General features: G+C 58.4%; 30 protein-coding genes (2 of these 30 running past the window's edge). 19 read left to right on the top strand and 11 right to left on the bottom strand.

The window, feature by feature from the left end; all coding sequences use genetic code 11:
- The 6 genes in view from J3U88_RS09320 to J3U88_RS09295 are tightly spaced (at most 15 nt apart) and all read left to right on the top strand, a layout consistent with a single transcriptional unit that may run on beyond the window.
- Positions 1 to 1,729, top strand: partial view of a non-ribosomal peptide synthetase/type I polyketide synthase gene (locus J3U88_RS09320; protein ID WP_207856585.1) — the final stretch only. The gene continues 11,978 nt to the left of window position 1, outside the view; only the last 1,729 of its 13,707 coding nucleotides appear in the window; its start codon lies off the left edge, out of view; its stop codon occupies positions 1,727 to 1,729.
- Positions 1,726 to 5,142 (top strand): non-ribosomal peptide synthetase, encoded by a 3,417-nt coding sequence (locus tag J3U88_RS09315; protein WP_207856584.1) that lies wholly within the window; start codon positions 1,726 to 1,728, stop codon positions 5,140 to 5,142. The genes J3U88_RS09320 and J3U88_RS09315 overlap by 4 nt, the downstream gene beginning before the upstream one ends.
- Positions 5,135 to 8,356 carry a condensation domain-containing protein gene (locus J3U88_RS09310; RefSeq protein WP_207856583.1) on the top strand — a complete coding sequence of 1,074 codons (3,222 nt, stop codon included), beginning with the start codon at positions 5,135 to 5,137 and terminating at the stop codon, positions 8,354 to 8,356. Before J3U88_RS09315 ends, J3U88_RS09310 begins: the two co-directional genes overlap by 8 nt.
- Before the next feature lie 13 nt (positions 8,357 to 8,369).
- Positions 8,370 to 17,420 (top strand): non-ribosomal peptide synthetase, encoded by a 9,051-nt coding sequence (locus J3U88_RS09305; protein ID WP_207856582.1) that lies wholly within the window; start codon positions 8,370 to 8,372, stop codon positions 17,418 to 17,420.
- Between the two features lie 15 nt (positions 17,421 to 17,435).
- On the top strand, positions 17,436 to 19,661 hold the full coding sequence (locus J3U88_RS09300; RefSeq protein WP_207856581.1) for a radical SAM protein: 2,226 nt from the start codon (positions 17,436 to 17,438) through the stop codon (positions 19,659 to 19,661).
- Positions 19,662 to 19,671: 10 nt separating this feature from the next.
- A complete protein-coding gene (locus J3U88_RS09295) occupies positions 19,672 to 23,052 on the top strand; it encodes an amino acid adenylation domain-containing protein (RefSeq protein WP_207856580.1) in 3,381 nt (1,126 codons plus the stop codon).
- A 93-nt stretch (positions 23,053 to 23,145) separates the two neighbouring features.
- Here the strand turns inward: J3U88_RS09295 and J3U88_RS09290 are convergent, their stop codons facing one another.
- Positions 23,146 to 24,735, bottom strand: a complete 1,590-nt coding sequence (locus J3U88_RS09290; RefSeq protein ID WP_207856579.1) for an MBL fold metallo-hydrolase — start codon at positions 24,733 to 24,735, stop codon at positions 23,146 to 23,148.
- A gap of 357 nt (positions 24,736 to 25,092) precedes the next feature.
- Between J3U88_RS09290 and J3U88_RS09285 the strand changes: the two genes are divergently transcribed.
- Together J3U88_RS09285 and J3U88_RS09280 are read left to right on the top strand one after the other, a co-directional pair.
- On the top strand, positions 25,093 to 27,414 hold the full coding sequence (locus tag J3U88_RS09285) for a PhpK family radical SAM P-methyltransferase (protein ID WP_207856578.1): 2,322 nt from the start codon (positions 25,093 to 25,095) through the stop codon (positions 27,412 to 27,414).
- A 193-nt stretch (positions 27,415 to 27,607) separates the two neighbouring features.
- Positions 27,608 to 28,630, top strand: a complete 1,023-nt coding sequence (locus J3U88_RS09280) for an RpnC/YadD family protein (protein ID WP_207856577.1) — start codon at positions 27,608 to 27,610, stop codon at positions 28,628 to 28,630.
- A gap of 275 nt (positions 28,631 to 28,905) precedes the next feature.
- Here J3U88_RS09280 and J3U88_RS09275 read toward each other — a convergent pair whose 3' ends face one another.
- The 5 genes from J3U88_RS09275 to J3U88_RS09255 all read right to left on the bottom strand — a co-directional run bounded on the left by J3U88_RS09275 (position 28,906) and on the right by J3U88_RS09255 (position 38,833).
- Complete coding sequence (locus J3U88_RS09275) at positions 28,906 to 30,957, bottom strand: tetratricopeptide repeat protein (protein WP_207856576.1); 2,052 nt, start codon at positions 30,955 to 30,957, stop codon at positions 28,906 to 28,908.
- A 140-nt stretch (positions 30,958 to 31,097) separates the two neighbouring features.
- A complete protein-coding gene (locus J3U88_RS09270) occupies positions 31,098 to 32,648 on the bottom strand; it encodes a hypothetical protein (protein WP_207856575.1) in 1,551 nt (516 codons plus the stop codon).
- A gap of 986 nt (positions 32,649 to 33,634) precedes the next feature.
- Positions 33,635 to 35,584, bottom strand: a complete 1,950-nt coding sequence (locus tag J3U88_RS09265; protein WP_207856574.1) for a hypothetical protein — start codon at positions 35,582 to 35,584, stop codon at positions 33,635 to 33,637.
- A gap of 149 nt (positions 35,585 to 35,733) precedes the next feature.
- Entirely contained in the window at positions 35,734 to 36,288 is a 555-nt protein-coding gene (locus J3U88_RS09260; RefSeq protein WP_207856573.1) for a CesT family type III secretion system chaperone, read from the bottom strand.
- Between the two features lie 406 nt (positions 36,289 to 36,694).
- The gene (locus J3U88_RS09255) at positions 36,695 to 38,833 is read right to left on the bottom strand and encodes an ABC transporter ATP-binding protein/permease (RefSeq protein ID WP_207856572.1); all 2,139 of its coding nucleotides are present in this window, start codon (positions 38,831 to 38,833) and stop codon (positions 36,695 to 36,697) included.
- Here J3U88_RS09255 and J3U88_RS09250 point away from each other — a divergent pair.
- Positions 38,808 to 39,080: a hypothetical protein gene (locus tag J3U88_RS09250; protein WP_207856571.1), complete on the top strand. Its 273-nt coding sequence runs from the start codon at positions 38,808 to 38,810 to the stop codon at positions 39,078 to 39,080. The two genes, J3U88_RS09255 and J3U88_RS09250, sit on opposite strands and share 26 nt — an antisense overlap.
- Positions 39,081 to 39,234: 154 nt before the next feature.
- Here the strand turns inward: J3U88_RS09250 and J3U88_RS09245 are convergent, their stop codons facing one another.
- Together J3U88_RS09245 and J3U88_RS09240 are read right to left on the bottom strand one after the other, a co-directional pair.
- A complete protein-coding gene (locus J3U88_RS09245) occupies positions 39,235 to 39,711 on the bottom strand; it encodes a transcriptional regulator, SarA/Rot family (protein WP_207856570.1) in 477 nt (158 codons plus the stop codon).
- Positions 39,708 to 40,196 (bottom strand): glutathione peroxidase, encoded by a 489-nt coding sequence (locus J3U88_RS09240; protein ID WP_207856569.1) that lies wholly within the window; start codon positions 40,194 to 40,196, stop codon positions 39,708 to 39,710. The genes J3U88_RS09245 and J3U88_RS09240 overlap by 4 nt, the downstream gene beginning before the upstream one ends.
- Before the next feature lie 1,740 nt (positions 40,197 to 41,936).
- Between J3U88_RS09240 and J3U88_RS09235 the strand changes: the two genes are divergently transcribed.
- Together J3U88_RS09235 and J3U88_RS09230 are read left to right on the top strand one after the other, a co-directional pair.
- Complete coding sequence (locus J3U88_RS09235; RefSeq protein WP_207856568.1) at positions 41,937 to 43,700, top strand: Hint domain-containing protein; 1,764 nt, start codon at positions 41,937 to 41,939, stop codon at positions 43,698 to 43,700.
- 305 nt (positions 43,701 to 44,005) lie between these two features.
- Entirely contained in the window at positions 44,006 to 44,902 is an 897-nt protein-coding gene (locus J3U88_RS09230) for an adenylate/guanylate cyclase domain-containing protein (protein ID WP_207856567.1), read from the top strand.
- Here the strand turns inward: J3U88_RS09230 and J3U88_RS09225 are convergent.
- The gene (locus J3U88_RS09225) at positions 44,847 to 48,587 is read right to left on the bottom strand and encodes a two-component regulator propeller domain-containing protein (protein WP_207856566.1); all 3,741 of its coding nucleotides are present in this window, start codon (positions 48,585 to 48,587) and stop codon (positions 44,847 to 44,849) included. The genes J3U88_RS09230 and J3U88_RS09225 overlap by 56 nt on opposite strands.
- Positions 48,588 to 48,614: 27 nt before the next feature.
- Entirely contained in the window at positions 48,615 to 50,897 is a 2,283-nt protein-coding gene (locus J3U88_RS09220) for an outer membrane protein assembly factor BamB family protein (RefSeq protein WP_243435772.1), read from the bottom strand.
- Between the two features lie 296 nt (positions 50,898 to 51,193).
- On the opposite strand from J3U88_RS09220, the gene tauA reads away from it, so the two are divergent.
- The 6 genes from tauA (at position 51,194) to J3U88_RS09190 (ending at position 55,648) form a co-directional block, all read left to right on the top strand.
- Positions 51,194 to 52,258 (top strand): taurine ABC transporter substrate-binding protein, encoded by a 1,065-nt coding sequence (tauA, locus tag J3U88_RS09215; protein WP_207856564.1) that lies wholly within the window; start codon positions 51,194 to 51,196, stop codon positions 52,256 to 52,258.
- On the top strand, positions 52,255 to 53,052 hold the full coding sequence (locus J3U88_RS09210) for a taurine ABC transporter ATP-binding protein (protein WP_207856563.1): 798 nt from the start codon (positions 52,255 to 52,257) through the stop codon (positions 53,050 to 53,052). Before tauA ends, J3U88_RS09210 begins: the two co-directional genes overlap by 4 nt.
- Positions 53,039 to 53,845 carry an ABC transporter permease subunit gene (locus J3U88_RS09205; protein ID WP_207856562.1) on the top strand — a complete coding sequence of 269 codons (807 nt, stop codon included), beginning with the start codon at positions 53,039 to 53,041 and terminating at the stop codon, positions 53,843 to 53,845. Before J3U88_RS09210 ends, J3U88_RS09205 begins: the two co-directional genes overlap by 14 nt.
- 59 nt (positions 53,846 to 53,904) lie before the next feature.
- Positions 53,905 to 54,519 (top strand): glutathione S-transferase family protein, encoded by a 615-nt coding sequence (locus J3U88_RS09200; protein ID WP_207856561.1) that lies wholly within the window; start codon positions 53,905 to 53,907, stop codon positions 54,517 to 54,519.
- 82 nt (positions 54,520 to 54,601) lie between these two features.
- On the top strand, positions 54,602 to 55,177 hold the full coding sequence (locus tag J3U88_RS09195) for an NADAR family protein (RefSeq protein ID WP_207856560.1): 576 nt from the start codon (positions 54,602 to 54,604) through the stop codon (positions 55,175 to 55,177).
- Between the two features lie 6 nt (positions 55,178 to 55,183).
- On the top strand, positions 55,184 to 55,648 hold the full coding sequence (locus tag J3U88_RS09190; RefSeq protein WP_207856559.1) for a nucleoside 2-deoxyribosyltransferase domain-containing protein: 465 nt from the start codon (positions 55,184 to 55,186) through the stop codon (positions 55,646 to 55,648).
- A gap of 60 nt (positions 55,649 to 55,708) precedes the next feature.
- On the opposite strand, the gene J3U88_RS09185 is transcribed toward J3U88_RS09190, so the two are convergent.
- The gene (locus J3U88_RS09185; RefSeq protein WP_207856558.1) at positions 55,709 to 56,341 is read right to left on the bottom strand and encodes a hypothetical protein; all 633 of its coding nucleotides are present in this window, start codon (positions 56,339 to 56,341) and stop codon (positions 55,709 to 55,711) included.
- A gap of 334 nt (positions 56,342 to 56,675) precedes the next feature.
- Here J3U88_RS09185 and J3U88_RS09180 point away from each other — a divergent pair, with 334 nt between their 5' ends.
- Positions 56,676 to 57,245, top strand: a complete 570-nt coding sequence (locus tag J3U88_RS09180; protein ID WP_207856557.1) for an ECF-type sigma factor — start codon at positions 56,676 to 56,678, stop codon at positions 57,243 to 57,245.
- Between the two features lie 6 nt (positions 57,246 to 57,251).
- Positions 57,252 to 57,671, top strand: partial view of a serine/threonine-protein kinase gene (locus tag J3U88_RS09175; protein ID WP_207856556.1) — the start only. 2,178 nt of this gene lie beyond the right edge of the window; the window shows 420 of its 2,598 coding nt (coding positions 1–420); its start codon is at positions 57,252 to 57,254; its stop codon lies off the right edge, out of view.

Below are 57,671 nucleotides of genomic sequence, written 5' to 3'. Positions count from 1 at the left end.
CGATACCCAGTTGGTGCGCGGCAACGCCGAACAGACCGACCAATCCGAGGCCACCCGCCGCCGCATGGCGCTGCTCACCCGCCTGATCGACCGCATCCTCGCCGCGGCCGACCAACGGCCGGTACGCATTTTGGAAGTCGGCGGCGGCAACGGCCTGATGACCCGCATGCTGGCCGCGCACCTGCGCGATCACAACGTGCGCTACACCTTCACCGATATCGGGCGCGCCTTTGTCCTGGGCGCCCAACGGGAAGCGGCCGAACGCGGCGATGATTTTATGGATTTCGGCGTCTTCGACATCTCACGGGATCCGGCCGCGCAAGGCTTTGAACCCCATCAATACGATTTCATCCTCGGCCTCAACGTGGTCCACGCCACCCCAATCCTCGACCAAACCTTGACTCACCTGCAGTGCCTGCTGGCACCGGGCGGCATGCTGGCGATGGTGGAAACGGTCAAGCTCCACGTCCAAATCGACATGATTTGGGGCCTGATCGAAGGCTGGTGGTGTTACGAGGATACCGAGCTGCGCCAAGACTCGCCGCTGATGGATTTGGCGAACTGGGAAGCGGTCTGCCGCCGCAATGGGTTCGCCCACACCACCGCCTTCCCACGGGACGAAGCCACACGCAAAACCGAGGAGTGCGGCCTGATTGTGGCCCAGCAAGCCCTGGCCCCCACGAGTGACACCTACCAAACCAGGTTGGCCGAACAGGCGGCCGAACTGATTGAACCGATGCGCACCACCCTCGATACCGTCACCCGCATGGAAGGGATGGGCGCCCAAGTGCTCCCCCTCCGCGCCGACGTGGGCGACATCGGCGATTTGGCCGCGGCGGTTGACCAGGCGCGCGCGCATTTCGGCGCGATTCACGGCGTGGTCAACGCGGCGGGTGAAACGGGGCACCGCTCGATTTTCATGCCGGCGCGCGACCTAACCCGCGCCGACAGCCTGGCCCAGTTCCGCGCCCGCGTTCGCGGCACACGCGCGCTAGACCACGTGCTCGCGGAGGAATCTCCCGACTTCGCGGTGTTGATTTCCTCCAACGCCTCGGTGCTCGGCGGACTGGGTTTTGCGTCCTACGCGGCGGCCTGTAGCTTCATGGACGCCTGGGGCAACGGCGAACGCAACCTGCCTTGGGTTAGCAGCAACTGGGATCGCTGGCCCACGGCTCGGGTCGTGGCACGCGGCGACGAAACCCAAACCAGCATCAACCGCTTCGCCATGGATCGCGACCAATGCGAGGCGGCCTTTGCGCGCCTGATCGCCCGCGGCGAACCCGGCCAACTCGTGGTTTCAGCCGGTCGCCTCGACGCACGCCTGGCCCGTTGGGTTGACTTGGTGCAGCCGGATCGCGCGGCGATCTCCGAAAAAACCGAACGCGGCAACGGCTTCCACGCCCGCCCCAACCTGCCCAACCCCTACCAAGCGCCGGCAACCCCGGAAGAACACACCCTGATCGAGCTGCTGCAATCGCTGCTTGCGATTGAGCCGGTCGGCATCAACGACGACTTTTTCCAACTCGGCGGCGATTCTTTGCTGGGTACCCAATTCATGACCCGCGCGGGCAAACACTTTAACCTGACCTTACCCCTACAATTCCTGTTTGAAGACCAAACCGCGGCCAAGCTGGCCCAACGCATCGCCGACCTCAGAGCGGTGGTGGAAGAACTGCTGGTCGCGCCGGAAGGCGGCGCGGCGGACGACGAAGAAGAGGGAGAATTATGAGCGGGCATCATCAGCTGTTAAACGAACTCAAGCACAAGGGCGTCAAGCTGTGGGTGGAGGCCGGCAAGCTCAAGTTCCGCGCGCCGGAAGGGGTGATGACGGCGGCGCTCAAGGCCGAACTGCGCCGCTTGAAACCCGAGATTCTGGCGTTGCTCCAGGGTACGACCCACGCGGCGATCCCCCGCCTGCCCGACGCCCCCGACTACCCGTTGTCCCACGCGCAACGCCGCCTGTGGGTGTTGTCGCAAATCGAAAAAGACACCAGTGCCTACAACATTCCGCTTCACATGGTTTTGGACGGCGACCTCCACCGCGACGCACTCAAGCAGGCCTTTCACCTGCTGATCACCCGCCACGAGGCGCTGCGTACCACCTTCCCTACCCGCGCCGGTGAACCCCGTCAGAAAGTAAACCCGTCCGATTTCTTCCGCTTTGATTTCGAAGATTGGTGCGACGCACCCGCGGATCGCATCGAGAAACGCGCCGCCGCCGAAACGGCAAAACCCTTCGATTTGGCCGCGGATCCCCTGCTGCGCGCCACGCTAATCCGTTTGCAACCGCGCCGCCACGCCCTGCTGCTCACGGTCCACCACATTATTTGCGACGGCTGGAGCTTGAGCGTGATGTTGCGCGAACTGACCCAAGCCTACGCGGCGGCCCTGCAGCAGAAAGAACCCGATTGGGCGCCGTTGCGGATTCACTACCGCGATTTTGCGGCTTGGCAGGAACAACAAACGGCGGCGGGCGCATCCCAACACGCCGATTATTGGCTGAAGCAACTGGCGGCACCGCTGCCGGTGCTGGACCTGCCCACCGACCGACCGCGCCCCGCACGCCAAACCTTCGCGGGCGAGAAACTGTTTTTCACCGTGCCCCACGCCGAAGCCTTGGGCAAGCTCGCCGTCCGGCACGGCGCCACCCGCTTCATGGTGCTGCTGGCCCTGGTCAAATTGGTGCTCTACCGCACCGCCGGCCAACAGGATTTGATCGTGGGCACACCGGTCACCGGGCGCGGCCACGCTGATCTCGAAGGTCAGGTTGGTTTTTACCTGAACATGTTGCCGCTGCGGTCTCAGATCGATCCCAAACAAGGTTTCAGCGCCTGGCTCGGCCAGGTCCGCCAGACCGTGCTGGACGGCTTCGCCCACGAAGGTTACCCCTTCGACAAACTCATCGACGAGCTGGACATCAAAGCGGACATGAGCCGTTCGCCCCTGTTCGACGTGATGGTCCAGAGCCAAAACGCGGGCGACCTTGAGCCGGCACTCGGCGACATCACGATTACGCCGCTGCCCAACTCGGCCGCCTCCAGCAAGTACGACCTAACCTTTGACTTTAACCTCACGCCGCGCGAGAACGGGTTCGAGGCCTGCCTGACCTACAACAGCGACCTCTACGCGCCTAGCACGATGGCGCGGTTGCGCGACCACTTGTTGCGGTTAACCGAAGCGGTCACGGCCGATCCGAACCAAGCGCTCGCGCGCTGTCCCATGTTGACCGATGAAGAATCGGCCGCGCTGATGCAGGGTGCCAACCCCGGCGAAACAAGGATTCCCGCCGAATTTGATTTGATCACCCGTTTCCTGGAAACCGCGCGAGACACCCCGAACACCGCGGCCTTGCGTTACGAACGGGGCGACGGTTCCCTCGCAACCACGAACTACCGCGAACTGGCGTCGGCGGTAAACCACCTGGCGGCCGAGCTACACTACCGTGGCATCGGCCCCGGCAGCAAGGTGGCGGTGTTGTTGGAACGCACCCCGGAGATGGTGATCGCGCTCTTGGCCCTGTTGCACCGAGGTGCGACCTATATTCCCTTGGACCCGATGTTTCCGAAGGACCGGTTGACCGCCATGTTGGCCGACGCGACACCCGATTGGCTGATCACGCAAACCACCTTGGTCGCAAGCTTGCCCAAGCTTCCCGCCGAAACGCTGTTGCTCGACGAAACCCCGCTCGCGGGCGCGCCGGGAAAACACCAAACCTTTCCCGCGCCGGTGCTTTGCCCGGAATTTCCGGCGTACACCATTTATACCTCGGGTTCGACCGGCCGCCCCAAGGGTGTGGTGGTGCCGCGTCGGGCGCTCAACAATTTCTTGTTCAGCATGCAACAACAACCGGGCATGGACCGCCACGATGTGTTGGTGGCGGTGACCACCATCTCGTTTGACATCGCCGCCTTGGAACTGTACCTGCCGCTGATGACCGGGGCGACCCTGGTGCTCGCCCCCGCCGCCGTTGCCGCGGACGGCCCGCGCTTGGTCTCGCTGCTGGACCGCGTCGCGGCAACCCACATGCAGGCCACCCCGGCAGGTTGGCGGCTGTTGCTGGAAAGCGGTTGGCACGGTCGCGACGCCATGACCCTCCTCAGCGGCGGCGAGGCGCTGCCAGGCGAATTGGCAGCCAAGCTGTTGGCGAAAGGCAAGGTTTTGTGGAACCTTTATGGACCCACCGAAACCACCATTTGGTCGGCACGCACCCCGATCACCCCGGACCTGACCCACACCCAAGCCATGCCACTGGGTCGCCCACTTGCCAACACCCAGTTGTACGTGCTCGACGGTGAGGGGTGCCCCGTCCCCGTCGGCGTGGTGGGGGAACTGGTGATCGGCGGCGCCGGCTTGGCGCACGGTTACCACAAGCGGCCCGACCTGACCGCCGCGGCCTTTGTGCCCGATCCCTTTAGCGATACGCCGGGCGCGCGGATGTACCGGACCGGTGATTTGGTCGCCCGCCGCGGCGACGGCCTGATCGATTTCCTCGGCCGTCGCGACCAACAAGTCAAAGTGCGCGGCTTTCGCATCGAGCTGGGCGACATCGAACAACACCTGCAACAGCATCCACGGGTCTTGCAGGCGGTGGTATGCGCCCCCCGCGACAAGGACCAAAACCACGTGTTGGTCGCCTACCTGCGCGTCAGCGGAACCGCGTTGGACAGTGCCGCGCCGCGGTCCTTCCTCCAGCCCAGCTTGCCGGGTTACATGATTCCGAGTCACTTCGTTTGCCTGGATGAGTTCCCTTTGACCGCCAACGGCAAGGTCGACCGCAAAACGCTGAACAACCGACCACTCGACGTCGCCGAACAAAGCCGCGAACGGATCCCGCCTCGTGACGATTTGGAACGGGAGCTGCGCGATATCTGGTGCAACGTGCTGGGCGTGGCCTCGCTCAGCATCGACGACGACTTTTTCGGTTTGGGCGGGCACAGCCTGAAAGGGACGCGTTTGGTGTTTCAGGTCCAGCACGCTTTTGACGTGACGCTCTCGCTGTTTGAACTGTTTAACCATCCGGTTTTTGCCGACTTCGCCGACTTGATCCGGCGGCAGCAGGAACCGGACCCCGCGCTGATCGCGGATTTTATGGACACTATCGCGCCCTTAACGGCCGAGGAATTGGAGTTGCTGAATGACTGACGACACCCTTGAATCCCTGAAAGCACGCGCCCGCGCCGGCGAACCACAAGCCCTGCAGATCCTGCGGGATCGCGGCTACTTTGCCAAACAACGCGCCGCCAAGGGGTTCCCCCTGTGCCACGCTCAAAAACGCTTGTGGGTGTTGGAGCAAATGGTGCAGGACACCACCGCCTACAACTGCCCGATGGCGGTGGCGCTCCAGGGTGATTTGGACACCGCCGTACTGGCGCGCGCGCTCGACGCCCTGGTCGCCCGCCACGAATCGCTGCGCACCGCGGTTCGTGCCGTGGACGGCACGGCGCGCCAGTTCATCGCCGATCCCATGCCGTTGCCGCTGACCCATGTCGATTTGCGCGGCGCCGAGGATGGCGAGGCCGCCGCGCGGGCACACATTCAGGCCGACGCGGGCCGTCCCTTCGACCTGACCACCGCGCCGCTGATCCGCGCCCACGTGCTGAAGGTCGCCGACGACCGCCACGTGCTGTACCTCAACATCCATCACCTGGTGTTTGACGGTTGGTCCGAAGGGGTGTTGGTGCGCGATTTGACCACGCTGTACCAAGATTTCGCGGCAAATCGTCCCGATTCCCTACCGCCCCTGAAGAGCCAGTACAAGGACTTTGCCACATGGCAGGAAACCATGCTTAGCGGCGAGGCGGGCGCCAAGCAAGCGGCCTACTGGCGCGAACAACTGGCCGGCCGCCTGCCGGTTTTGGACTTGCCCACGGACCGACCGCGCCCCGCGGTGATGTCGTTTGAAGGCGCGCTCTACCGGCGCGTGTTGCCACCGGCCGTGCACCGCGCCTTGACCAACCTAGCCGAAGAAAACGGCGCCAGTTTGTTCGGTGTGCTCACCGCTTTGGTGAACGTCCTGCTGGCGCGTTATGCCGATCAGCCTGATGTGATCGTCGGTTGTCCCGTTGCCGGCCGCGGCCATGCCGGCCAGGAGTTTCAAATCGGCAACTTTGTGAACACCCTGGCCCTGCGCAACAAAGTGGTTGCGGAAAGCGGCTTCCGCGATTTCCTGGCCCAGGTACGCGACAACCTGCAAGGCGCCATGAAACACCAGTTCTATCCCTACGACACATTGATCGCGGGTTTGGCTTTGCGCCGCGACCCGAGCCGCGCACCCTTAACCGACATTTTGATCAACCTGGGCGTCGGCGGCGAAACCCGCTCGCACATGGGTTCGCTGTCGGCCGAACCCTTCGACATCGGCTTTATCAGCGCCAAAACCGACCTGGTTTTTGACTTTTATGAAATAGCGGACGGGCTGAGCCTGCGCATGATGTACGCCAAAACCTTGTTCCAACCTTCGACGATTGAAACCATGGTCGACCATTTTGTCGCCTTGGTGACGGACGTGGTGGCCACGCCCGACAAACCCATCGTCGACTTGGCGCGTGTCGAAACGGCCGAAGGGGGCGAGGTTCGCGGCGAACGCACCGCCAAGCAACCTTTTGCCGTGGAAGGTTCCCTCGCCGACGTGGTCGCCGCGCGGGCGTCAACCGCGCCCGATGCCTTGGTATACCGCGATGCCTCCACAACGCTGACCTACGGCGCGCTCCACCATCGCGCCGGTCAGGTCGCCGCGCTGTTGGCCAATTTGGATGTGGCGCCGGGCACCGTCACCGCGCAGTACCTGGAAGATCCCGCCGAGGCCTTGATTGGTTTGATCGCCACGCATCAATTGGGCGGTTTGTGGTTGCCCCTCGACGCCGAATCAGACGCCGCGTCGGTCCGCACCCTATTGGAAGAAGCGGAACCGCCGGTGCTGATTTCGCGCGACGATCTCGCGGAGCAGTTACCCAACTACTGGGGCGACCGCCTCGATTTGGACCTCGAAGCCGAGGCAATCGCGGCCCAAGCCCCGGCCGAGCCCGCATCCCCGGCAAGCGATCACGGGGCCTGCGTGCTCTACGACACACCAGGGTGCGGCGTGAAACTCAGCCATGCCGCCCTGCTCAACACCGCCGCCGATTTGGTCGCGCGATGCGATGTTCCCGATCAAGGGCGTGTCCAACAACGCGCCAATCCCAACCGTTCCGCCTTCCTGCTGGAAGTCGCCGTGACCCTGGTATGCGGCGGTTCGCTGGTACGCGACGGTGGAACGCGGGCCGATTGGGCCGTGGTTGAGGCGGTGCGTGCCGAGGCGGTGCCGCTTCAGGCCGCCACCGCGTTGGTGCTTTGCCAAGGTGAACCCGACCTCAAACTGCCGCAAGGCACGCGTCGCTTCAACGCCTTTTCGCTGACCGGCGCCGCGTTGGTCGCCGCCGCGGGACCCCACGACCCGGAATGGTTTAACCTGGGCGAACCGCTCGCGGGCAACAGCTTGACCTTGCTCAAGGACAACCAGCCGGTCCCACGCGGTGCCTACGGCGAGATTTGCCTGAGCGGCAAGGGTTTGGCCACGGAAATCCTTGGCCCGGCCGAGGACAACGGCGCACAACTGGAACCCCATCCGCGGCACCCGGAACAACGCCGGTTGCGCACCGGTTTTCTCGGCCGTTTGACCCGCGCGGGTCAACTCCAGGTCGCCGGCCGCATCGCCGACCTGCTCAACCGCGACGGCGAGCGCCTCAACGCGGTACCCATCGAGGCAGCGGTCGCCCGCCACCCCGAGGTGACCAAAGCCGTGGTGGTGGTGCGTGTCGCGGAGGCCGGTTCTTGCCTGACCGCTTTTTACGCGGCCGATAAAACCATCAGCGCCGAATCCTTTGAGACGTTTTTGGCCGAGCACCTACCCGCCGCGCACCTGCCCGAACGTTTTGTCAAACTGCCGATGCACCTGCTTTGCCCGGAAGACCGCATCGATCGGCCGCGCTTGGCGAACATGGTGCTCCAGGTGGAGACCGCCCAAAGCAAACGCACCGAACCCAAGGACGATCTGGAAACCGTGCTGCTCAGCTTGTTCCACACCGTGTTGAAGCGCGAGGAACCCGGCACCGAGGATTCCTTCTTCAACTTCGGCGGCCATTCCTTGTTGGCCACTCAGGTGGTGGCACGGCTGCACCGCCTCTTCAAAATGGAAGTGTTTTTGACCGACTTCTTCCGCGCGCCGACGGTGGTGCGTTTGGCCGCTTACCTGCGCGCCAACGAACCGCGTCCCGGCCACGTGGACAAGGTGGCGGCCACGCTGCGCCGCATTGAAAGCATGACACCCGAACAGAAACAAGCCGCCCTGCAAGCCCGCAAGGCACAACAAGGTTCCTAGCGAGGATCCCCCGATGATCGATTTCACCCAAAACGACGACGACCTTGCCCTCCTCGACCTCTTGCTCGCGGACGAATTGCCCGATCCGGTGATGGAAACCGCGACCTTGGCGCCACGCGATCCCGCGGCACCCACCCCGCTGTCCTTCGCGCAGAACCGGTTGTGGGTGTTGCACCGCCTCGACCCGGACAGCACGGTATACAACGTGTGTACCGCCTTGCGTTTGCGCGGTGACCTCAACCGCGATGCATTGGGCGCGGCGCTGGACGAAATCGTGCGCCGCCACGAGGTGTTGCGCACCTGTTTTCGCGAGGTCGACGGTCAGGTCGTCGCCGAGGTGAAGCCGGCGGCACCGGTGGCCTTGCCGCTGGTCGATTTACGCGACGCAACAAGCGACACCGAGGCGGCCCGCCACGCCGAAGCAATGCGTTCGTTGCGGTTCGACTTGGAACGCGGTCCCTTGCTGCAGTTCCGCTTGCTGCACACGGGCACGGACGAATGGGTGATGCTGTTTACCCTGCACCACCTGGTCTGCGACGGCTGGTCGTTGGGCCTGTTCGCGCGGGAACTCGCCTCCCTTTACAACGCCTTTGTCGCGGGCGAACCCTCCCCGCTACCGGAACTCGGCTTGCAATACGGCGACTTCAGCGTGTGGCAGCGGGCCACCTTGGTCGGCGAACGCTACGCGGAACACACCGCCTTCTGGCGCAAAACCTTGGGCGACAGCCGCGATTTGGACCTGCCCACGGATCGGCCGCGCCCGCCGCACCCGTCCCATCGCGGTGCGGTCCTGCGCGCGACCGTCCCCGAAACGGTCACGCGCGGTCTCGAGTCCCTGGCCCAAGAAAACGAAGCCACCTTGTTTATGGTGCTGGCCGCCGCCTACGGTCTGGTGCTCGGCCGCGTGGCACGCCAGGACGACTTGGTGATCGGTACCCCGGTCGCGGGGCGCAATCGACCCGAGTTGGAAACCCTTATCGGCTTTTTCATCAACACCGTCCCCTTGCGTTTCCAAATGAAGGGCAGCCGTCGTTTCAGCAACCTGCTGGCCCGCTTCCGCGACCAAACCCTGGACGCCTTCGGCCACCAAGACCTGCCCTTCGAACAGATTGTCACCGAACTCGCACCCCAACGGGACCCGGCCCGCCATCCATTTTTCCAAGTCGCCTTCGCGCTGCACAATGCCCCGGAAGCCGAGGAACACCTGAACGGCCTCAGCCTGGAACCACTGCGCACGGCGGTTACCACCGCCAAGTTCGACCTGACCCTGGCGCTGGAGCGAGCCGACGACGGCCTGGTCGGCAGTTTTGAATACAGCACCGATTTGTTCGATGCGACCACGGTCACCATGCTTTCCGACGCGGTCAACACGGTGCTGGCGCAATTGGCCGCGGGCGTCGACGCCCTCGACCGCTTGACCCTAATCAACCCGAACCACGGCGCCATGCAAAACGAAATCTGGAACGCCACCAGCCGGCCCTATCCCCGCGACAGCAACATCGCGACCTTGTTCGACGCCGCGGCCGCGGCCCATCCGAACCAAACGGCGCTGGTTTGCGGCGACACGCGCATGAGTTACGCCGAACTCGCGGATCGCGCCAACCGCTTGGCCGCCCATTTGATCGAACGCGGGGTGCGACCCGATCAGCCCGTCGGTCTGTTTTGCGGCCGGGCACCCGCGATGGTGGTCGGCATGTTGGCGGTACTCAAAGCGGGCGGCGCCTACGTCCCGCTCGATCCCGGTTACCCGCTGGAACGCCTTAAGCTGCTCCTCGAGGAAACCGGCGCCGAGCCGGTGCTGTACGATCAAACAGCCCCACCGGCGCAAGCCGTCGCCGCCGAGCGTTTGGTGGCGATCAACGCGCCTCACGAGACGGCGGCGGATCCCGTGACGGTGCCGGTCTCGCCCAACAGCTTGGCTTACATTGTGTTTACTTCCGGTTCCACCGGTCGGCCCAAGGGCGTGGCCGTCGACCAACGCGCGGTGGTACGCCTGGTACGCAACACCGACTACACCGACCTCACCCCGCAAACAGTGTTCCTGCACCTGTCCGCTTCCGCCTTTGACGCCACGACGCTGGAAATCTGGGGTCCCCTGCTCAACGGCGGCACGGTCGTGTTGATGAAACCCGCGCCCTTCTCCCTGGAGGAAGTCGCCGCAACGGCACGCGCCCACGCCGTCACCCACCTGTTCCTCACCACCGGTTTGTTCAAGCAGTTGGTTGATCAACCCGTCGGCGACCTGCCCGCCCTGCGCGCGCTGATGACCGGCGGCGAGGCGGTTTCGGCCGGGCACATGACGCGCTTCATGCAGCGTTATCCTTTCTGCCACCTGACCCACGTGTATGGCCCCACCGAAAATACGACCTTTTCAACCTTCGAAGCCATGGCCGCCGAACGTCGCGCCTCGGTCATCCCCATTGGGCGGCCCATCGCCAACAGCACCTGTCTGGTTCTCGATGACCACGGCAACCTGTTGCCGCCGGGCGCGGTCGGCGAACTCTGCGTCGGCGGCGACGGTTTGGCGCGCGGTTACTGGCGCCGACCCGACCTGACCGCCGCTCGTTTTGTGCCCCACCCCTTCAGCACCACCCTGGGCGAACGGTTGTACCGCACCGGCGACTTGGTGCGTCAGCAAGCGGACGGGCGCGTGGTGTTCGTGGGTCGCGTCGACGATCAGGTAAAAATTCGCGGTTTCCGCGTTGAACCGGGCGAGGTACAAGCCGCTTTGCGCGACCACGCGCCGCTGCAAGACGTCTTGGTCGCCGCCCGCCGCAACCCCGCCGGACACTTGCGCCTGTGTGCCTGGTTGGTCTGGCAGCCGGGGGAAGCTCAGGACCTGGACGCCGTGCGCACCTTCCTCAACGCGCACCTGCCCGAATACATGCACCCCGGTTACCTGGTCGTGCTGCCGCAATTCCCGCTGAACGCCAACGGTAAAGTCGACCGCAACGCATTGCCCGATCCCTTTGCGCAAACCGAAACCGGGACCGCGTACGCGGCGCCGCGCAACCAACGGGAGCAATGGCTGGCCGACGCCTTGGCCGAATTGCTGGGCGTGGCGCGGGTCGGCCGCCACGACGCCTACTTTGAAATGGGCGGCGATTCCATCATCGCTATCCAGTTGGTGGGCCGCATGCGCCGCCACGGCTTGCGTTTGAACGTGGCCGATCTGTTCGCCAACCCGAGCGTGGCAGCCCTGGCCCCGCTGCTCACGGCGCAAGCGGATCAAACCGAAACCGGTCCGGTCCAGGGTACGGTGCCGCTCACGCCGATTCAGCAGTGGTTCTTTCAGCACCAGGACCGCGACCACCACCATTTCAACCAATCGGTGTTGCTACGAGGCAAACCCCGCTTCGACACCGCACTGCTCCAGCAGGCACTCGATGCACTGTGGTGCAGGCACGACGCCTTGCGACTGACCTTCACCGTGCGTGACAGCGCGGTGCAACAGGCCTATGCCGACCTGGCACCGCCGCACCTCAAACTGGTGGATCCAGCCGAACACGCCGATCCCGCCGCGGCCATGGCCGAACACGGCGAAAAAGCGAGCGCGGCCTTTGACCTCGGCGCGGGGCCGCTGTGGAACCCGGTGCTCTACCGCCTCCCCGACGGGGACCGGCTTTGGCTCGCCGCCCATCACCTCATCGTCGACGGCGTCTCTTGGCGCATTCTGTTGGAAGACCTGACCACCGCGTACGGCCAAGCCGAACGGGGCCAAGCGACCGATCTCGGTCCCAAAACCGCCTCCTTCCAAACCTGGTCCGAGGCGCTGGTGCGCCGCGCCGCCGATTCCGACCTCCACGCCGAACGCACCTATTGGGAAACAACGGCCGCCGCAACAGCGGCGCCACCACCTACGACCAAAGTAGCGGGCGACAACCGCGTCGGCGATTCAGCCTTAGCCGGCGTTTCGCTTTCACCTGAGCGCACCGCCGACTTGCTCGGTCCCAGTCACAAGGCCTTCCACACCGAAATCAACGACCTCTTGCTCACCGCCCTGGCCCGCGCGCTTCACGGCCGCCTCGGCGAACACCGCACCCGCATCACGCTAGAAAGCCACGGCCGCGAAACCCTGCCCAACGGCCCGCCGGTCGACCGCACCATCGGCTGGTTCACCACGATGTTCCCGTTCCTGCTCGAGCTTGCCGAGGGCGACCTCGCCACGCAAATCAAAACGGTGAAGGAACATCTGCGCGCGGTACCCCACAAGGGCGGTGGTTACGGTGTTTTGCGTTACCTGGCCACGGAAGAAACGGCCGCCACGATGACCCCGGCGGAAAAACCCTGGTTGGCGTTTAACTACCTCGGCGTGTTCGACACACCCGGCGAGGACGGGCCGCTCGCCGACGCCGACGAACAGGTCGGCCGCGACATGGGTGTCGGCCTGCGCCGCGGCAACGACTTGGAAGTCGGCGGCCTGGTCGTCAACGGCAAACTCAAGCTCACCCTCACCTATGACCGCGGCCGCTACGAGGCCGAGGCCATGACCGCGCTGCTCACCGCGCTGCGCGATGAACTGGCCCTGCTGGTGCGGTTCTGCTGCGCCAGGGAACAGGCGGAGAAAACGCCCAGTGATTTTCTGGCGTGCGACTTGGATCTGCCCGCCTACCAAAACCTGCTCACCCAAAACGCGCTGAACGCCGCCGACATCGAGGACATCGTACCGCTCGCCCCGATGCAACAAGGTTTGCTGTTCGAGTCCCTCGTCGACAACCGAAGCGACGCCTACTTCCTGCAAATGAGCTATCGCATCGAAGGCCCCTTCCCACTCGACGCCTTCCGCCATGCATGGCACCAACTCTGTGATCACCACGCCGTCTTGCGCACCGCCTTCCTCCATCGCCAGGTGACCACCCCGCGTCAGGTTGTTTTCAAGAAACGGGATCCCGAGTTTCACGTGCGTGATTGGCGCGGCCTTGAGAACCAAGCAAGCGAGCTCAACGCCTTCTACGAAAAAGACCGCCGTCGCGGCTTTGACCTGGAACGCGATCCCCTGCTGCGTTTCACCATCATTCGTCTGGATGAACAAACCCACCAGGTCGTTTGGCGTTTCCACCACATCGTGCTCGACGGCTGGTGCATGGGCCGCCTCTTCGACCAGTGCGGCTTGTTGATGGACGCGGCCGCGTCAGGCACGGAGGCGACGCTGCCCGAGGTGCCTCCCTACCGCGATTACCTGGCCTGGCTGACCCGCTGGGACAAAGCCGCGGCCTGTGCCTGGTGGACGCGCCACCTCGCCGGCCACGACCAACGCACGGGCATGAACGCCCTGGGCCGGCCGGAACCGGACGCCGGTTACGACCTTGGCGAATTCACCTTGGACCTGGCTCCGCTGCACGCGGTGCGCGCCATGGCCGCGGCCCAGAGCGCCACCACCGCGGTGATGTGCCAAGCGTTGTGGGCCTTCCTGCTGGCCCGCTTCAACGACCGCGACGATGTCTGCTTTGGCGCGGTTGTTTCCGGGCGCCCGCCCCACCTCGACGGCGCCGATCAAATGATCGGCTTGTTCATCAACGCGGTGCCAGTGCGCGTCCAGGTCCACCGCGACGAGACCTTCGCCGATCTGGTCGGCCGCGTTCAACGCGACGCTCTGGCCGCGGAACCCTACCACTACCTGCCCTTGGCCGAGTTACAGGTGCTTTCGCCGCTAGGCCGCGATACCTTCGACCACCTGCTCATTTTCGAAAACTACCCACCCGCCCAGCAGGTAAAGGACAACAGCGATCCGCTCACCGTCAGCGATCTGCAGGTACACGACCACACCCATTACGATTTCAACCTGATCTTCATCCCCGGCGAAAAGCTCCAGTTGCGCATCACGTTTAACCGCAAACGGTTTGACGAGGACCGGCTACGCGCCGTCGCCGAGCACTACCGGGTCGCGCTCAACGCGGTCTTGGCCGAGCCGCAACACCCGTTGATAACGCTCGATGGCGCACCCGCCCAGACGGAACCCATCGAGACAACCGTCGCTGAACGCAACACCAACGTACTCGATCTTTGGGACGCGCGCGTCGCCAAAAATCCCCAATCGCCGGTGCTTTCTCACAACGGCACCACCATCGGCGCGGCCGAATTGGACCGCGCCGCCGAGCGGATGGCCCGCTTCCTCGTCGCCGAACACGGCATTCAACCTGAAGATCGCGTCGGCGTGCTGCTGAATCGCGCGCCCCATCTGATGACGGCGATTTTGGCCGTGCTTAAAGCCGGTGCCGCCTTTGTGCCGATGGAACCGACCAATCCCGACCAACGCCTGCACCTGATCACCGCCGAGGCCGGTTGCCGTTTGGTGCTCAGCGAGCCGGGTTTGCGCGAACGCCTGCCCGAAACCCCTTGTATGGACGTCACCCACGGCCTGCCGGAGCGCGACGCGGCTTTACCTCGCGTCGACGGTCATGCTTTGGCCTATGTGTTGTTTACCTCCGGCTCCACCGGCAAACCCAAGGGTTGTGCCATGAGCCACGCCAACCTGCACCATTACCTGACGCACGCCGCGGCGCTGTACTTTGCCGAAGGCGGCGGTTGTTTCGGGTTGTATTCCTCGATTGCCTTCGACCTCACCCTGAGCAGTTTATTCCTGCCGCTGCTGCGCGGCGAGCGGCTGCACCTGTTCGATGCGAAGCAACCGCTCAACGACATTTTGACCGAAACCCTGTCCGGCGCGCACGGCATCGACAGCGTCAAGCTGACCCCGTCCCACATCGCCTTGCTGGATCACTTGCCGATCCAGAGCAGCCCGGTGAAACGCGCCATTGTCGGCGGCGAGGCCCTGCTCAACCGCCACGTGGCCACCCTGCGCAGGCTGAATCCGAGGATGGCGATTTTCAACGAGTACGGCCCAACCGAGGCCACGGTGGGTTGTGTGATCAAAAGCATTGGCGCCGAGGACGAGGAAATCACCATCGGCAACGCCATGCCCGACATGAGCACGCACGTGTTGGACCGTTGGCAGCGTCCGACCCTCTTTGATATGCCAGGTGAGCTGTATTTGGGCGGCAAGGGTTTGGCGCGCGGCTATTGGGGACGGGCGGATTTAACCGCCGAACGGTTTATCCCCCACGCGGGCGGCACCCGCTTGTACAAAACCGGCGATTGGGTGCGCCGCCGCGACGACGGCGAACTGCTGTACCTGGGCCGCCGCGACGATCAGGTCAAGGTGCGGGGTTACCGCATTGAGTTGGGCGAAATTCAAGCGCGCCTGACCGCGTTGGCCAACGTGCGCCAAGCCCACGTGGCCTGTTTGCAGGATCCGCAATTGGGGCCCTCCTTGGTCGCCTGGGTCGTGCCGGCGCACGCCGGTGATTCGCTCCAGGGTTTGCGCGACCAACTCGGCAAAACCCTGCCCGATTACATGGTGCCCGCGCACCTGATCCCCTTGGCCGCCTTGCCGCTCACCGTCAACGGCAAAGTCGACAGCGCGGCCTTGCCCGGCATCACGGCGACGGAACGCCCCTTTGAAGCGCCGGTGGATGCGCTGGAACAGGACATCACCACCCTCTGGTCGGAGGTCCTGGGCGTGGAACGCGTCGGCCGCAACGATGATTTCTTCGCATTGGGCGGCCACAGCCTGGTTGCCATGCAGGTATTGGCACAAATCCATCGCCGCCGCCAGGTTCAGGTTCCCCTGCGGGCGTTTTTTGAGAAGCCGACCCCGGCCAGGTTGGCGGAACTGGTTCATACCACCGAAAAAAGCGAATACATCGGCATTGAACCGGTGGCGCCGCAAGAAGATTACGTGTTGTCTCACGCGCAAAAACGGTTGTGGTCGCTGCAAATGATGGGCGGCGCCGGCGCGACCACGGCCTACAACATGCCCAAGGCGTTTGTCTTCGAACGCGGGCTCAATGCCGACGCCCTCAAAAAAGCACTGACCGACATGGTCCACCGCCACGAGGCCTTGCGCACCGGGTTCATCGTGGTGGACGGCGAACCGCGCCAAAAAATCGCCCCGCCCTCGGTTTTTAACATCCGCGAGGTCGATTTGCGTGAGGCGGAGGACGGCGAGGCGGCGGCGCGCGCATATTGCGAAAAAGACGCCCACCAACCCTTCGACCTAGCCTCCCCACCGCTGCTGCGCGTGGCGCTGCTGTACTTGGCAGAGGGACGCGCGGTGCTTTTGCTCAACATCAACCACGTCATCGGTGACGGTTGGTCGATGAACGTGATTTATCGGGAAATCCTGTCGCGCTACCAAGCCCACGATCACGGGGTGCCCGCGCCGATCAATCCGCCGCGCATTCAGTACAAGGACTTTGCGGTATGGCAGTCGCGGCAAACCTTTAAAAAGGAAAAGGCCTACTGGCTGGAACAGTTGGCCGATCCACCGCCGCCGCTTCAGCTGCCCACCGATTTCGCGCCCACCCTGGACGCCGCCTTCCGTGGCGATACAGTGTACCACCGCGTCGAGGCCGAGGTCTTGGCCGGCCTGCACCGGTTGGCCAATCGCAAACACACCACGGTTTCGAACGTGGTGCTGGCGGTCCTGAACCTGTTCCTCTACAAACTCACCGGTCGCGACGACCTTTCGGTCGGCATGGCACTCGCCAACCGCGGCCACGCCGATTTGCAAAACCTGATCGGCTTTTTTGTGAACCTGTTGCCGATCCGCACCCGCTTCACCGCGGGCATGGAATTTGAGCAGTTGTTGGAGTCGGTGATCGAAACCGTAAACGGTGCCTTCGATCATCAGAATTACCCTCTCGATCTCCTGGTCGCGGACCTCAATCCCGAGCGCGACGGCAACCGACAGACCTTGTTTAACGTGATTTACGGCTTCCAAAGTTTTGCCGACCTGCGCTTGGACGTGGCCATGGTCGGCAAGGTGACCGACGCGGACGGCGCCGGTACCACCGTTCTGCGCGAGGCACGTGAAATCCCGCTGCGCTTCCACACAACCAAATTTGACCTCACCCTCTATGTCCTCGAAGAAGGGGGGCAACTCCATTTCACCATGGAGTACGATACCGCCCTGTTTAAACCCTCGACGATTAAGCGTTATTTAACCGCGTTGGCTCGGATTGCGGAAGCGGTTGTGCGCGAACCCCATACCGAGAAGCACTAGCTCGGAGGAGAGACCATGAACGCTTCGACCCCACTCGATTGTATTCTTGTCGGTTACAACGACATTGATTTTAACGACTTCTCGGCGCGCCAAAAGGCGACTGAACACCGCGCCGGCGGCTACCACGAGGTAAAAACCAACTCGATCCTACAGGACGGCCGGCGCGTCACTTTTATGGAAGTACTCAACGACATGATTGTGGAGGCCACCGGCAACGATCCCAAACTCAACGTGTTCGAGGCACCCGCGTTGGGTGCACACTACCTGTGCAGCTACCTCAACACACGCGGGCTCAACGTGGACCTGGTGAACTTTTTCAACCGCGACCAAGCCAAGTTCGCGGCGCTCTTGGCGGGCAAACCACGCACCGTCGCCATCACCACCACCTTTTACATCGACAACAGCCCGATCCGGGAAATCGTGGCCTTTATCCGCGAACACGCGCCCGACACCCAAATCATCATCGGCGGCCCCCACATCTACAACGTTCACGCCGACCTGCAAAACGATTGGGAAACCTTGTCTTTTGTACTCAAGGAAACCGGCGGCGATGTGTACATCATTGATTCCCAGGGCGAAGAAACACTGTACCAAACGCTGGTCGCCCTGCGCGACGGCAACGACCTGGCGGGTGTCAACAACCTTGCCTACCGAGCCGACGACGAATCCTTCAGCCCCACCGAACGCAAAATCGAAAACAACGATCTCAACAGCAACATCGTCGACTGGACCACCTTTGATCCCAACGCCTTGCGCCCGCTGACCTATCTGCGCACCGCGCGCAGTTGTCCCTATTCCTGCTCCTTTTGCCAGTACCCGGTTTTGGCCGGCCCCCACGTGGTCAACGACATTGAGGCGATCCAAACCCAGCTCACCTATTTGCACGAGATCGGCACCACCGATTTGGTGTTCATCGACGACACCTTCAACGTACCCCTTCCCCGCTTTAAGAAACTGCTGCGCATGATGATCGAGAACCAGTTCAACTTTCGCTGGGTTTCTTTCCTGCGCGTCGCCAACGTCGACGAGGAAGCCATCGACCTGATGGCCGACAGCGGTTGCGTCGGCGTGTTGCTCGGCATTGAATCGGGCGACCCCACCATTCTCAAAATTATGAACAAACGCGCCGATGTTGACCGTTATAAATGGGGCATTAGCCAACTGAAACGGCGTGGCATTATGTCCTACGCCTCGCTGATTTGCGGGTTCCCCGGCGAAAGCAAGGAAACCATCCTCAACACCATTCATTTTATTGAAGAAGCCGCGCCCACCTTTTTCAACGTGCAGCTTTACTTCCACGATACCTCGGCACCGATTCACCGACGTCACGCCGAATTTGACCTCAAAGGCGCCGGTTATTCCTGGAGCCACGCCGGCATGAATTGGGAAGAAGCCATGGATTGGGCCAAGTACATGTACCAAAGCATTGGTAATTCGACCTTTATCAGCCTGTACGGCTTCAGCCTGTGGGGCATTTCCTACCTGGTCTCCAAGGGTTTGACCCCGGATCAGTTGATCTCCTTCGGCAAAATCACCAAACCCCTGTTGTTCGACAGTCTCACCGACCGCCCCTCGGATTTAGAAACCGTGCGTCCGGCGCTGATGGAGGTCTTCAAAACCAACTGCTGGGAAGATCCCGCCGACGCCGAAGGCAAAGCCTTTTGGGAAAAGGTGTTGCAGGATACGCCTGCACCGCTGCGCCTGCCGCAAAACGCGGTAGCCGGCACCCAGGGACGTGGCAAGGTCGATGTGCATTTCCCCGACAGCATCTTCGCGGGTTTGCGCAACTGGGCCACCGAAAAAGACACCACCGTGTGGATCGTCTGCCACACCCTGTTTAAGGTGTTCCTGTTCCAATTGACCAAACAGCAGTCCTTTACCACCGGCTTGGCGATGGCCGACAAGGTGATGCCGGTTCGTGTCGACCTCAGCGGTGCGTTGGACGTGGAGGATTTGCTGAATCAGGTGATCACCGCGACCCGCTCCGGCTGGCGCTATCAGGACAGTTTGCCCGCGCACACCGCAACCCCGAACGTGTTGTTCACCAACCGCACCGATTTCAAGGACGACTTCTTCGGCGACATCGATCTGGCCCTGATCGCCTACCGCACCAAAAAAGACGCATTCCACCTGGCCCTGAATTACGACGCGACCCGTTTCCAGCAGCAAACGATTGAGGGTTATCTGGCCGCGCTCCAACGCTTTAGCCACATGATTGCCGGCCGCCATATCGCCGCTTAGAGGAGAAACCATGAAGTTATCCGACTTTAATCTATTCGATGTCGAGACCGAAAGTTTGCAGGATCAAATCGCGGGTTTTAACCAAACCAAACGGGATTTCCCTCGCGCAGAAACCATTCCCAACCTGTTGGCCAAACAGGCCGCCGCAACCCCCGACGCGGTGGCCGTGCGCTTCGGCAACGAACAGTTGACCTACGCGGAATTGGAACAAACCGCCAACCGCGCCGCGCGCTTCATGGACTCGCGTGGGATCGGCGCGGGCGATTTTGTCGGTGTGATGTTGGACCGTTCGATTGAACTGGCCGTCAGCCTCCTGGCCGTCACCAAAGTGGGCGCGGCCTACCTGCCCATCAACACCGATTTCCCCTACCAGCGCATCCGCACCATCCTGGACGATGCGGGCGCACCCATGTTGATCGGCGCCCGCCGCGACATCGCCACCCTCAACAAACTCCAGTGGGAATGCAGCGCGCTGCACACCTTGTTCTGCCCCGACAGCACCGATTTCCACGGGGAAAAAGAACCCGATATCGGGTTCATGGACCAAGGCGTTTGGCGCCACGTGGCCGACGAAACCCACGACGACATTTCCGGCGGCGGCTGGCGCAGCAGTTACACCGGTGAACTGCTCAGCCGCGAGGTCATGGACGGTTACGGCGAAAACATCCGCCAAAAGCTAACCCCGCTGCTCACCAAACAATCGCGCGTCTTGGAAATCGGCTGCGCCTCCGGGATCAGCATGTTCCGGCTGGCCCCGCTGGTCGCCGCCTACCACGGCACCGATCTTTCGCCCGACATCCTCAAGTGGACCGAAAGCGAACGCGCCCGCTTGGGTCAGGACAACATCACCTTACAGGCCTTGCCGGCCCACGAAATCGATCAGGTCGAAGGCACCTTCGATGTGGTCATCATCAACAGCGTCATCGAGTGCTTCAACGGCCACAACTACCTGCGCGACGTGCTGCGCAAAGCCGTCAACCTGCTCGCTGATCGCGGCCTGTTGTTCCTCGGCAACCTCTGGGACCAGGATTTGAAAGCGACCTTCATTCAATCCCTGGCGGAATTTAAGATCGCCAACCCCGGCAAGGGCTACCGGACCAAAACCGACCGCGAGGAAGAACTTTATGTGTCGCGCGCTTTCTTGGAAGACCTACGCCACGACATTCCCGCCATTGCCGCGATTGAAACTTCGCTGATGTTGGGCGAGGCCGACTCCGAACTGTCGCGCTTTGGTTTCGACGCGGTGGTCCACATCAACAAAACCAAGACCGGCCCGTCCCCTTCCACACGGGCCAAATACCAATTTGACCGTCGCGAGCTGAAAAACCACGCGCCCGAGGCTTACGCCGCCAAGGCGTTACCTGAAGCTTTGGCATACCTGATTTACACCTCGGGAACCGCGGGCAAACCCAAAGGCGTGATGGTCGACCACCGCGCCGTGCTGCGTTTGGTGTGCAACACCAACTACGTCAACCTACAACCCGGCGATACCGTGCTGCAAACCGGTTCGCTCGCCTTCGACGCCTCGACCTTTGAGATATGGGGCCCGCTGCTCAACGGCGGCACCATTTGTTTCCCGCGCGAAAACGCGCTCAAAGATCCCATGACCCTGGCCAACACGGTTAAAAACCGTCGGATCACCCACCTCTTCATGACCACCGCGCTGTTCAACAGCTTGGTCGACACCGTACCCGACATGTTCGCCGACTTGAAGTGCGTGCTGAGCGGCGGTGAAAAAGTTTCCGCGCGCCATTTCAACAAGTTGCGCCGGCGCTTCCCCGACCTGCAGTTGTTCCACGTTTACGGACCCACCGAATCCACCACCTTCACCACCTTCTTCCCCGTCGACAACCTGTTCAAGGACGACATCCCCATCGGTCGCCCGCTGGCCAACACCACCTGCTACCTTTTCGACGCGCAACACGCGCTTTGCCCGGTTGGCGTGCCCGGCGAACTGCTGATCGGCGGCGACGGCTTGGCCCACGGTTACCACGGCGACGCCGCGTTGACCGCAAGCCGTTTCGTACCGAACCCTTACGGTAACGGCGAACGGCTTTACCGCAGCGGTGACTTGGCGCGCTGGGACGCCGAGGGCAACCTCACTTTCCTCGGTCGCCGCGACAGCCAAGTCAAGATCCGCGGTTTCCGCATCGAGCCGGAGGAGTTGGAGAATTTGATGCTGACCCATCCCTCCGTGGAACGGGTCGCGGTGATGGTGCGCGAGGTCGACGGCGAAAAGGAACTGCACGCCTACGTCGGCGGTAGTGAAGATTTGGACATGTTAACCATGCGCGATTACCTAGCGCGGCGCGTGCCCCCCTACATGATGCCCACCCACGTGACGGTGATGGCGGACATGCCGCTCAACGCCAACGGCAAGGTCAACCGCAACATGTTGCCCGCGCCGGTGGTCGACAGCAACGAACGCCGGCGCGAAGGCGAACCCCCCGTCACCGACATGGAAAAAGCCTTGGCCGCCATTTGGTCGCGCATCTTCAACAAAGCCGATGTGATGGCAACCGACAACTTCTTCGACCTGGGCGGTCACAGCCTCAAGGTGACCCGTTTGGTCGCCGACATTCAAGACGCCACGGCATTGTCCGTGCCGTACCTGGTGGTTTACAAGGCCGACTCCTTGCGAGAGTTGGCGCGTTACCTCGACGACTTGAAGGAACTCAAGGGTCGTGGTTTGGATCCGGGTTGCCTGGAAGAAACCGCGGTCTTGATGAACCCCGAGGCAAGTGGCGACCCCGTCTTCGCTTTTCCGCCCGGTTCCGGTTACCCTCTCGCGTACATGGACTTAGCCAAAGGGCTCGGCAATTACCGGCTCTACGGTTTCACCTTCCTCGAAGGCGACGACCGAATGGAAAACACCTGCCGTTTTATTGAGGAAACCCAACCGCAAGGCGCGGTGACGCTGATGGGTTTTTCCGGCGGCGGCAAACTCGCGTTTCAAGTCGCCGTCGCCCTGGAAGCACGCGGGCGCAAGGTCGCCAAGGTGGTGATGATCGACGCCGCCCGTTACCTGCAACCCTTACCCTTCAAGGAAGACGACTTGCGCGATGTGGCCCGCGAGTTCCTCGACGGCGTCGGCAGCGACGTCTTGAAGGAGAAGGCCTACCAGAAAATGCGCGCCTACCGCACCTATCTCGGCAACCTGTGTGAACGCGAGGTGATTGGTGCCGACCTGGACGTCCTGGTTCAGGAACATTCACCCAATGAATGCCACAACGAAGCCGGCGAACACGTGGCCACCATCCGCGGTTGGGGCGACTGTACCAACGGCCGCTTCCAGGTCCACGACGGGGTCGGCAACCACCGCGCCATGCTCAACCCACCCCATTTGGCCGGCAACCTGTCGCGGCTGCTCGCCATTTTGGAACGGCGCTAAAGGTTTTGCCGTGTTTGCCCGCTACGCTGGGCAAACACGAAAAAGGCCGGGTTGCTACCCGGCCTTTTTTTGATTGCTAAGAAAGCCGGTTTCTTAGAACGCGATCTGCTTGCAACCGAACAACCGTTCCGAAATAAGCCCTTTCTCGCGGCAGCGCGCCACCAATTGATTGGACTCAACAATGGGTTTTGATGTTTCGGTGTAGGCGATACTGGAAATAAAGGTCAGCCAAGGTTCCTGACCCATGGCGTAGACGTAGACACTTTTGGGGTCGAGGGATTCGATGAGCCGCATTGCTTTTTCGCAATCGGAACCGTCGAGCCGGCGCGCTTGATCTTGGGAGCGCGGCAGAGGTTTGTTCATCAACGGGCCGTACAGCCAGGACATGGGTGCGCCGGCACACTCCATGCCGACGTAGAGTTGATCGATGGGACCGAGGGTTTTGCGCGCCATGTCGTACATCTTGGGTTCCAGGTTGTTGGCGTCGGCCACGCAAACCACCGCGCGTTCGTTGAGGCGAATGTGGTAACCCAGCTTGGCGCGAATGTGGAGATCGCCGTGTTCGCCCAGGAACGGCAAACCGGTAATGGCGCCACCCGGTACCGGCAGGCGTTCCATTTCATCCAACTCGATCACATTTTTGAAACCGGTGTATTCCAAAACCAGTTTGAGTGAAGGATCTTGAAGGGTGCCGCCGTTCGAGCGCGGCACCACGATGGTGCCGATCTTGTGGCGCAACTGCAACAGGGTCTCGAACATAATGTGGTCCTGGTGACCGTGGGTAATCACCACGTAATCAATGGTTTCAGGTAAATCGGCGTAGGTGTACCTGGGCACCGCGGCCGGGTCGGGCACTTCATAACTGACAATCGGATCGGTCAAGATGCTGACCTCGGGCGATTCCACCAACAAGGTCGCATGGCCAAAGTATTTGACGCGCATCCCGCCTTCGATCTGATCGCGGTCACGACCCGTGAGCGTGGGTGCTTCTTCCGTGAACAGGGATTTGAAGAAGCGTTGCTCGGCGGGATCGGGGGGCAGCCAGGCGTCGAGTTCCGCCAGGGAGCGGGGTTGCTCGCGCATGCTGAACAACGTATCGATGGCGGGATCGTCAAAGGCCATGGGTACATGGAGCTGGGTGGGCGAAGGGAAACGCGGGGTGCTCAGTACAAAAGCGCGGTCGTCGCCGGCAACCTGTTGCAATGCAAGACTTTGGCGATCACGCTGGTAGAGCGGGCTTTGGTAGAGAAAGCGCTCGAGGAAACGCTGCGAGGGTTGGTTGTTGAGATCGTAACCCAGTTCGACAAAACCCTTGAGTGCCTCGGGCACGCGCGCGTAGATCGGCGCCAAGGTCTGGCCTTTGGCTTCCTCAAGGAGGATTTTATCCGTTTCGGCAATCGCCTCGGCGAGGGCGATCACGTCGCTGTTTTGGGCCAAGGTTCTTTCGAGTAAAGCCTGGACGACCGCGGTTTGGTCGCCCTCAAGGTCCATAAAGGGACCGCCGATCATTTTGGGATTTTTAACCGCCTTGGTATGCATCATCGGCGATCTTATATAGGATTCCATGATTTTCTTATGATAGTTGGCAAGCACCATGCCGAGGCCATGGGGTGTTATCAATAGGTTCCATGCATACCACTGATTTACCAAGGGTTCAATCAATACATTCTGTTTAAGGTACATTTCACGCGATCCTGTTCGCCCACTCGGGCCCGAATTTTGAGATAACGAAATGAGATCGACAAATGCAACTCGCTCTTATTGTTAAGGGTTTGTGGCGTTCGTATGCGTTGTCGATCAAGGAAAGAAAACCGATACCGGACCGTTAGGAGGTTATCACTCGGTTCGGTTTCACCGTGGAAAAGATGCTGAATGGGTACCCATTCATGGTACCATATAGCACTATAAAAACACCCTCTGATACGGTTAAAGATCATAAAATCATCGATCCAATCTTCACCCCACTGAAGCGGGTTGGATCGTACGTCAAGCCGAATCGCCAACCCGCGTATTGAGCAACGGCTTGAGGGGAGCAAAACCATGAAAACCGACGTTCTGCTGATTGGTTACAACACCGGCGACCTCAAAGACTACTTGGGTATGGTCCGTTTGATGGGCGCCACCTCGGGCGCCTACCGCGATCTGGCCATGGCCGTAATCGATGTGGAGGGCCAACCCTACGACGCCCTCCAAGCCATGACCCATTTCCACTACAAGGGTCGCGAAGATCAGTGTCAGCCCTTCCACAACACCGATTTCCTGTGGCCGACCATTTTGTACCTCGGCTCTTTTCTCCACAAGCACGGCCACAGTTTTGATTACATCAATTTGTTCCGTAGCGAGCGCGAACAGTTTAAACAAAAGTTGCTCAACGACGAAATCCTCAGCGTGGCCATTACCACGACCTTGTATGTGATCGCCGAACCCGTTTTGGAAATCGTTTCCTTTATTCGCCAATACAACCAAAATGTGAAAATCATAATCGGCGGCCCCTACATCGGCAACCAAACCGGCGACAACCCACCCGATGTCCAACAGTTGTTTTTCTCTCGCATCGGTGCCGATGTGTATGTGGACAGCAGCGAAGGCGAAACGGCCCTGGTCCAAACGATTGAAGCCTTGAAGGAAGGCCGCGCGTTGGCCGGTATCGACAACATTATTTTCAAAGACGGTGATCAGTACATCGTCAACAACAAATCCATTGAACGCAACACACTCAATGACAACATGGTCAACTACAGCCTGTTCCCCAACAACGATATTGGTCGTTTTGTTTCCTTGCGTACGGCCAAGTCCTGCCCGTTTTCCTGTGCCTTTTGTGGTTTTCCCGAACGCGCAGGCCGCTACACCTATCTCCCAGTAGACCTAGTAGAAAAAGAATTAGACGCCCTGGCCGAACTGGGCACGGTTGATACGATTACCTTCCTGGACGATACCTTTAACGTCCCTAAGGGACGCTTCAAAAAAATACTTCGCATGATGATCAAAAACAAATATAACTTCCACTGGAACTCTTACTACCGTAGTGACCACGGCGACGAAGAAACCATCGCTTTGATGGGTGAAGCCGGCTGCGAGGGTGTGTTCCTCGGCTGTGAATCGGGTAGCGACACCATGCTCAAAAAAATGAACAAAGCCGCCCGTCAAAAAGATTACAAAAAAGCCATTCCCTTATTGCGCAAGGCCGGCATCGCCACGCACGCCAACTTGATCATCGGGTTCCCCGGCGAAACGCTGGACACCTTTCAAGAGACACTGGACTTTTTGGAAGAAGCCCAACCCGATTACTTCCGCGCTCAACTTTGGTACGCCGATCCGATCACACCGGTTTGGAAGAAACGCGAGGAACTCGGTATCCAAGGCGGCGCCTTCAACTGGAAGCACCACACGATGAATGACCAAATCGCCTGTGACCTGGTCGAAAAGCTGTTTTGCTCGGTGCAAAATTCCCTATGGATGCCGCAGTACGGCTTCGAACTCTGGTCAACCTTCTACCTAAAACGCCGCGGCGCCACCTTAAAGCAGGTCAAAGATTTCATGGCCCATTTCAACGCAATCATCCGCGCTCGCTTCATGAATCCCGGCGAAACACCCCATGATTTGATCGCGGGTATGGCCAAGGCGGCGCGGTTCGACGAGGTCAAAGAAGTGGCGATGTCGCCGGTAGCGGTTTACGGCGGAGATCGTTACAAAGAAGCGGAACGAACCTGGGTCGCATGGTTTAGGGCACCCGCGCCGGCGAAGAATATCGACCGCCTGCCCGCCGCACTGGATGCGGAACCCCGCGAGGCGCGAACCGAGGCGCTGATCCTGACGGACCAAACCTTGCTCGCCGAATCCGCCAGGCTAGGCTTGGACAGCGGTTATGTTTTGGCCGCGATTTATGTCTTGATGTTGGCGGAACTCACGGGACACGAGGAAGTTGTACTGGTCGCGGGTTTGGCGGGGAAAAAGCCGGTACCCCTGCGCATCAAACGCGACGGCGAAGAGCGCTTCGCCGACTTGGTCACGGCCTTGAAAAAACAACACCAAGCGCTGACGGCCGTCCCGTTAAACCCGTTCCACTACCTGTGTAACCGCATCCGCCTGGACCAACACGGGCTGGCCGCGCCCACCTTTGACGTGGGGTTCTATTTCGGATCGGCCACCGACGGAAAGCACCTGCCGCAAGCAGTGGACGGGCAGGTCGGGCTGATGTTAACGGCTGAAGAAAGCGGCGGCCAGGTAGGCCTCCAATTCCACTACAAGCCCTCGTGGTTCGACGCATCGGTGATCAAGAATTTGGAGAACACCTTCACCGGTCTCCTGAACGAAACAACCGCGACCGCCGGCATTCACCAAAAACAGCTTATCCATGATTAAGTGAAAGGGAGCGGGGTTATGCAAACCCCGCTCCTTAATTTCGGCAAGGTGATTTTTCACCGCGAAAAGAATTTATAGTAATTTATTTTTTTCCAGATTTTGCTTGCATCCCATCGATTCATCGACTAGATTTTCCGCACAACCACACGAGTTCTCCTCAATGCCTTGACACATTGAGGAGGGAAACATCCCTTTGTTTGACCAACCTTGGAAAAACCTAACGGAATTGTTTTTTCAAGAATTCACGGAGTTCTTTTGGCCGGCGGCCTATCAAAACATCGATTGGAACGCTTCGGCCACCCCACTTAGTACGGAATTGCCACCGCAAGCATCAGGTGACAAAGTCGGTACCCGAATAGCCGATAAATTGTTTCGCGTGCAATTAAAAGATGGTGAACAATGTCTCATTTTGGTACATCTCGAGTTCCAAAACCAGTTCGACACCACTTTTCCAAAGCGAATGGCAGTCTACAATTTCCGGTTATTCCTTAAATATGACTGTGAAGTCGTGAGTATGGCGATTTTGGGCGACAGCCGGCCATCCTGGCGCCCAAATTCGTTTATAAGAAAACGATGGGATTTCAAGAATCGCGTTGATTTTCCCATTGTAAAACTCGCCGATTTCAGAACGATCCACGCCGCAAAGCTTAAGGAAAAGAACCTTTTCGCAACAGCGGTCGACGCCCATTTGGAGGCGATGAAAACCTGCAAGAATAGCAACGTCCTTGTCGAAACAAAGCTTGCACTCATCCGACGCTTGGCAGATCGCAACTATGATTCACGGCGGTTAATCGCGCTGTTTCGTTTCATAGACACCATGATGGACCTGCCCCGCGACCTAGACCAACGATTTAGAGATCGACTTCGCAAAGAAACAGGAGGTCGCCACATGAACGCTGAAGAATGGTTCTATTCAGAGACAGCCATACAAAAAACACTCAGGCTTTTGGCCGGCCGTGAAGGTTTCGCGAAAGGCTTAAGCGAAGGCCGTCAGGCCGGTATCCAAGAAGGCCGTCAGGCCGGTATCCAAGAAGGACGCGAACTTGGTCAACGCGAGGGCTTCCAGCAAGCGCTGATTCAATTACTCACTGAAAAGTATCGTGAACTACCTTCACACATCACTCAGCGCATCCAAGACGCCGGCCCGGAACAACTGCTTAATTGGATCACCCACGTTAACCAAACCCAGTCGCTCGTGGCGCTTTTTGACCATTAAAGGCACCCATCATTTGAGAATCCAATACCCATCAGGGAGAAGGGCCAGGAATCTTCCCGGCTTCCTTTTTTGGGCCCTCTATCTCGAAACCTCGGAGGTCCTTAAACCCAAAAATCAACGAGGTTCTTCAAGGCGGCGCAACAAAAACCATCGGCCTGGGCTACGCTGAATGGTCGGCCCCGCGAATGGTCGGCCCCCTGTGCCGTCCCTCGGTCGTAATCTTCGACGCACAAGGTTTTCTGTTTCTCGCGACGAATCCTTGTGAGAAATGCGGGCTAGGGCTTCGGCGCTCGCCCTTCCAGCCGGTCTAACTCCTGCAAACACAACACCGCGGGGGTATACAACGGTGTTGCCGCCAGTGCTTGTTCATAAGCTTTACGCGCACCGGCCCAATCACCGGCAGCCTGCAAGGTTTCCCCTTTAAATTGGAACCCGGCGGCGTCGGCGCCCCCCAGGCGCAAGGCCTGATTCACCGCCTCAATCGCTTGCGAAAAATCGCCGCGTTTGCGCAAAACAAAGGCCTGTCGGAACCACCCGTTGGCATGATTCGGGTATTGGGCCGTGTACCCCTGAGTAATCGCGAGGGATTGGTCGAGGTTGCGGCCCTGGCTTGCCGCCAAGGTAACCAAATGGTCAAAAGCCGTTCCATCGTCGGGAAAAACGCGGGCGGCATGGTTGGTATACACAAAAGCGAAACCCGCATTGCCCGCGCGTTGCCATTTACGCCCTTCGGCCAACAACAACTGGCCATAGAGGTACACGGCAAAATAAGCCACCATTGCGATCAGGACCAGTGTAAAAATCCCCACCCAAACCACGGCTCGCGACCTTTTTACTCTCGAAATCCTCTGCACCGGTACCAATAACCCCACCGCCAACCAGAACATCACCGCGGTCGTCGGCATTTCCAAGGGGAATGAAAAACAAGCAGCGACAGCGGTGAACATCACCACGGCGATCGGAACGGCCAACGCCGGGTCAATCGCCCCTACTTCCGGGTCCTCCACGACCCCCTCCCCAGAGCAGGCCAACAAACGTCGCCCGGCATGGGCCAACAAGGCCGCTAGAAATCCCCAGAGTCCGACCAAAGCCAACACGCCGTGCTCCACGGCAATTTGTAACCAGTCGTGATGGAGTCGATAAGGATTCACGGTGATCGAAAAGGTCGGCGTCGGCGTTACGGCATTGTGAAAAAGTGGGTACATCGCGGCAAAGTTCCCAGGACCCACACCCATGGGGTGCCGCAACAGTATGCGCGCCGCGTTTTGGTACATGGCACCGCGCACCATGACGGTATTTACATGGGGATCGGGGTTATGGGCGGTGGCGACTTGCTCGATTTGCCGAGCCACGGGACCAGGCGGAAACCACAAACACAGGTTGGCCAGGAGGAACAACAGGCCGACGCCTGCCGCCAGACGGGCAAACCCACGCCGGCCAGGTGCGTAGCGCTGTTTCACAAGAAGACCGAGTCCGAAGGCCACACACGTTACCAACAGCCATAAAAGCACCGGCAAGATACGGCGCAATAGGGGCGACGCACCGGGTAAAACGGCCGTCATCAGTAAACAACAGCCACCAATCACCAAAAATCGTTGTTGGGTCTGCCGCTTGGGTTGCCCAAAAAGGGCCCCGCCGAAAGCAATCATCGGCGACAGTAACAAACAAACCAACAGCGCGGTTCGCGACTCGACCGCGGTCAAGTAAGCCGTGTTCACACCCACAAGCAAAACCCACACATAACCGATGCGGCCGCCATGAATTAAAGCAGGTGCAAACCAAAGGGGCGCGGTGGTGACCAACACCTGGGCTGCGACGTTTTTATTGGCAAACAGCGACGCCGGGGGGTAAGCCTGCACCACGTGTTCAAGTGGCACACCGGCAACCTGAAGCAATCCCACCAGGGAACAAAGGGTGATCGACACAGCCACAACCGAACATAAGTGCGTCACGATCTGGCGCCGATCCTCGTGTACCGCCAAAGCCGCCCCCGTCAGGAAAACCAGGCCGATGAGCACGTCGGTCACGGTGCCGAGCCGATTAAAGGAAGGTTCCGCCGTCAGCGCCGACGTGAGCATGGACAGAACCACAAGCACCAAGGCAAACCGCAAACCCCTGTGTTGCGGCCACAAGCCGCGCAATGAAAACCGTGCGGCAAACACAACCAAATAACACGGGAGTAAGGCGGCCAAAGCCCAGCGTGGCGGTATGGTGGGGTCAGCGCTCCAGGGAAAGTAAGCAAGCGGCACCAAACCCACACCAAGCAACAGGGCAAGTGGGTTGGGATCGCCATGAGCAATCGGTTGAGAATCCGGCTTTTCGTTCATCGAATTCCTCTCGGCCACTATTTGCCCGCCTTCAGCCGGCGCTTCTCAAAAAGAGGCGAAGAAGAAAGGCCGGCCCCACCAAAAAAGGTGTGACCGGCCATTGATTCGAAACGAAGCACGGCAGACACAAGCATGTCGTCTTACCGATTATTGGGACAGGTAAAGTTGTGGTTCACCATATCCACCAAACCCAACAAGCGGTTGGCGGAGGAAATACACACCGCGTCCCGTGTTTCCCAGGCGGCCACTTCTTCTAAAAAGCGATTGAAGGACCAAACGCCGTCAATCTCGAGGACCTCAATGCTGTCCAACACATTGCGGCCCGGTTCCTGATCGGTGATGACATACGCCATTTTAAGCGGGTTGAGGGAGTCGATTTTTTCGATCAACACCAACTCGGTATCCTCACCGAAAACGCCGGTCAGTTCCCAGACATTTTGTCCGGGTACCAACGACCCCGTGATCAAGTCGCGCAGGGCGCCGTCACGGTTCAAACCGATGATGGACAGGCGCTCTTCAGTTTCACCTGGATTCTCAATGAACAACAGATCGCGGGCACTGCTGAGCACATGCCGGTTTTTACCCAAGTACGCAACCGCACGCGGACCTTCAAAATCGCTCAGGGCAATTTCAGAGCGGGCGCCGTCGCCAAACAAGGTAAAGGAGCCCGTCACCGGTTCATCAGCTGTAAAACGCGCCGTTCCCATCACCTCATCTTCGTTCAGGACCGACCGTCCCGGCAGAAAACGAGTGATGCCAGGTTGGTCGATATTGAGGTTAAAAGGCACGCTGTTCACAGGTTCGGTTAGGCTAAGTTCACCCGTTACCGCTGCTTGCACCTCAAAGAGGGGTTTGAAGGAGAAGTACCCCTCGAAACCCTCAAAGGGCAGATTGGCAAACGGAAGCACCCCACTTTCATCAACGGCGGGTTTGGCACGTGCCAAAGTCCGTGAATCCTCACGACGAACGGCGGTAAACACGCGACCCTGCAGTTCGTGGACTTCTAAGGAAGCCCGGCCGGAGGCCAAGCTGGGGAACATCTGCGAGGCGGTCAGTGAAACCGATCCGTAAGGTGCAACTTCAACTTGAGTTGAAGGAAGACCGTGGCCCAACAGGGCATCACGGCCGTGAACCGCGACGGTACTGGTGAAAGCCTCGGTATTGCGAACGACCAAGACTTCGTGCAGCGGCAACATCAGACCAGGCACCCGCGTAGGAAAACGTTGGGGCGCACTTGCATCGGAAAGGTCGTTAAAGTGGGCGACGGAGGGCGCCGCATCTGCCGGACGGAAGACTTGGGTATCACTTTTTTCGGGGCGGTCGGGGTCACCAAAGGTGGTCCGGCTCCAGGCCACAACCGGGCCGTCGCTGTTGAGTTGCATGGTCCCGTGCACCGGAACGGGCATGTTGTCCATAGTCGGCATACTCACTGAAGCAAGGGGAGGTAAGGTCAGTGAAAAGGCCGCGCTATTTTGAGGAAAAACGCCGTGAAGCGGCGTCCCCCAACCCGTTTTTGCCTCAACAGTGATGAGGACGGACTCTGAGAAACTGGGGTTGAAGGCACGAATTTCTGTTTGGTAACCTTGGCCGTCGCTGAAACCGAGGTCGAAGTATTCAAAATCGCCCGGCCGTGGATCACCGGCGACAAGTAAGCAAGAACACAACACCCATAAAGGGATGATGATTTTCATAGAACATTCCTCGTGATTAGGAGAAACAAAGGAGGGAATCAAAATCCGACCTCAACTTAAAAGGAGGTCGGATCGAAACGGCATCAAAATAAAATAAATCAAAGCCAATCGGCGTGTGGAAACCTGCAAAAAGCCCTCACCAGCCACCGAAGCAGCTCGATTTTGGGACAAAATACATTTCCCTCACCCACAAAACAGCCTCATTATCCACTGCGTGATCATTTTCCACAATCCTTGTTTTTTCGTACAAGCAGGCGCTACATGCAAGCCTATCACCGGAAAATGACCGTGAATATTTTGCTCAGTCGGAAGGCCAAGCTTTATCTTACACCTTATTTAAAAAAATTGGCACTTCCTAAAAACAAGCCTGTTATGGGAGGTTGGGTTATTCTCGAAACGTCTCCTTTTTCCTTCAGATCGTGCCGAATGGCGGTTTAACCTAAGAAGCGCGATAAGAGCGAGGGATTTTGGCTAAAGATCTGGAGCGAAATGGTTTGGGGAAAGCAGAAGCGCACCCATTGGGTGCGGTGAGCATTTTCACAGACCGTTGCAGCCCAGAGGTTTAGCCAAAATCGCCGCGAGTTATCGCGCTTCTTAGGTTTAAACCAGTTCCCCTTTAGGCATCGTTGACCCGGAGCAGCCATTTGCGCGGCCCGGGCGTGAACAGGAATTTAAGCAGGCGAGCCTAAGCGCCCGTGGGATGGGTGTCCATCCGAATAGGCCGCTAGCCGGCTCCATCGGTGCCAGGTCGGCATGCTGCCGCGCATCCTTGACTAAGATGGAGCCGACGCGCTGAGGAACCATACGGCCGAGGGGATGACAGATGGTGCAGGAAAGGTTTGGCCGCGGCAAGAAAACCGGCAAACCCATCCAGCGACCCATTCCATCCCGCGGCATTCACGATGGGTCCACACCGATGCGAACAGGTACAGAACCGCTTTTGCTGGGAGGTTCTGTACCCCGCGACACGCTTCGGTTAAGCCGTTCTACAGCTTACCTTCCCTGAGTTTGTTAAGCTCAACCAACTTTTCGTCACGAAGATTATTGTGCTCCGTGCGAAAGTTTCCAATACCACCAATCTTTTTAGCCAATTTATTGAAAGGAACCTTACTATAGGTCACCTTTGGTTTTTTGCTGTTTTTCTTGTTCTTGATTTTTGGAACATTCTTCTTGGCAACAAGCTTCTTGAGGACGGGGTCATTGAATGCATCGTCCCAGTCTTTCTGGGTTGGCTCTTTTCCAAGAAGGCGATCAAGAATCGCAATTCGGTTGCCCATATCTTTAACTTCTTGTTCTTTCTTCATGATATTTTCTTTCCACTTAGAATCCTCATTTTTGATGGTTTCTTTCGTTGGAAAAAGGGACTTCATGTTGTTTGGCATCTTCTCATTTTTCCCGAGTAACTCCTGCATGCCGACATTGGGATTCCCATCAAAGGAGGACACCGACGAGGCATTTGAGACCGTGCGGGGTTTGTGAATCGGTGCATCAATTTGGAAAGCCAAATTGTCCTTCATGTCCGAATAGAATTCCTTCTTTTCGAAGTTGGTCGGCTCTGCCGAGAAGGTTTCGTTTTTAATTGAATAAGAGATTCCAACGGCCTCTTTGTCGCGCAGATAGTATTTGTCTAAATCCCCAGTGCTGACGTCGGCAGATAAAGCGGAACCAAAACCATCATTCAGTGAAAATGCAGACTTAGACATACCGTAACTTTTATTCACCGTCCTCATTCCCACACCCGCGGAGGAAACATGTAGCTGGTCAATTTTGTTCTTATTTTTTTCATCAGCGATTCCGGCGTAAATCTGCTCGCTGTAATCAAGGCAAATGGCCACCGCCATATCGAAATCGTTTTTCGGACTGTGAAAGGCAAAAGAATCTGCATTAATGCCAACATGGCTCGCCTTATTAATAATTTGTTTCCTGTTGTCCTTAAACATCGTTTTTGCCGGGTAATACACCAACTGGTCTTCATATTTATCGCTATTTTTTTTCTTGTCTGATCGCAAAGCGCTATCAATATCAGAAGGCGCGGTTTTATTGATCAGCTTGTTTTGCCCATTTTTGCCACCTTCCATGACCAGAATACAGTTTTGCATCTGTTTGAAGCCTGAACGTGGGTTGATTTTTAGGTTACTCGGATCTTTGATCGTTTTACAAATATCGGCAATCACTTCCTTGGTGATGTTCACCTTGTTGTTATTTTTCGCGGCATTGGCAACCTTCTTGTTCAGCTGGTCACCTACCCCAATCAAAGCCTTGCGAACGTTACTTACCTTCTCGTATTTCTCCTCACTCGAAGAGGTCATCTCAGCATAGGCTTCCTTAACCTCATTAATATCCAGCTTCATGGTCTCTGCAATGGTTTGAAGATCGCTGGATTTAATATGCTTCATCGCCGGCGCCGGGTGCATCGCCAACATACTGCCAGGTGTAAATACCAGATTCTCAAACTTCTCATTTTTGGCAAGGTCTTTCAGGTAGGTAATTGCTTGTTCCATTTCCGGCGGGCTCATGGTTTTAGAAGCATCGTTCAGGAAAAACTCCGGCATGGTCACAACCGTGGTTGATGATTTCCGAGTATCGATGATTTTTTTGTCAACCATCTTTTCTATCGTATCAAACACCATTTTGGAGCGCTCTTTGAGCGTCGCCAATCCAGGCTTATTGTCGGGCGCGAGTTTGCTCAAATTTACCTTAAGCTGTACGGTTTGAACCCGTTTGGTTTCTTTTTTGGGGTTCTCAAACTTAGGGGCGTTAATCGGCGCTGCTTCAGCGATATGTTTCGCATTCATCTTTTTCGGTTTCACGTTGCTATTGGGGTTTGGACTCGACTCAAGCGCAAGCTTATTATCTTGTTTGGGTTGCTTGATCTCTTTTACTTCTTTTTTAGCAACCTGTATAACGTTACTTCCAACTTTATTCAATCCTGACATGACGTTCTCCTTAACCATTAAACCATTAAAAGCCGGGGTCGGCCGAATGCGCGGCGAAACCTGTTACTTAAGGCAAGCCACCGATGCACCCTTTGGCCCAAACCCCTTCCGGCAAACAACGCTGCCGGCAATAAAATAGGGACCGGGACTTACGCGAAATTCATGACGTACCGAAGCGTCTCGTGTGGGCTGACCTCGGTGACATGCCGCGTGGATGAGGCGGGAACAGCGTGACGATGCTGCTCAACCCCAAACGAAACCTCATCCGTCTCATGGTGGTCCTCATCATCCCGGTCATCGCTTTCAATCAGTTGGCTTTTGAGTTCCATGCATGACTCGATCATATTGGCGAGGATGTTGTAAAACGTCTGGTACTCGGTTCCCTCCACGGGATGGGTATAACAAAGCAACAACGCTTCCCCATCGGCATCAAGCGCAATCGAGGCACCGCCGGTATCCTGTTGAAACATATTCATGGTCAATGCATGTTGCAATACCATCTCGCGACTGTTGAGGCCGGAAAGCGTAAACAAAGGCAAACTAAGGTAAAACTGGGTGTCTTCCGGCTCACAAAAAATGTCGATACCTACATCACCGGCGGCCTTTAAGGAACAACGGCCTTCTTCATTAAGGGCAAGCCCGCATCCAATCGTCTGGCCAAGTTGGGCTAACCAATGATTCACTTGTTCTTGTCCGTGTGACATAACTATTTCCTCCAATTGTGGTTGGCATCAATCTCTTGGTCCCCCGCTAGCCCGCGCCATAAACGCGCGTGTCAATCCCTCAGATAAAAATCTGATATAAAAAGGGTTAGTCTTTCCTAAAGCGGCAGGAGCAGCGTATTGCTCTGTTGTTCTCTGCTACGTCGGCATCGGCAAATACCCTTCCCTGAAAATTATTTTTTCGTCATTTTCGGGTAGTTTTGCCGCACGAAAAGAGCCAAATCTTCAAGGCTCACAGGCTTTACGACTCACGCCGAGGCTTCTTTTTTTCGTTGTGCTCATTGGAAAAGGGTAGATTTCGTGGATCTGATCGGCAAAGCGGCCACCAAGCAAGGGTCAACCAGCACCCAAAGTGCGCACAGCAGGATATCCCGCCGCCCCTTAGGTTTTAACCAACCTCGCTTTCCAGTTGACGCGCCTCGGTTTGCAGACGCCACAAATGCGCGTAAACACCGTCGCGCGCCAGCAAGGCATCATGGCTGCCCGATTCGACGAAACGCCCCTCCTCCAGGACATTGATCTGGTCGGCATGAATCACGCTCGAGAGTCGGTGCGCGATGATGATGGTGGTGCGGTTGGCGGCAATTCGGTTCACCGAGCGCTGGATCGCCGCCTCGGTCTTGTTGTCCACCGCCGAGGTTGCCTCATCCAAAATGAAAATAGGTGGGTTCTTGAGAATGGTGCGCGCGATGGAGATCCGTTGTCGTTGGCCACCCGACAAACGCTGCCCCCGTTCACCGATAACCGTGTCGTAACCCAAGGGTTCTTCCGCGACGAAACTCGCCATCTCGGCAGCCTCACATGCGGCCAGCACTTCCTCGCGCGTGGCGTCGGGGCGGCCGTACAAAACATTCTCATATATGGTGGCATTAAATAAGTACGTATCCTGGCTGACCAAACCCACCGCCTCGCGCAGGTTTTTGAGGTGAAGCTCGCGCAAATCGACGCCGTCGAGGGTAATGCGCCCACCGTCTACATCGTAAAAACGCTGGAGCAGTTTGATCAGCGTGCTTTTGCCCGAACCCGTGGTACCCACCACCGCGTAGGTTTGGTTGGCGGGAATGGTGAGGCTGATGTCACGCAGCACCGGTGTGTCGTCGTACCCAAAGGTAACGTTCTCAAAAACCAGTTCGCCCCCGATACCACGTGCTTCCAAGGCACGATGACCGTCGTGAATTTTGGCCTGCAACGCCAGCAGCGCATGTAAGCGCTTGGCGGCGTATTTGGCGTCTTGATATTGGTAGTTGGCTTGTTCTAAACCCGTCGCCGAGGTTAACACCACGGGAATCATGCTGGTTTGAATCAGAAACCCGACCATCGACATGCTGCCGCTCATCAGGGCGAAGCAACTGTAAACCAAGGGCATGCAAATCCCCATGGTGAGCGTGTAGGTGCTGAGTGCGTTAAACCGTGAATTCTCGTGGGCGGCAACGCTTTCGCTTTCCCTAAGTTGTTGCGCCAACGCCTGCAGGGAAGCAATTTCCCGTGCCTCGGCCGCGAAGGATTTCACGGTGGCCATGCCACCCATATTGGCGCTGAGCACCCGGTTCAGGTCCTCGATTTCGGCCGCGACTTTTTCAAAGTTCTCGCCCGCCTCAGCCTGGTGCTTTTTGCTCAACTGCACGAGCAAGGGCAACGGAATCAAGGCCAGCAACAAGGCAATTGGCGAAACCACCATCATGATGGTTCCCCCCGCGATAATGTTCAGTGCTTTGTCCCACATGGTCGGGGGCGTGTATTGCAAAAACCCGCGGATTTTGGCGATGTCGCCGTGAAAGAAGTTCATTAATTGGTCGGAACTGTGTTCGGAAAGCGTACCCATGTCGAGTGAATGCAGGTGGCGAAAGGTTTTGAGCCGCAAGGCCTGCTCCACCATCACGGCATAATCGTTCCAACTGGAACTTTTTCGGTCCTCGAGAACCGACTCCAGGGTTTTCCCCAGCAGGAAGGTACCGCCGAAAACCGCCATTTGCGCGTATTTGGAAGTCAAGCCGAGGGCGGCAAGCGGTGGAAACCCACCAGAGAGGGCCACCGACATCATCAAACCGATGGCCAGCGGATTAAAGACCCGCAACGCGGTGTGCCCGGTGCTGTTGGCGAGGGGTTTGTAAAAGGTGGTCTCGGCCTCGCGCTCGGCGGCCGCGATCAATTCGACGAGATCGGCATCAAAGGTTCGGCCCAGAAGTTGGTGAATCCGGGTGGTTGGACCCACCGTTCCATCCCCCGGCGCGGACGTGTCCCTATCCAAAAGGGTTTTGACGATGTTTTTACCCAGACCCGCAAAGGTATCGGCAATCACGGTGCCGGCTTGCGTAAGGGTCAGTTGTGTCTGATCGTAATAAACCAGGACCCGACCCGTAACCGAGGCCACACGCACCCGAAGAAAACCGGGCAGCCCGACCAAGGCATCCTGTAATGCTTCGGCCAATAGGGGTTTGCGGAACAACGCGGGCATGTCCCAGCGCGCCCGGCCAGGTAACGCGGAGCGCAGGATAAGCCCGTTGGAATGGGAGCGGAAAGCAGCCATAGATTCGCCAACCTTTGCGACCGCACGAGGGCATCCAACAAACCGAAAAGTGGACACCGCGAAAAAGCGCGGCGATGAACGCTCAGGAGTCGGCGGGCGCGAACATTCGAAGGACGAGGAAACGACAAGAATGGAAAAAGGAAAACAAATCCACATTAATCGAATTCACGAAAAACAGCAAGGGTTGCCTGGCAGTTTCACAGAATTCATGCAAGAGGACCAATCAACACTATTTCCAGCAGTTTAACCTATGAGGTGCGATAACTCGCGGCGCTTTGCTTCGATCCAGGTCCACCAAGCAAAGATAAACCCAAAAGAATCTTCGCTGCCCTCGCTCCAGGTTCAACCCCTCGCAACCCTTCTTGGTCAACCGTGCGGGCGAACCATCTCGGCTATCCGGTTCAGCGATGTTCCGGTCGCCCTCCCGCGGCAACCGCTTTTTCCAAACGCACCACCAAATGGTCCAATTGCTGCTTCAGCGCGACCAGATCCTCCCCCGGCACATCCACCGTGTCAAGAAGCCGACCGGGAATACAGGCACATTGCGAACGCAGCGCCCAGCCCGCCTCGGTGAGATGAATCATCACCACCCGCTCATCGTGCTGGGCGCGTTTGCGTTCAACCAGACCCATTTGCGCCATGCGTTTGAGCAGCGGCGTGGTGGTATTGGTTTGCAGCAAAGCGCGTTCATTGATGCGTCGCACGCTACAGGGCCCTTCCTCCCACAGAATCATCAGCACGATGTACTGTGGGTAGGTCAGACCCAGGGGTTCGAGGTAGGGCTTGTAAAGGCGTTGGGTGAGCCGCGCGGCCGCGTAGAGGGGAAAACAAAGCTGGCGGTCGAGTCTCAACAGCTCGGGCGACTCAGGCCGACTCACGCCGCTTGCTCCAGCGCTTTTTTAATGTCCCGAACCAAATCCTTGGGCGCGGTGGTCGGGGCAAAACGTTTGATGGGTTTGCCGTCGGCCCCCACCAAAAACTTGGTGAAGTTCCACTTGATGCCGTTGCCCAACATCCCGGGCAGTTCTTTTTTCAGATATTTGTAAACGGGATGGGTCCCGTTCCCGTTGACTTCAATCTTCTCGAACATCTGGAAGGTCACACCGTAGTTAATGCGGCAGGTTTGTTCGATTTCGGCCACGCCGCCGGGTTCTTGACCGCCAAATTGGTTACAGGGAAAACCCAAAATCACCAAACCCTGGTCCTTAAAGTCCTGGTAGAGCTTCTCCAGGCCTTCGTATTGCGGGGTCAGACCACACTTACTGGCCACGTTAACAACCAAAACCACCTTACCTTTATATTGATCGAAAGAAAGGGCTTCGCCGCGCAGGCTGTTGGCCGAAAGATGGTAGAAATCACTCATGAAAAGGCTCCTCGTCGTTTTGATCGGCGTACGCCGTTTAATCTTGCGCGATTATATCGTGCACGATCTTTTTACCATGGTTTCATCGTCGCGCCAACCCTGTCGAGGCTTTTGCCCGCAAAACAGCCGTAACCTACCAGACCTGAAGCGTGCGGTTCGACACCACCTGGACAAGCCCCCGAAAAAGTACCCTAAGAAAAAGAAGGGTTTAGGGACAATCCTCCTCAGGACGATAAATTCCCCCTAGAATTTAAAAAAAAATGAGGTATAGTGTGCCTGTGTCCATTCTCGAAAGTGGACTCGAGAAGTGACATACCTGGAAAAGGCGAGGTTGAAGGGGAAATCAACGTCGCCTTTTTACTTTCTATACGGACGCTTTCGTCCCAGCACAATTCCCATCCATACGCGACGCCTGTATCGCGGCGACAGCCTTTCGGCGACCGTCCCGCGGCGATAACGGCCCGGCGAGAGTTCCGCGTGACATCTCGGGGTTTCGTCAAAGTGGAAGCGCCGTGCCTTCGCCAACGGTTGAACGGACAGGCCGCGGCATGACGCTTATCCTCGAAGCGACACGAAGAATTCAAAACTCTCACCTATTTCAACCATCATCAAAGCAACAAACCTTCGCTCACAGAAACGATCACAAATTTTTCAAAAAAATAGTAAATTTAAACATATCAAAAGAATTATAACTTTTTTTGATATTAACAAACCCTTTTCTCCGGGGTAAATGTGATGTAATTTTTTGAGAAGTTATTCATTTTTCGATCAGTCAAGCGCTAAATCATTAGCAAGCTAAGTCTTGTGATTTTTCGTAAAAAACTGTTTTCATTTTCGGCTTATTGAGGTAAATTTGCCTCATCCGAAAGAAGTCCCTGACGGGTTCGTTCCGTTCCCACAAAGTTAAGGTGACTTCGTTTTCTCTCGCCCTTTTTCTTGCGAACAGTTTTGACCTGTCCTTTATGCGATGTGCCACCATCCGCGAGAGCCTGAATATATTTTTGTTTTGAGGGTTGGGTCTAGCGCGTCCATTCTCTGAATGCACCGCTGCCGACAAGGGTCTCAAAATAGTGCCTTTATTCTCACGACGACGATGGAAGCCACGCATCTGTGAGCCATAGGAATCATCACTGACCGGTTCTTGTAACCGCCGCTTCCCACATCACCTCCCCCCCCCTGCTCGACACCCGCATTTTAGGCGGGCTTTTGCAGTTCCGGGCGGCCGGCGAAGCGCCGATTTCATGACTGTCAGCTAGCGTGTATCACGTTCAACCATGTGGTTGTGAAGCAGCAAGCAAACCATGGATAACCTTGGCAGAGGTTATCACTTTAAATGGTGCTTGCCGCCTCTTGATGGATTGGGATCCAACATCGAGATCATACATCATGTTTTGGGTGTTTTCCATTGATTGTTGGCTTTTTGGGATAACTGTTGTGCCGCTCACTTTGTGCGCCGTTTTCACCCCCTAAAAACGGGTCTCCGGCCTGTGCCGGATGTCCGCTTCTTCCGTCATAGCCATACTATGGGCTGTCTCCCTACGCCTCCCCCTTCACGGTTGCGCCTTCCTTAAAGTCGCATCCCTGGAACCGGTCACTCTCCCGACCGGGCAGGCCCGGCGTGGGGAAACAGAACCGGCCAGAGGCAACCTTGGTTTGCGTTTGACGGCAAGGACGGCGGCGCGCGGACAACACGCCGCGAACTTCTTTCGGTTGGACCATTACCACGTTTAAGGAGAACCCATGTTCGCACGATTTTCCCTTTGGCACGCCTTGCTTGTGTGCCTTCTCGCCGTAGCTTCACTGAACGCCGCCGAACCCAATGTTCTTAACGCCAAAGAGCAGGTCAGCTACACCAAAGGTCTGCAAACCTTGAAAACCGACGCCGCCGACGGCCGCCTCATCGAACTCAACCTCGGCGAGCAGTGGCAGTACAACACCCTGGTCAGCCACCTCAAGCTGCGCGGGAAAACCCCGGCCAACGCCCCCCAATTGTTCCGTTTCTTGAAAGCGGAGCGCGTCCGCGCCCTCAAAGCCGGCGAAATTTTCGGTTATAAAACGGCCTATGTCACCAAGTCCGAGGAAGATGCGCCCCAACCCATGCACCTCGTCGAAGCGGCCTTCACCCACGACAACGAAACCGCCTTTAACGCCTCAGCCTCCTACCCAACCGGCACCACCTACACCTACCTGGACGTGGCCTACACCTCTTCCGACCCCAACGAAACCGACGTGCCCGCCATGGTTGAAGAGTTTGGCGGCGGTACCGATGTGGTCGCCGCGGGTACCTTCCAGCCCACCGCCGAAAGCGCCGCCAAAGCGGACACGGTGCGTTCCATCAACTCATGGTCTATCTCAGCCCGTGACCTCAACGGCAACGGTTCCATCGAAGAAAACGAATACCTGAACGTCACCTTCCTGAGCCGACCCTTGTTGAACTTCGGCGGCTTATTCGGCTTAAACGTTGACGAACCGGTCGACCACACCAACGACGGTCAAATCAGCATTTGCATGAACCGCACTTGGACCAACGATTGCGACGTCAATCTGACCGGCAGCCCCAACGCGCTAAAAGTTCCTTTAAAAGGTTCCTACCGCACCCCGCCCGGCTACCTGATCGACCCAACCGGTGTCGACGCCAAATCAAAAACCGCCGACCCCCAGGATTTCGTCAAATTGCAGTTGACCCAACACGGCGGCGCCTGCGAGCCCCAGTACAACTTCTCAATGACCGACTTCTGGAACAAGGTAAGCATCAGCGCCGACCGCCGCACCATCTCCTGGGATTACACCGGCGCCAACGCCGTCGACTTCGCCCGTGGCTGCCGTCAGGTTCAGGATCGCGTTGAGTTCCACGTAAACCTGCGTGTTCCCGTAACCCGTTTCGGTTCGCCCGAATATCTGCCCATTTTTATGACCACCCGCAACCTGAAGTTCATCACCTGGAACTTCGCCCAACTCGCCCCCATGAAAATCACCAACAGCTGCTTGGCCGCCGGTACCCTGATCCAACTGAATGACGGTTCCGAGGTTGCGGTTGAAGATATCACCGCCGGTGACTTGGTGTTCAACGAGTACCGCAAAAAACAAGCCGCGCCGGTTGTCGATACCGCGGTTGGTTTTGAGGACAAACCCATGGTTCGCATCGAAAGCGAAAGCGGCCGTGCCTTGATGATGACGGACCTGCACCCCGTGGTAACGGTTAAAAACGGCGTCACCCTGGCCCGTGACCTGCAAGTCGGCGATGCGGTACCCACCATCGACGGTGTCGAAAAGTTGACCAGCGTGACCCGCGTGGCCTACGACGGCAACGTCTACAACCTCAAACTGGCCCAGCGTCCCGGCAAAAACCTGGCTTCTGACAACACGGTTTACGCCAACGGCTTTATGGTCGGTGACGGCACCATGCAAGCGCATTACGAGAAGCTGGATCGCCAACGTTCCGGCAACATCCTTGAGCGCATTCCCGCCGCCTGGCACGACGACTACCGCAACAGCCAACGCTAGCCGTCCGTTTTTTGACCATCCCCCCGACGAGGTCCTCCTCGTCTCAGCGGGGTCTTCCCCCGCCCCAACGAGGTCCTCCTCGTCTCAGCGGGGTCTTCCCCCGCCCCAACGAGGTCCTCCTCGTCTCAGCGGGGTCTTCCCCCGCCCCAACGAGGTTCTCCTCGTCGGAGCGGGGTCCCTTCCGCCCCGGTGTCTGCCACCGGGGCGTTTTTTGTTAACGCCTGGTGTCTGGTGAGATTGTCGGGGAACCGTTATAATGCGAAAAACACCACGGATTCACTGATGTTGAACCGCAAGTGGGGAGCATGAGCAACCACGAGCCGTCCAAACCCGACAGCGGCAGCGACCTTTTCGCTAAGGAACGCGCCACGCTGGAACAAGCACAAACCGCCCTCAAGGGCGAACTCAGCGCCACCGAGCTACAGGACCAACTGCAAACCCTCACCAAAAGCTACCGCAAACTCCTGCGCCAGACCGAACGGTTGACCCGCATCAGCGACCGCCGTCAAAACAAATACTACTCGGTATCCAACGAGCTCGACCACCACTTGGCCCGCCATGTCGGCGAGGCCATCAAAGATGAAATTCTGCGCGCGCCGACCGAGGTCGAAACCATCCACAAACGGCAACTCGTGATTGCCTTTATTGATGTTCGCGGCTTCAGCACCTTCTCCGAGGGCCTTTCCCCTGACGCGGTCATCACCTTTTTGAAGCATTATTACGATTACAGCCTGCGCATCGTGCATCGCCACGGCGGCCTCGTCAAATGTTTTATGGGCGACGGTGTGATGTTGGTGTTCGGTTTTCGCCGGCCCGAAACCGCCGCCGATCGCGCCTTGCGCTGCGGTGCTGAAATCCTCGAAGAGCTGCCCGCCTTTCGTGAAACCGTGGGACTACCCGTCCGCGTCGGCATCGGTCTGCACCACGGTGAAACCGCGGTCGGCACCATCGGCACCGACCGACGCGCCGAACTGGCGATCATCGGTAACACGGTGAACATGGCGGCCCGCATCGAAAGCGAGACCAAAAGCCAGGGCGTTCCGCTGCTGTTTAGCAACGCCTTCCGCGATCAGCTAAAGGAAAACTGGCCACTCCATACCGTTGGCGAGGTGATGTTGCGCGGCCTGCGCAGCCCCACCACCCTGTTTACCCTTGGGCATCTGATGGGTTCGGCGTCCGGAGCAGCTGCAGGTGCGTCTTAACCCGCAACAGCAGCGCTTCCTTGGTCACCGGCTTGGTCAGGAAATCGTTGCCACCCGCGTGGTATCCTTCCACCGCATCCTCGACCTGCGTGCGCGCGGTCAGGAATATCACCGGCACCCGTTCCTCGGGAAATTCGGCACGGATGCGGCGGCACACCTCAAAACCCGACATTTGCGGCATCATCACATCCAATAAAATTAGGTCGTAACCGGGATGGTGTCGCAACAGACGCAGAGCTTGCGGGCCGCTACCGGCCTCCTCGACGTCAAAATCGTGGCCGCTCATCTGGTTGACCAAAACCTGGCGGTTCACCGCCTCGTCGTCAACAATCAAGATGCGGTAAACGTCGGCGGCGTTCGGTTCGCCGTCGGAAATCACGGCCGGCTGACTGGCCACCGAATCCGCGGGTTTCACACCGTCGTAATCCCAGGCCGGCTCCTCCAGGGACAGGTGCTCGGCAACGTCACCGCCCTCGGCCAGCGGCAAATCAAAGCGAAAGGTACTGCCCGCGCCCAGCTCCGATGCCACCATAATTTGCCCACCGTGCATCTCAACCAGCTTGCGGGTAATCGACAGACCTAAACCCGCACCGCCACGCAGGCGTTTGGCAGTGCCGTCGATTTGCTCAAACGACTGAAAAATGGTGCGTTGAAGTTGGGGGGGAATGCCAATCCCCGTATCCGTTACCGAAACCATCAAGGAAGCGCCCGCCAGACGTGCATCGAGGCGGATATCCCCGGTTTCGGTGTACTTCACCGCGTTACCCAAGAGGTTCACCAAAATCTGTTGCAGCCGGTTTCGGTCGGCCAACACCGGCGGCAAATCGTCGGGAATCGATACAATCAAATCCAGTGATTTCTCCTGCGCCAAAGGTTCGGCCAAGGCGCACACCCGTTCCGCGATAAGCTGGAACGAGGTCGGTTCGCGGTAGAGCTTGAGCGAACGGTTTTTGAGTTGAGAAAAATCGAGGATGTCGTTAACCAAGGCGGTTAGCCGTTTGCCCGAGGCAACCACCATCCCCAAATCGTGTTTTTGTTTGTCGTTGAGCGCACCACCCGAACCGTCCAGCAAGGACTGGGTTAAACCCACAATGCCGTTCAGGGGCGTGCGCAGCTCGTGGGAGGTATTGGCCAAAAATTCGTCTTTCATTTTGCCCAGGTGCCGCAGCCGCTCGGCAACTTGGCGTTCTTTCTCGGTGAGCCGCCGTTCCTTCGACAACTTTTTGGTCTGGCTGCGTTGGTAACCCCAAACCGCGGTTACGGCGAGCAAGAAATAAAAAGCGTAAGCCGTTTTACCCGCCCAAGGTGGTGGGTCAACCCGCAAGGTCAGGCGCAGCTCTCCCTCGGCGGAAGGCGCACCTTCCGGCCCACCTTGAACCTTGAGTTCGTAGGTGCCGGCTTTTAGGTTGGTAAAGTTCAGGCTGCGTTCCGGGCCCAAATCGACCCATTCATTCACCAAACCGTCAACGCGATATCGGTAGCGATGTTTGTCCGGGCTGTTGTAGTCCAAGGCGGCAAACTCCAGCGCCAACAAGGAATCACGATGGGACAAACGCACCTCTTGTAACGCGCTGAGGGCACGGCCCGGCTTAAAGCGGGGATCCGCGGTACGCAGTTCGGTCAACACGATCGGCGGTTGGTACGGTTTGTTGGCGAGGTAGGCGGGTTCGAACCAGACCAACCCGTCGGAACCCCCGAAGTAAAGCCGCCCCGAACCGCCCGCCCAGGCGGACCAAGGATAAAACTCGTCTTCTATTAATCCGTCCTCTACCGTGTACACCTTAAGTACCTGCATTGAGACAGGATCGAAGTGATGCAGGCCCCTTTGGGTGGCCAACCACAACCGGCCTTGGGCGTCCGCAACCATCCCCGTCACGCTGAGATTGGTCAGCCCCTCGCGTTTGCCGAAAACACGAAAATGCCAACGGCCGTCGACCTGCTCCATCATATTCAGGCCGCCGCCGAAGGTCGCCAGCCAGAAACGGTCCGGTCGCTTGGGATCTTCCAACATACCAATCACCGAATTGTGGCTGGGTCCCTTGCCGCGATGGGTCGCATCGCGGGGATAACCCTGGAACCGGTCTTGTTCAGGATCGTAAAGGTTGAGACCGCCGCTAATGGTGCCCGCCCAAATGCGCTGCTTGCGGTCGTGGTACAGCATAATCACCCGGTTATCACCAAGACCGGTGGGGTCGTCGCGCCTGTGATGGTAGTGGCGAAAGCTTTGTTTGGCCTCGTTGAACACACTAATACCGCCGCCAAAGGTTCCGATCCACAAGGTGCCCGGCGCGGTTTCGCACATCACGCGGACCTTGTCGTAACCCAAACTGTCCGGGCGCGCGGGATCGTGCTGATAACGCAAAAAGTCGTTGGTGTCGGGTTGGTACAAACACAAACCCTGATCCTGGGTGCCGATCCAAATCCGACCCGAACTGTCCTCGGCAAGGGAGAAAATTTCGTTTTGCGGCAAGCTGTCGGCATCGTTGGGATCATGGCGAAAATGATCCCAGCGTTCGGCTTTGAAGTCATAACGGTACAAACCGCCGCCGACCGTACCCACCCACACGCGCTGCTCCCGACCTTCTTCGAGAATCGGGACCACGCGCGGACCGCTGCCAACGGGCCCCTCACCGGCGTCGGGGTTCATGGCGTGAAATTGGCGCCGCTTGGGATTCCAAGAACTGAGTCCATGACCCATCAGACCCAACCACATTAACCCGGACCGATCTTGAAAAATCGCCTCAACTCGGTTGGCCCCCAAGCTTTGGGGAACCCCGGCCTGTTTTTGGTTGTTGACCAACCGCCCGGTGCGTTCTTCCCATATAAACAGGCCGTTGCGTTCGGTACCGATCCACAGCAAACCACTTTGGTCGACCCAAAGCGAAGCCACCGCCTGTTCGCTCAGGGTCAAGCCGTCGGCTGCCTCGGCCTGGACGGGTTGCAGACGGTTCGAGTTGGGTGGCAGGCGAAACAGACCGCCGTTGGTCCCAATCCAAATCATTTGTCGCGAGATGTGCAGCGAAAGCACCTCGCGCACCCGCAACGCGGCGCCACCGTCCAAAACCGACGCCGCCTCCCAAGCGTCGCCACTGCTGGGTTTGTAGATGGTTAATCCCTTAAAGGTGCCCAACAGTATGAGTTGATTGGGTGCTTCTACCATCGACGTCACGTTGGTCACGTCCAACTCGGCTAAATGAACAAAGGCCTTCTGGACCGGATCGAAGCGAAACAAACCGCGGTCGGCACCCATCCAAATGCGGCCCGCTTGATCTTGCAACAGCGAAAACACCGCGGTGACCGCGCTGTCGTCGACACCCGCGACCGGTATCTGAACAAAGCGGCGTGTTCGTTCGTCAAACCGACACACGCCGCCGGTTTGGGTGCCGACCCACAGGCGACCGTCGCGATCTTCCATCAGGCTGGATACCCAGTTGTCGGGTAACCCGTGGGGATCGGTTGGATCGTGGAGGTAACTGGTAAAACGGTAACCGTCGTAGCGGTTTAAGCCACCCTGGGTGCCGATCCACAGAAAACCGACGCGGTCCTGCAGCATGCAGGTCACAATACTCTGCGACAAACCATCCGCGGTGGTGAGGTGTTTAAATCGAAGACGGTCCAGGGGTTCGGCTGCAAGGGGGCAACACCCCAATAGGAGGAGTACCAAACCCCGGCAAAATCTGTTCACCCGAACCGCCTTCAACGTGGATCCCCGTTACTCGGCGGATTTGCCGCCGATTGCGTATAAATGGCGCTCACCACGGATGTAGAGTAAGCCACCCGCGACCGCCGGTGACGCCAGTTGGTTATCCTCAATTTTGTTGCGGGCCAACAACTTGAACTCGGGCCCGGTTTGCACCACAAAGGTGTCGCCGAACTCACTGAACACCAGCAAACGGCCGTCGACCACCAGGGACGAGGCCGTCACCGCCACCCCGCGCGCGAGCCGTTGGCGGTAATGCTTCTTGCCGTCCTTCAAGTCGTAACAGGTCAATACACCCTGGTTGTCGACCACGTACAACAAGCCGTCATAGGCGACCGGCGTCGGCAGGTAGGGGCCGCCCCGTTTGGTATTCCAAACCATATGCGGCCCTTTCTCCTCGTCTTCGCCGGGAACCTTAATCGCACCGCGCGCGCCGGGTTTCAGCACGTAAATCGGTTGGATCGGACGGTAGCCGTTGGTGACGATTACCTTGCCGCCGTGTTCAAAAGGCGTCGGGACGGCAATTTCGGAACTGCCTTCCAACCACCACAACAGTTTGCCGTTTTTCGGATCGTAGGCCCGCACCGCGTTAATGCCGTTGGTGACCAACTCGTCACCGGAATTCGCTTTGACCAGGGTTGGCGAACTCCAGGACGGGATTTCATGGCGACCCGTGCGCCACAATTCTTTGCCGTCTTTGAGCGCGTAGGCCGCGATGAAGGAATCGCGGGCGCGGTCGACCTGCAGAAATACACGGTCGCCGTCGATGACCGGCGAGGAACCGTGGCCCCACTCTACTTTTTCATCGTAGAACCAAGACCCCTCCATCAGACCCAGGTCTTTGCGCCATTTGAACTTGCCCTTCATGTCAAAACAGAACAAGCCCTCGGATCCCAGCAACACAACCAGATGTTTGCCATCGGTGACGGGGGTCGCGTTGGCGTGGGAGGATTTGGGGTGGCGGTCGTTTTTCGCTTTCGCCGTGGCGATGACTTGGCGCCACTTCTGTTTGCCCGTCGCGGTATCGAAGGCCGTCAAGGAATAGGCTTGTTCGCCCAAATCACCAATGGGTTCGATATCGCCGTACAAACCAATCCGCAAGGTGGGCTTTTCCTCGCCGTTTTCGGCCGAAACGATAAACACCCTGTCTTCCCAGATGATCGGCGCCGCGTGGGCCAGGCCGGGGATCGGGATTTTCCAACGCACATGCTGTTCTTCACTCCACACCAAAGGCAGGTTCTGTTTCTCGGCAACACCGCGCGCACCGGGCCCGCGGAAAGAAGGCCAAAACCCTTTGCCGTCACCGCCTTTACCGGCCGTCGCCGGTTGCGCCGCATCCGCGGAAACCGCGGCGACCGGATCGGCATCGGCGCCGGCGGCAGCATCGGCTTTCGGTTTTCCTTTGGCGGTGCGGGTCAATTGAAAGGAGAAGGTCGGGTACACCACGTTAATTTTTTGCATGACCCCGTCAACCGGCTCTTCAAAGGTTGCCGTGGCACCCATCCGTCCTACGATTTCGTAGGCGACATCGGAAACGCGCAGCAAGGGCGTGGGGTCGTTGCCCTCACTTTCCGCTTTAAAAAGCCCGTCCTGAAAAAGAAAACGAACTTTGAAACCGCGCTCGGTGGCGTAGGTGCCCACGAACCCTTTGGGTTCTTCAATCTTCGGGATGGGCCGCTTTTTAAGGGCGTCGGTATTGGCCAACAATGCGATGATCGCATCGTTGCCGGCAAGGAGCGCATGGTCCAACGCCCGCACGCGCGCTTCCTCGCTGAAGGACCCTTTTTCCAGCAGGATCTTGACCCCGTCTTCGTTGCCCTGGCCCGCGAAACCGCGCAACATCACGGCCGTGTCGCCCACGGGGATGTTGCGGTCAAAGATCAGGCCCAGTGTTTTGGTTTTCTTTTTTTCGAAAAGCGGAAGGATTTCACTGACAGTCGGGACCACTTTCTGGTCGAGCAGGTACTCCAGCACAACGGTTTCGTCGCGATCATCATAAAGCAAGGCACCGATCACGCTAATCCCGTAGACGCGTTCGGAAACATCCAATTTGGCACCCTTTTCGTGCAGGTAGCGCACCACAGCCACATGCCCGCGGCGCGCGGCAAGGTACAGCGGGGTCATGCCGAACCGGTTTTTGGCTTCAATCGCCACACCCGCTTCGATCAAGCGTTTCACCTCGGCCAAGGCGCCGTCGTCGGCGGCCTCCAGGAGTTGCGTCTCACGGGCCACATCGCCGCGTTGCTCCGGCGCGGTGGCACTCGGGTCTTGAACCAAAAACAAAAGCCAACACATCAACAACAAAAGTCACCATCCTTGCCGATGTTTTGCCACATGGGCGGCGGCACCGCGCGAATCTAGGGCGATTTCGGCATGTGAATATCGATAAAAGAGAACGGTTTAAGCATACTTGAGCGGCGACCTATTTGGCAACGGCGCGACCCCCTCAAAAGGGAGAACGCTTCCTTTCTTACCGACAGCTTAGCGTACGATTTCGGCAAACACTTTTCGTCCCAGCGCGGCGGCACCCTTGTTCCCAGCCGGCGCGAATGTAACAATTGGACCAGATTCAACCCGAAGTGGAGTTATTCATGACATTGTCACGGCGTTTTTATGCCATTGCTATTCTATGTGCCGTCCTGCTCTTTTCCGCCTGTAATACCCAAACCAACTCACCCGGCGACGAACCCGCCGCCCCACCACCCACCAAAAAATTACCCAAGGTCACCATTGGCTATCAATCGATGATCAACCCCTGGAAGGTGGGCATCCAATCCGGCAGCATCGCCAAGGCCACCGGCCACGAGATCGAATGGCGCAAGTTTAATTCCGGCGCCGAGGTAATTACCGCGATGGCCTCGGGCGATGTGCACATCGCCGTCGCCGGCTCCAGCCCCATCGCCACCGCGATGAGCCGCGAGGTCGATGTCTCGCTCTTCTGGATTCTCGAGGCGATTCGCGACAACGAAGCCTTGGTCGCCCGCAACGGTTCCGGCATCCAATCCATGGCCGACCTCAAGGGCAAAACCATCGGCGTGCCTTTTGCCTCCACCACCCACTACCATTTACTGGTCGCCCTGGAACAAAATCAAATCGACACCAAAGACGTCAAAATCCTCAACCTCCAGCCCGACGCCATTCTGGCCGCCTGGACCCAGGAAAGCATCGACGCCGCCTTCGTGTGGAGTCCGATCCTCAACCGAATCACCCCGACCGGCACCGTCTTGCTCACCTCCGGCGCCATCGCCGACACCGGCAAACCCACCTTCGACGGCATGATCGTGGCCAACGCCTTCGCCAAAGAAAACGCCGATTTCATGAAACAGTTTGTCAAGGAAGTGGCCCGCCTCGACGGCGATTACCGCGACAACACCGCCGCTTGGAACGCGGATTCCGCGCAGGTCAAAGCCATCGCTGAGTTGACCGGCGCCGATCCCGCCGAAATTCCCACCATCATGGGCCAATACCACTTCCCCGATCCGAACGAACAGATCGGTGAATTCTGGCTCGGCGGCGGCGCGGCCCAAGCGCTGCGCGACACCGCCGCATTCCTCAAGGATCAGAAAAAAATCAACACCGTTCACGAAGACTACGGCCGTTTCATCATGACCGACTTTGCGGCGAGCCTGGTCGACCAGGGTGAACCCACCCCATGAGTCGCATTGAACTCGACAAGGTCTCGGTGGTGTTCCCGGCAAGCCGGCACACCGAGGCCGTAACCGCCCTGGACAAGGTCGATCTGTTGCTGGAAGCGGAAACCTTCGCAACCGTCATCGGGCGCTCCGGCTGTGGCAAAACCACGCTGCTCAACCTGCTGGCAGGCTTCTTGGCCCCGACCGCGGGCAAAGTCGCCCTGGACAGCCAACCCATCCACGGGCCCGGTGTCGAACGCGGGGTGGTGTTCCAAAAAAATGCACTCATGCCCTGGCTGAATGTGGCGGACAACGTCGCGCTCGGCCTCACATTCGCCGGCATGCCAAAGCAACAACGCCAAGACCGAGTGGGCACCTGTCTCGACTGGGTCGGCCTCTCGGGTTTCGCCAACCACCGCGTGTACGAACTCAGCGGCGGCATGCAACAGCGGGTTGGCATCGCCCGCGCCCTCGCCGCCGACCCCAAAATCCTGCTGATGGACGAGCCGCTGGGCGCCCTCGACGCGCTTACCCGCGAAAGCCTCCAAGAACTGATCCTCGAACTCTGGCAAAAAGCGGGCAAACTCGTTTTGTTTATCACCCACAGCATCGAGGAAGCCCTGTTCCTCGGCACCCGCCTGATCGTGATGACGCCACGTCCAGGCAAAATCCACAAAACCTACGATTTATCCTTCAGCAAACGCTTTTTGGCGGGCGAATCGGCCCGTTCCCTCAAAGCCGATCCCGACTTTATCGCCCTGCGCGAGGAAGTGCTGGAAGTGATCCACCCACGGGGAGGCGATCATGGCGAGCCATGAAGTCAAAGACCCACTCAACCGCCGCTACAGCCAACGCACCACCTTAATCATCAGCGCGGTAACCACCCTGGCGATGCTGCTGATATGGTGGGCAGCCACCGCGCTCGGCTGGGTCAAACCGCTGTTTCTGCCCTCGCCGCAAACCGTGGTGCAACGTCTTGGCGACCTCATCGACACCGGCTTTGCCGACGCCACCCTGTGGCAACACACGCTGGCCAGTTTGTTCCGCGTCTTCAGCGCCTTCCTGCTGGCCGTGCTCACGGCCGTGCCCATCGGCATCTTGATGGGCATTCACGATTTTGCCAAAGGCCTGCTCGACCCGGTGATTGAGTTCTACCGACCGCTGCCCCCCCTCGCCTACCTGCCGTTGATCATCATCTGGCTCGGTATCGGCGAGGTTGCCAAGGTGGTCCTGATTTACCTGGCCATGTTCGCACCGATTTGTTTGAGTACCCGTGCCGGGGTGCGTGCCGTCGCCCGCGAGAAAGTGCTGGCCGCGGCAACCTTGGGCGCCTCGCGTTTGCAGATCATCCGCCACATCGTGCTGCCAGGGGCTTTGCCGGAAATTTTAACGGGGATGCGGGTTGGCATTGGATTCGGATGGACCACCTTGGTCGCCGCCGAAATGGTCGCCGCCACCGCCGGACTCGGCTTTATGGTCCTCAACGCCAAGGATTTCCTGGCCACCGACGTGGTGATCGCCGGTATTTTCGTGATTGGCATCGTCGCCTACGGTTTCGACCTGATCATGCGCGGTCTGGAACACTGGCTCGTCCCCTGGAAAGGCCGCTAATTCTGGACAACAATACCAACCGCCTTTACCGAAGCACGGATCCACACGAGGAACACAGTATGGTCTCGATCATTTTGTACGAGCTCGGCCCGACCCGTTCGGCGCGTGTGCGCTGGGCGCTGCTCGAAGCCGGAATCCCCTTTGAATCCATTAGCGAAGGCGTGGAAACTTTTCAAAATGAAGCCCTGCGCCGCATTCATCCGCTGGGCAAGTTGCCCGCGGTTACCATCGACGGGCAACCCTTGTTTGAAAGCGGCGCCATTGTTACCGCTGTCGCGGATTTAGCACCGGACAGCGGGCTGATCGCGGCACCCGGTACCTGGGAACGCAACCTGCACTACCAATGGATGTGTTTTGCGCTCAATGAATTGGACCCGTACGCCAACAGCACCGAGGTCAACACCATCGATTTCATCCTGCCCAAGGACCGGCACGTCCCCGCCATCAAACCGCAAAACAACCATTTCTACCAAAGGGCCGTTGCCGCAATCGAGCGTCACCTCGAAAAGCAGGATTATTTGGTGAGCGACCGCTTCAGCGCGGCGGACATCATCATGGGGTACAGCCTGTTTTGGGGCCGTGAACAACAGAATCTCGAAGGCTTCGCGCGTACCAACGCCTACCTCGACCGCTTGCTCCAGCGAGAACACAACCCGCTCGCCGCCTTAGCGTAAATAGCACACAAACTTCTTATTGTAACTTTCACACAAAGCATGCTAGGGTTACCGACGTCGGCCCACCGGCCAGGAGGTTCCTATGCAACCACCCATCCTCGATTGGGACAGCTTAAAACAACAGATTCAACAAGGCGCCTCGCCCCGTTACCTGTTTTTCTGGAGCGGCAGCAAAGGCAAAAAGGGCACCGTCTCCAAAAACTGCTTTAGCCAATGGTGGCGGGAACCCTTTGAGGCCGAAGGCGTTACCTACGCATCGGCCGAACACTTCATGATGGCCGAAAAGGCGCGGTTGTTCGGCGACAGCGACATTCAGGCACAAGTTATTGAAGGGTCCGATCCCCGCAAAGCCAAAGCCTTGGGCCGCAAGGTGAAGAACTTCGATCCCGCGATTTGGGAAAAACACCGTTTTGACATCGTGGTGCGCGGTAACCTGGCCAAGTTTCGCGCCCGCCCCGAGTTGACCGATTTCATTCTCGGTACCGGCGATCAAATCCTGGTGGAAGCCAGCCCCCAAGACCGTATTTGGGGCATTGGTTTGGCCGAGGACCACCCCGCCGCCGCCGATCCCTTCCAATGGCAGGGCCTGAACCTGCTGGGATTTGCCTTGCACGCGGTCCGGCACCAACTGCAAAGCCAGGCTTCGCAAAGCAGGTAGGTGATCGTGGCGACCATCATCCAATCCCCGGCGCCTTTTGCGGCTTCACCGCAACCGCGCGTCTTTCTCGCGGGCGCCATCGACAACGGTGCGGCGGAAAACTGGCAAGCCCAAGTCTGTCGCGAACTCGCCGATCTCCCCATCACCTTGCTGAATCCCCGCCGCGATGATTGGGATCACACCTGGCGCAACAGCGCGGCGGACCCGCGTTTCCGCGAACAGGTCACCTGGGAACTGGACGCGCTGGAGGCGGCCGACCACATCTTGATGGTATTTACGGCAGCCGGCAAAGCCCCGATCACCTTGCTGGAGCTGGGCCTCCACGCCCGCCGCGGCTCGCTCACCCTCGTCTGTCCCCCCGCCTATTGGCGCCACGGCAATGTCGCCCTGGTTGCTGAACGATTCGGTTTACCGCGCTTCGATAGTTTGCCCATGGGCATCGCCGCGCTGCGAAACAGGCTCGCGGGCTAAACGAATCCCGGGAAACTTCCAGCTTCCCAGGATCTCCTTTACATTATAAAAGGGCAAGAATTACTCGTGGACAATGCATACGTTAGGAACAATCCCAAACACATCCAGGGCCTCAGCCTTGCTGATACAGTCTGAACCGTCACACCGCATCAAATCAAACGCTTGCGCGACAATCCTTAAGCCGGTCCACAGACAGTCCTCACGGGTGTTGTTCGCCATACCCGGCAACTGCTGCTGAATGGACAGCATTACGTTTTCCCCGTAGGTCGCCACAAGCCTGCGCCACACACGGCCGACGACGCGCTGAAGCTCATCTTCGCCGACCACGGTCAAATCCAGCGGACCCGGATCGATGACATCGGTCACATGAAGCCAACGCCCCGCGCGCCCCGGTTCGCTGTAAAAGAAAAATTCGGCGCCACCGATGCGGCACTGGTAGGACCATGTATCGGGATTGGGTCCCCTCCGCCGGGAAATCAGTGTCACCTCAAGGCCCACCCCCGAGGCCACGTCATGCAAAGTGAAAAAAAGCCGGGTCCAAGACCCATCACCGTCATGGCCGTCGGTAATGTCAAAATCGTCCGCGATTAATCCAGGTAACGAAACGGGCGGCTTGGTTTCGGCGAACTGGGCGACACAGGGGCTCAAAACCAACAGCCCCAAAACACAAGTAGTAAGAATTCGAACAAACATAATAACCTCAATAATTTGGGATGGTTTTTACCCACCCTCGATTGTCATGGAATAGAGATAAACGGGACACCATGAAGTGGCCACATCGGTCGAACACCTTCTTTAACGTAGGGAACCAAAAACGGCGCAACCCGATCATGATCCCGCTAAAAAACCGTATTTTTCACTAAACACGGCGCACACGCAAGGGCAATCAGCGATAAGCAGCGATAAAGGTCGGCTTTCGGACCATGGTGTTCGCCCGCCGCCTGGGTTAGAATTCGGTAAAACCGCGCCCGGTTTTCCGCCGCCCAAACCCCGTTGAAACAGCATCTCGATGACAAGTAGGTTTGCCGTGTCCGCCTCCCCCCCGAACGACGAAGCCATCACCCAACTCCTCGAATCCTGGCAGCAAGGCGATCAGCAGGCCTTCGACGAGCTGCTGCCCCTGGTTTACACCCGGCTTAAAGCCATGTCGCGCAACTTCTTGCGCAATGAACGCGCCAACCACACCCTCTCCGCCACCGCGCTTGTCCACGAGGCCTATTTTAAAATGGTGGAACACGACCGCATGCGTTGGCAGGATCGCGCCCATTTTTTTGCCGTCACGGCCACCGTGATGCGCCGCATTTTGCTGAACCACGCGCGCAACCGCAAAGCCCAGAAACGCGGCGGCGGCGAGGTCAACCTCACCTTCGATGAAGCGCACGATCTGCTCCCCTCGCCCGAGGTGGATGTGCTGGCCCTCGAAGACGTGCTGCAAAAACTCAGCGAAAAAGACCCGCGCAAAGGCAAAATCGTCGAAATGCGCGTGTACGGCGGGCTCACCGAGGAAGAGGTGGCCGAGGTGCTCAAGGTCTCCGCCCCCACGGTCCGCCGCGAATGGCGCGCCGCCCGTGCTTGGCTCTTCCAAGCCCTGAGCTAACCCACCATGGATTGGGATCAATTCGAGCGCATTGACGCGGTGTTCCAACAGGTCTGCGACTTGCCCAAGGATGAACAAGCCAAGGCAGTCAACCGCCTCTGCGGCGACGACCCCAAGATGCTCCGAGCCGTGTGCGCCATGTTGCGCTCCGACGCCAATGCGGCGGAACAGGATTTCTTACTGGCCAAAACCAACCCCGCCGTCGGCGAGGACGACCGCCGCGTGGGCCCCTACCAGATCGGGGCCTTGCTGGGCGAAGGCGGTTGTGGCGTGGTTTATTTGGCCGACCAAACCGAACCGGTCGAACGCCGGGTCGCGCTGAAAATCATTAAACCCGGCATGAATACCCATCTGGTTTTGAAGCGGTTTAACCAGGAAAAACAGATGCTGGCCAACATGAGCCATCCCTACATCGCGCAGCTCTAC

Origin of the sequence: Acanthopleuribacter pedis (genome assembly GCF_017377855.1) — a bacterium.
GTDB lineage: Bacteria > Acidobacteriota > Holophagae > Acanthopleuribacterales > Acanthopleuribacteraceae > Acanthopleuribacter > Acanthopleuribacter pedis.
This window is presented reverse-complemented; position numbering and strand designations above follow the sequence as displayed.

Bases quoted from the DNA above. Each gene is read 5' to 3' on its own strand.
- J3U88_RS09290 (WP_207856579.1), bottom strand. From the start codon at position 24,735: ATGTACCTTAAACAGAATGTATTGATTGAACCCTTGGTAAATCAGTGG.
- J3U88_RS09230 (WP_207856567.1), top strand. From the start codon at position 44,006: ATGAGCAACCACGAGCCGTCCAAACCCGACAGCGGCAGCGACCTTTTC.
- J3U88_RS09220 (WP_243435772.1), bottom strand. From the start codon at position 50,897: ATGTGTTGGCTTTTGTTTTTGGTTCAAGACCCGAGTGCCACCGCGCCG.
- J3U88_RS09270 (WP_207856575.1), bottom strand. From the start codon at position 32,648: ATGAAAATCATCATCCCTTTATGGGTGTTGTGTTCTTGCTTACTTGTC.
- J3U88_RS09260 (WP_207856573.1), bottom strand. From the start codon at position 36,288: ATGTCACACGGACAAGAACAAGTGAATCATTGGTTAGCCCAACTTGGC.
- J3U88_RS09200 (WP_207856561.1), top strand. From the start codon at position 53,905: ATGGTCTCGATCATTTTGTACGAGCTCGGCCCGACCCGTTCGGCGCGT.
- J3U88_RS09275 (WP_207856576.1), bottom strand. From the start codon at position 30,957: ATGAACGAAAAGCCGGATTCTCAACCGATTGCTCATGGCGATCCCAAC.
- J3U88_RS09310 (WP_207856583.1), top strand. From the start codon at position 5,135: ATGACTGACGACACCCTTGAATCCCTGAAAGCACGCGCCCGCGCCGGC.
- tauA (WP_207856564.1), top strand. From the start codon at position 51,194: ATGACATTGTCACGGCGTTTTTATGCCATTGCTATTCTATGTGCCGTC.
- J3U88_RS09305 (WP_207856582.1), top strand. From the start codon at position 8,370: ATGATCGATTTCACCCAAAACGACGACGACCTTGCCCTCCTCGACCTC.
- J3U88_RS09295 (WP_207856580.1), top strand. From the start codon at position 19,672: ATGAAGTTATCCGACTTTAATCTATTCGATGTCGAGACCGAAAGTTTG.
- J3U88_RS09195 (WP_207856560.1), top strand. From the start codon at position 54,602: ATGCAACCACCCATCCTCGATTGGGACAGCTTAAAACAACAGATTCAA.
- J3U88_RS09185 (WP_207856558.1), bottom strand. From the start codon at position 56,341: ATGTTTGTTCGAATTCTTACTACTTGTGTTTTGGGGCTGTTGGTTTTG.
- J3U88_RS09205 (WP_207856562.1), top strand. From the start codon at position 53,039: ATGGCGAGCCATGAAGTCAAAGACCCACTCAACCGCCGCTACAGCCAA.
- J3U88_RS09235 (WP_207856568.1), top strand. From the start codon at position 41,937: ATGTTCGCACGATTTTCCCTTTGGCACGCCTTGCTTGTGTGCCTTCTC.
- J3U88_RS09210 (WP_207856563.1), top strand. From the start codon at position 52,255: ATGAGTCGCATTGAACTCGACAAGGTCTCGGTGGTGTTCCCGGCAAGC.
- J3U88_RS09285 (WP_207856578.1), top strand. From the start codon at position 25,093: ATGAAAACCGACGTTCTGCTGATTGGTTACAACACCGGCGACCTCAAA.
- J3U88_RS09265 (WP_207856574.1), bottom strand. From the start codon at position 35,584: ATGTCAGGATTGAATAAAGTTGGAAGTAACGTTATACAGGTTGCTAAA.
- J3U88_RS09315 (WP_207856584.1), top strand. From the start codon at position 1,726: ATGAGCGGGCATCATCAGCTGTTAAACGAACTCAAGCACAAGGGCGTC.
- J3U88_RS09240 (WP_207856569.1), bottom strand. From the start codon at position 40,196: ATGAGTGATTTCTACCATCTTTCGGCCAACAGCCTGCGCGGCGAAGCC.
- J3U88_RS09255 (WP_207856572.1), bottom strand. From the start codon at position 38,833: ATGGCTGCTTTCCGCTCCCATTCCAACGGGCTTATCCTGCGCTCCGCG.
- J3U88_RS09300 (WP_207856581.1), top strand. From the start codon at position 17,436: ATGAACGCTTCGACCCCACTCGATTGTATTCTTGTCGGTTACAACGAC.